The sequence below is a fragment of the Massilia scottii genome (genome assembly GCF_030846495.1).
Lineage (GTDB): Bacteria > Pseudomonadota > Gammaproteobacteria > Burkholderiales > Burkholderiaceae_D > Telluria_A > Telluria_A violaceinigra.
Genome location: NZ_JAVCWM010000010.1, coordinates 1 through 55,572 on the forward strand (window position 1 = coordinate 1; position 55,572 = coordinate 55,572).

The following is a 55,572-nucleotide window of genomic DNA, read 5'->3' on the forward strand; positions in this document are numbered from 1 at the left end:
AGAGTCTACCGGGGAAGTTGCCATGAAAGTGACTTCAACGACCCCGTACACGCCGCCGCAAGTGGAGGCCGCCATGAACCCGGCAACGGGCTGCTGGTGCGATGGTCATCCGATTGTTCTTCCTGCCGGTGCACTGAAAGGGGGCGGCGCCGCGTTCCTCGATTCGCTGCCGTCCCATTAAGGTTTTACCGACTTACATATTGCGCCGGTACTGCCCGCCCACCTCGAACAGCGCGGTCGTAATCTGCCCCAGCGAGCAAACCCGCACCGCTTCCATCAGCTTCTCGAACACGTTCGCATTGTCGATGGCCGCCTGCTGCAATGCCGCCAGCACCTGCGGCGCCTGCTCGGCGTTACGGCGATGGAAGTCGTCCAGGCGCGTCAACTGCGACTGCTTCTCCTCGTCCGTCGAACGCGCCAGTTCGATCTTTTGCGGGGTGTCGTTCGCCTTCGGATTGCGGAAGGTGTTCACGCCGATGATCGGTAGCGTGCCGTCGTGCTTCTGGTGCTCGTACAGCATCGACTCTTCCTGGATCTTGCCGCGCTGGTAGCCGGTTTCCATCGCACCGAGCACGCCGCCACGCTCGGCGATGCGTTCGAACTCCTGCAGCACCGCCTCTTCCACCAGGTCGGTCAGTTCCTCGATGATGAACGAACCCTGGTTCGGATTCTCGTTCTTGGCCAGGCCCCATTCGCGGTTGATGATCAGCTGGATCGCCAGCGCGCGCCGCACCGATTCGTCGGTCGGCGTGGTGATCGCTTCGTCGTAGGCATTGGTGTGCAGGCTGTTGCAGTTATCGTAGATCGCAATCAGCGCCTGCAGGGTGGTGCGGATATCGTTGAAGTCGATCTCCTGCGCGTGCAGCGAGCGGCCCGAGGTCTGGATGTGGTACTTGAGCTTCTGGCTGCGGTCGTTGGCGCCGTACTTGTCGCGCATGGCGACTGCCCACAGGCGGCGCGCCACGCGGCCGAGCACCGTGTATTCCGGGTCCATGCCGTTACTGAAGAAGAACGACAGGTTCGGCGCAAAATCGTCGATGTGCATGCCGCGCGCCAGGTACGCTTCCACGAACGTGAATCCGTTCGAGAGCGTGAACGCCAGCTGCGAAATCGGGTTCGCGCCCGCTTCGGCGATGTGGTAGCCCGAGATCGACACCGAGTAGAAATTGCGCACCTGGTGATGCACGAAATACTCCTGGATGTCGCCCATGACTTTCAGCGAAAACTCGGTCGAGAAGATGCAGGTGTTCTGGCCCTGGTCTTCCTTGAGGATGTCGGCCTGCACCGTGCCGCGCACGTTCTGCAGCACCCAGGCGCGGATCTTCGCCGCTTCATCAATAGTCGGCTGGCGCTTGTTCTCGACCACGAACTTGTCGATCTGCTGGTCGATGGCGGTGTTCATGAACATCGCCAGGATGGTCGGCGCCGGGCCGTTGATCGTCATCGACACCGACGTGCTCGGGCTGCACAGGTTGAAGCCGTCGTACAGCACCTTCATGTCGTCCAGCGTGGCGATGGACACGCCCGAGTTGCCGACCTTGCCGTAAATGTCGGGGCGCAGCGCCGGGTCGGCGCCGTACAGGGTCACCGAGTCGAACGCGGTCGACAGGCGCTTGGCGTCCATGCCTTCCGAAACCAGCTTGAAGCGGCGGTTGGTGCGGAACGAATCGCCTTCGCCGGCGAACATGCGGGTCGGGTCTTCGCCTTCGCGCTTGAACGCGAACACGCCGGCCGTGAACGGGAATGAACCCGGCACGTTTTCCAGCATCAGGAAGCGCAGCACTTCGCCATGGTCCTCAAAGCGCGGCAGCGCCACCTTGCGGATCTTCGTGCCCGACAGGGTGTGGGCGATCAGGCGCGTGCGGATTTCCTTGTCGCGGATCTTGACCACGTAATCGTCGCCCGCGTACGCGGCCTGCATTTCGGGCCACATCGCCAGCAGCTTCTTGGCGGTGGCGTCGAGGGCGTTGTCGCGCTCCGTAATCAGTTCGTCGAAGTCGGCGGTCTTGGACGCCAGCGCCAGCATGCGTTTGGCTTCCGTCAGTTGCTGGCGCTCGCGTGCCAGCTTGACCTGCTTCGATGCGTTCTTGTGGTAGCCGCGCACGGTGTCGGCGATTTCGGCGAGGTAGCGCGCGCGTGCCGGCGGCACGATCACGTGCTTGCCGCTCGAATGGCGGATGTCGGTCTGCGGCAGCTTGCCCGGCGCGATGGCCAGGCCGAATTCGCCCAGTTTCGGCAGCAGGCCGTGGTACAGGGCAGTGACGCCATCGTCGTTGAAGCGCGACGCCTGGGTGCCGTACACCGGCATTTCCTCCGGACGCTTGCTCCACATTTCGCGGTTGCGCTGGTATTGCTTGGCGACGTCGCGCAGCGCGTCGAGCGAGCCTTTGCGGTCGAATTTGTTAATCGCGATGAAGTCGGCGAAATCCAGCATGTCGATTTTTTCGAGCTGCGAGGCGGCGCCGAATTCCGGCGTCATCACGTACATCGACACGTCCACGTGCGGCACGATGGCGGCGTCGCCCTGGCCGATGCCGGACGTTTCGACGATCACCAGGTCGAAACCGGCCACCTTGCAGGCGGCGATCACGTCGGGCAGCGCCTGCGAGATTTCGGAACCGGCTTCGCGCGTGGCCAGCGAGCGCATAAATACGCGGGCCTGGCCGTTCCATGGATTGATCGCGTTCATGCGGATACGGTCGCCCAGCAGCGCGCCGCCCGATTTGCGGCGCGACGGGTCGATCGAGATGATGGCGATATTGATCGCGTCATTCTGGTCGAGGCGGATGCGGCGGATCAGTTCATCGGTCAGCGACGATTTGCCGGCGCCGCCGGTGCCGGTGATACCCAGGGTCGGCACGTGCAGCCCTTCGGCCGCGTCGACGATGGCCTTACGCAATTCGGGCGTGGCCTTCTCGTTTTCGAGCGCGGTGATCAGCTGCGCCAGCGGACGGTGGCGCGAAGCCACGTCGCCCTGCTGCAGGGGCGCGAGCGTGGTCGGGGAATAGGTGGACAGGTCGATGTCGCAGGTCTGGATCATCGACTGGATCATGCCGACCAAACCCATGCGCTGGCCGTCTTCCGGGCTGAAGATGCGGGTGACGCCGTAGGCATGCAGGTCCGCGATTTCGTCGGGGACGATCACGCCGCCGCCGCCGCCGAACACCTTGATGTGGGCGCCGCCGCGTTCCTTGAGCAGGTCGATCATGTACTTGAAGTATTCGACGTGGCCACCCTGGTAGCTGGAGATGGCGATGCCTTGCACGTCTTCGGCCAGCGCCGCGGTGACGACTTCGTCGACCGAGCGGTTGTGGCCCAGGTGGACTACTTCGACGCCGTTGGACTGCAAAATGCGGCGCATGATGTTGATCGATGCGTCGTGGCCGTCGAACAGCGAGGCGGCGGTGACGAAGCGGACTTTGTTGGCCAGTTTCGGCTGTTCGGGGAGATTCAGTTTGGCGGCGGGAGTCAGGTCGTTCATGATGATCCTTGCGATATCGTTCTTGTAAGGTATATGACGTTTACGTAAACGTCAAGCGACGTGTCTGCGTCGCCCGGGAGCCGTCTTCCCCGCGCCAAGGCGCGGGGAAGACGGTGGTCTTTGTTACGCCGCGTGCTTGCGCGCCCCATCCCCCAGCAGCCGCGCTTTCTCCACGCGGAACTGCGCCACTGCCTTTTCCTTCACATGTCCATACCCGCGAATCTGCTCCGGCAGGTTGGCCAGTTCCACCGCGGTCGCATGATTGTCGGCATTGAGTCCGGCGATCAAACCTTCGATCATCTGGCGATACTCCACAATCAGCGCGCGCTCCATCTTGCGTTCTTCGGTGCGGCCAAAAATATCGAAGGTCCCGCCGCGCAGGCCCTTGAACTTGGCCAGCAGCGCAAACGCCTTCCACATCCACGATCCGAATTCGGCTTTCACCAGATGTCCCTTGGCGTCCTTCTTGGCGAACATCGGCGGCGCCAGGTTGAACTTGACCGAGAAATCGCCCTCGAACTGCGACTTGAGCTGCTCGACAAAGCGGCCGTCGGTGTACAGGCGCGCCACTTCATATTCGTCCTTGTACGCCATCAGCTTGAAGTAGTACTTGGCCACCGCCGTCGACAGCCGGTTACCCAGTGACTGCGCCGTTTCCGCCGCCCGCACCTTGGCCACCAGCTGCTCGTAGATCGCCGCATACGCGCCATCCTGGTACTCGGTCAGGAACTCGACGCGCTTCTTGATCACGTTCTCCAGGCTTTGCGGCATCTGCACCACGATGGCCTGGGTCGGCGTGGCGACCTTCTCCACGCGCTTGAGGTCCACGGCGGCGCGGCGGCCCCACAGGAAGCTCTTCTTGTTCGGCTCCACGCCCACGCCATTCAACTCGATGGCGCGCAGCAGCGACGCTTCGGTCAGCGGAATGCGGCCCTTCTGCCATGCGTAACCCATCATGAACAGGTTGGCGGCGATCGAGTCGCCCATCAGCGCGGTGGCTAATTTTGTGGCGTCGATGAAGTCGGCCGCGTCAATGGCAGGCGCACCCACCGATTCCATGATCAGCGCGCGCACTTCAGCGGCCGGATATTCCCAGTCGGCCTGCTGCGCGAACGTGCCGGGTGGCTGCTCGTGCAGGTTGATCACGGCCATGGTGCGGCCCGGACGCATCTTGGAAATCGCATCCTGCGCGCCTGCGGTCAGCATGTCGCAGCCGAGGATCAGGTCCGCTTCGCCGGTGGCGATGCGCTGTGCGCGCAGGTGCTCGGGCGAACGCGCCACCTTCACGTGCGAGGTGACCGAGCCGTTTTTCTGCGACATGCCGGTCATGTCGAGCACCGACGCGCCCTTGCCTTCGAGGTGGGCGGCCATGCCCATCAGCGCACCGACGGTAATCACGCCGGTGCCGCCAATGCCGTTGATCAGGATGTTGTACGGTTGGTCGATATTCGGCAGCACCGGTTCCGGCAGCGGCCCGAAGCCGTCGTCCACGTTACCCTTGGTGACGCCGGTCTTGGTTTTCTTGAGCGTGCCGCCTTCGACGGTGACGAAACTCGGGCAGAAGCCCTTCACGCACGAGTAGTCCTTGTTGCAGGACGACTGGTCGATGGTGCGCTTGCGACCGAACTCGGTTTCCTTCGGCAGGATCGAGACGCAGTTCGACTGCACGCCGCAGTCGCCGCAGCCTTCGCACACGGCGTCGTTGATGACCATGCGCTTGTTCGGGTCGGGGAACTCGCCTTTTTTGCGGCGGCGGCGCTTTTCGGCCGCGCAGGTCTGGTCGTAGATCAGCACCGACACGCCTTCGACCTCGCGCAGCTCGCGCTGGACCGCGTCCATGTCCTTGCGGTCATGCAGGCTGACGATGGATGGCAGCGAGGAACGGTCGCTGTAGCGCGACAAGTCTTCGGTCACCAGCGCGATGCGCTTGATGCCTTCGGCCGCCATCTGCTGGGCGATCATCGGCACCGAGGTCTGGCCGTCGACCGGCTGGCCGCCCGTCATCGCGACCGCGTCGTTGTACAGAATCTTGTAGGTCATGTTGACCTTGGCCGCCACCGCCGCGCGGATCGCCAGGTAACCGGAGTGGAAGTAGGTGCCGTCGCCCAGGTTCTGGAACACGTGCGGCACTTCGGAAAACGCCTGCTGGCCGATCCACGGCGCGCCTTCGCCGCCCATGTGGGTGGTCAGCTTGTTCATGCCCGGGTAGATCGCGGTGGCCATCACGTGGCAGCCGATGCCGGCCAGCGCGAAGCTGCCTTCCGGGACCTTGGTCGAGGTATTGTGCGGGCATCCGGAGCAGTAGAACGCGGGACGGAACGGCGTGTTGATGGCCTTGCGCAGCACCGCATCCTTGGCGTCGAGGAAGGTCAGGCGCGCCTTGATCAAGTCGCAGGTGCGCGCGTCGGTGATCAGGCGCGAGATGCGCGAGGCGATCACGCGCGCCACCTGCGAAACCGAGAAGTCGGCCTTGGAGGTGAGCAGCCATTCGCCGCGCGGTGCGACCCATTCGCCTTTTTCGTCGAACTTGCCGATCACCTTCGGGCGCACGTCGTCGCGCCAGTTGTAGAGCTGTTCCTTGAGCTGGTATTCGACGATCTGGCGCTTTTCCTCGACCACCAGGATTTCGTCGAGCCCCTGGGCGAATTCGCGCACGCTGTCCGGCTCCAGCGGCCAGGGCATGGCGACCTTGAACAGGCGCAGGCCGACGTCGGCCGCCATTTTTTCGTCGATGCCCAGTTCTTCCAGCGCTTCGAGCACGTCCAGGTACGATTTGCCGGACGCGATGATGCCCAGCTTGGCGTTGGCGCTGTCGATGGTGGTGTGATTGAGCTTGTTCTCGCGCGCGTACGCCAGCGCCGCGTAGATTTTATAGTCCTGCATCAGCGCTTCCTGCTTGCGCGCCTGCAGGCCGAGCGGATCGGACGAGAGGCGCGTATTGAGGCCGCCTTCGGGCATGACGAAGTCCTGCGGCAGCTTCACCTGCACGCGGAACGGGTTGGCGTCGACCGAGGCGCTCGATTCGACCGTGTCGGCCAGCGCCTTGAAGGCCACCGTGCAGCCGGAAAAGCGCGACATGGCCCAGCCGTGCACGCCCAGGTCCAGGTATTCCTGCACATTGCACGGGTACAGCACCGGCACCATGCAGGCCGAGAAGATGTGGTCCGACTGGTGCGGCAGGGTCGAGGAATAGGCGCCGTGGTCGTCGCCGGCCACCAGCAGCACGCCGCCATGCTTGCTCGTGCCGGCGTGGTTCATGTGCTTGAAGACGTCGCCGCAGCGGTCCACGCCCGGGCCTTTGCCGTACCACATGGCGAACACGCCGTCGTACTTGGCCGGGCCGATCAGGTCGACCGTCTGCGAGCCCCACACCGCGGTCGCGGCCAGGTCTTCGTTCACGCCCGGCACGAATTTCACGTGGTGCGCTTCGAGGTGGGCCTTGGCCTTCCACAGGTTTTCATCGAGGCCGCCCAGGGGCGAGCCGCGGTAGCCGGAAATGAAACCGGCCGTGTTCAGGCCGGCGGCCTGGTCGCGTTCGCGCTGCATCATCGGGAGGCGCACCAGCGCCTGGATACCGGACAGGAAAATATTGCCCGTGGTCGCCGTGTATTTGTCGTCGAGGGTGACCGTGGTCAGGCGTGAAGCGACGTCCTGCTTCGCAGGCGTCGTTGCCGTGGTATCTGGCATGGTGTGTCTCCAAAAGGGTATTCGGGATGTCGCCCCGCCAGGACGGCGCCGGGTAGGCGCCTTGGTGACAGGGTGGGTTGCCGCTTTATGCGGCTTGTTTTACAGCTTGATTCTACAAGACTCTCCGGTACGGATCGCCGTTGGCGTGGAGTGTATGACCTTCATGCCCGTAGGGGAAATACGGTTTGCGGATGGGGGTATAAGAAAAAGTGATGACTCGGGGCCGCTGCGACTTATTTGAGCAGGCGCGCGCCCGGCCAGGCGCCGCCGGCGCACAGTTCTTCGGTCACCTGGTGCACCAGGCGCTTGACCGCGGCGGCGGCGTTGGTCAGGGGAATATTGCGCGAGGCGCACAGGGTGACCGTGCGCGCCAGCGCCGGGCTGTGGATCGCCCGGGCCAGCATGGCGCCGCGTTCGATGTCGGCCAGCAGCGGGGCCACCGGCAGGATGGTGGCGCCCATGTCGGCCAGAATCGCCGACTTGAGGATGGCGATCGAGTTGATTTCGATCACGTTCGACAGGTGCAGGCCGGCTTCGCGCGCCACGTTCTCGATGCGCGGGCGCACCCCTTGCTGCTGGGCCGGCAGGATCAATGTGGTGGCCAGCGCGTCGGCCAGCGCCACCCGCTCGCCCGGCGGGCTGAAAGCCGAACCGGCACGGCAGATGAAATTCAGTTCTTCCTCCACCAGCGCGCTGCTGGCGAACGCGCCCAGCTGGCCATCGTCGAACAGCACCGCCAGGTTGATCCGGCCCGACTTGAGCTGTTCGTTCAGGTTGCCCGATAACTCTTCGGTGAGCTGCAGGGTGATCTCGGGATAGGTGCGGCGCGCCGCCATCAGCAAGGGCAGGGCGAGGGCGCCCGAAATGCTGTGCGGCAGCCCCAGGGTGACGCTGCCCGACGGCCTGGTGGTCGACTGGATCACGGCCGAACGGGCATCGCCGACCTGCTTGAGGATCGCCAGCGCATGTTCGTAAAACACCTTGCCGGCGTCGGTGGTGAGCACGCCCTGGGCCGAGCGGTGCAGCAGTTGCGCGCCGAGGTCGTCTTCCAGCTGGCGCAACTGCTGGGTCAGGGCCGGCTGGGCCACGTGCAGCACCAGCGCCGCGCGCGAGAGCGAGCCATGATCGACAATGGCGACGTAGTAGCGCAGCTGGCGTAATTCCATGATCGTCCGGGCGGTGGGTGAGGGTGGTGGTTTTCGGCAATCATAAATGCATCAAAGAAATATTGACGTTATACTGATGGTCGTTGCCGCGATTGCGCGAGATTACACCACAGACGGACAGAAAAATGCTCAAGAAAGTCGATGTTTCCCAACTCAAGCCCGGCATGTACATCCATGACCTGAGCTGCGACTGGATGACGCACCCGTTCGTGCGCAATCGTTTCCTGCTGACCAGCGACGAGGAAATCGGCAAGATCATCCAGGCCGGCATCCACGACGTGGTCATCGATGGCAGCAAGGGACTCGACCTCGGCCATGCGCCCACGCTCGACGAGGTGCGCCAGGGCACCGAGGAGGCGCTGGTGGCCATCGCCGCGGCGCCGGTGATGGTCACCCGCACCTCCCTGGCCGAGGAACTCAAGCGCGCCGCCGTGATCCGCCACCAGGCCACCGGGCTGGTGCGCACCGTGATGCAGGATGCGCGGCTGGGCAAGGCCATCGAACTGGACAATGTGACGCCGGTGGTGCGCAACATCACCGAATCGATCCTGCGCAATCCCGGCGCGCTCATCGGCATGCTGCGCATCAAGAACAAGGATGACTACACGTTCTTGCATTCGGTCAGCGTGTGCACCCTGCTGGTGGCGTTTTGCCGCTCGCGCGGGATGGATGCCGATACCATCCACCAGGCCGGCCTGGGCGGGCTGCTGCACGATACCGGCAAGGCACTGGTGCCGGACCATATCTTGAACAAGCCGGGGCCGCTGACGGACGAGGAGTTTGCCATCGTCAAGCGGCATCCGCGCGACGGCTACGATATCCTGGTCAAGTCGCCCGACGTGAGCGCGATTGCGCTCGACATCACCCTGCATCATCACGAGCGGCGCGACGCCAGCGGCTATCCGGACCGCCAGGGCGAGGGCGCCATCAGCGAACTGGCGCAGATGGCGGCCATTGTCGATGTGTACGACGCCATCACGGCCGAGCGCTGCTATCACAAGGGCATGCCGGCGGCCGAAGCGCTGCGCAAGATTTTCGAGTGGAGCAAGTTCCACTTTCATCCCGGGTACGCGCAGGCATTCATGCGCTGCGTCGGGATTTATCCGGTGGGAACCATGGTGATGCTCGAATCGGGGCGGCTGGCGGTGGTGATCGAGCCGCACGAGACCAATCTGCTCGCGCCCAAGGTGAATGTGTTTTTCAACACCAAACGCAATGGGTATATCAAGCCGGAAACGGTGGATTTGTCGCGTCCGGTCGGCTTCGGCGGCGGCGACAAGATCGTCCGTCCCGAATCGCCCGAGAAGTGGCATGTCGACCCGATGCGGTTCATCAGCGTCGCTTAGCCATCCGGCGCGCGGCCGGACGGACTAGAAGAATTCGGCCGTATCGTTCGACGCCACCGCTTGCAGCAGCCCGCCCGAGACCAGCTGGTCGTAGTGGCACGCCTGGTTGCGCCCGTGGCTCTTGGCGTAGTACAGCGCCTGGTCGGCATGCCCGAGAATGATCACGGGCGACTCGAACGGGCTGATGCTGACGAAGCCGACGCTCACCGTCACCTGCCCCACCTGGGGGAAATCATGCGATTCGACATTCGTGCGGAAGCGGTCGATGATCTTTTGCGCATTGTCGAGCGTGGTCGAACGCAGCAGCACCACAAACTCTTCGCCGCCGAAACGGAATACCCGGTCTTGCGAGCGGAACGACGATTGCAGCAGGTTGGCGATCAGGATCAGTACTTCATCGCCGTACAGATGGCCGAATTTGTCGTTGACCAGCTTGAAATGGTCGACATCGACCACCGCCAGCCACTGCTTTTCGGCTTCCGAATGCTGGCGCCGCTCTTCCTGGCCCGGTTCCAGCGACTCTTGCTCGGCGGTGACGTGCAGCATCTTGGCCAGCTGGTCGTCGAAGGTCTTGCGGTTGAGCAAGCCCGTGAGCGAGTCGCGTTCGCTGTAGTCGAGCAGGTTCTGGAAGTTGCGGTACACGCTGACAATGCCGCCGATGACATGGATGGTGTCGCTCGTGTACGGCGTCGGATGCAGGATTTCGAGGCAGGTGTCGACCTTTTCGCCGATCCAGATCGGCAGCCACAAGGTGCGCTTGCCGCCGGCCGTGATGCTCTCGGCACTCGTTTCGTTGTTGGCGATGCACGCGGCCAGGGCCGGGAAACTGCTGATCGGCTCGCCCAGCGCATTCACATCGACAGGCTCTTCCATGCGCGCCACGCCACCGGCGCAGATGCTGGCGCGCACGCGCACATACTGCTCCCCGCGCACATGCATGATGGTCAGCACGCGCGTCTGCGACGCCCGTGCCAGCTCCTGAACCGCCGAGATCACCGAGATGTCGAGCATCGTGTGGTCGCGGTGGCCAGTCATGTCCACCATGTGTTTAAGAAGGGAATCCATGTCGTTCTCAGAAATGTAAATCAAACAACTACCACCTGGCGGAAGAATCGATGTCCATCGACATTGGCGCAGGCTAGTGTACCTGATCGCCCGGTGCGTCCGGTTGGCGCATCTCGTGCCCGGTTCGCCGTGTTGCCTGATCCGTAATTGTCGTGCATAAACGCTCGCGCTCACCCGATTCTACCGTTGTGCAGCGCCTAGCGGCTCACCGCACAGCAACTTTTTCGCCATCTTGTCGTATATCGACCGTTTCCATGATAACAAAATTCATACCTCGGAGGAAAGTTGCGTGAGGTCAAGGCATCTCTTTGGCAACGCCCTATAGTGAACTCAATGGCGGAAAAATTGAAGAACAGCAGCAGCGTACTTCAAGGTAAGGCGGCAAGGATGCCGAACCCGTGCCAGAAGTTGGCAGTCCTTAACTAACCGGAGGTCACCATGAGCACCATCACCACCGCAGTGCAAGCCTTTATCAACGACGAAGACGGCGCCACCGCCATCGAGTACGGTCTGATTGCAGCACTGATTGCAGTTGCGATCGTCGCATCGCTGAAAGAGGTGCAGGCCGAGCTCAAATCCCTGTTCGCTCAGGTCGTAACTGGCTTGCAAGGATAAGACGTCCCAGGCCCCACCTGAGCCGTCGTTTGCTGCACCACGCCCCCCGGAACAGGGCCCTGTTCCGGGGGGCTTTTTTTATGCGAGTAGCCCATGCCTGCCTTGACGCTTTCCCAGCTTATCCTGATCGCCCTGCTGCTCGCCGCCGCCGCCACCGACCTCGCGTCGCGCCGCATTCCCAACCGCCTGCTGGCCGCCGGCCTGGCCTGCGCCGCCATCCTGCATCTGTGTTCCGGCAACCCGCTGGCGCTGCTGAGCACGGGCCTGGCCGGTTTCGCCACCGGCCTGCTGCTATTTCTGCCCCTGTACTGCCTGCGCGGCATGGCCGCCGGCGACGTCAAGCTGATGGCCACCGTCGGCGCCTTCACCGGTCCCGCCCTGGCCCTGGACATCGCCCTGGCCGCCTTTTGCGCCGGCGGCCTGATGGCGCTGCTGATCATCCTTGCCAGCGGGCGCCTGCGCGATACCGGCGCCAATCTGATGGCGCTGCTGCGCCCCCTGTTCCTGCGCATCGGCGGCATGCCGGCCGTGGCCGAACCGATGCCGGCCCCGAGTGTCGGAAATATGCCATACGCCGTCGCCATCGCCGGCGGCACTTTTTTCACTCTGGCGCAGCCCTGGCTCTAAATTTCCGCACGGTCAGAGCTTGCTGTTTGTCAAATCGGCCAAGGGAGGCGTGGCTAAAATAAATTGTGCCTTTCGGAAACGCCATCTGCCTTTTTTTAGGAACCGACATGAGTTACATCGATCCGACCGGAGCGCTTCCGCCCAGCAGCCAGCGGGTGCGCGCCTCTTCCGCCGACTACGGCATCAGCAGCCCGCCGCCGCAGCCGCGCTGCGTACGCGACACCGGCCTCGAACTGGGACTGGTGATCGAACTGGTGACCAAGGCCATGTACGCGATCGGCAGGATTCACCTGCCTGTCCTCACCGGCAAGCTCAAGCTGTCGATCAATGTCCTGCGCGAAGTGCTGGACGCCATGCAGGCCGACCACCTGGCCGAGGTGGCCGGGCGCGGCGACTCCGATCTCGACGTCCACTATCAGCTCACCGAGGGCGGACGTTTGCGCGCGGCCGAGTTCCTGGCGCGTTGCCGCTATGTGGGACCGGCCCCGGTCACCCTGCAGGCATACCGCGACCTGGCCGAACGCCAGTCGAGCCGGCACGCCCAGGTCCAGCCGATCGGCATGGCCGAGATGGCCGCCGCCTTCGCCGACGACGTGCTCGATCCCGGCGTGCGCGACCAGCTCGGCGCGGCGCTGCAGTCGCGCCGCCCGCTGCTGCTGCACGGCCCGTCCGGCAGCGGCAAGACCACCCTGGCGCGCAAGCTGGGCCAGCTGCAAAGCGGGCTGGTGGCCATTCCGCATGCGATCCTGGCCGAGGGCCACATCATCCAGTTCCACGATCCGGCCCTGCATGTGCCGGCCTCGCCCCTGCACACGCGCCACAACGAAGAACGGCGCAAGCCCGATGCGCGCTGGGTGCTGTGCCAGCGCCCGGTGGTGCAGGTCGGCGCCGAACTGGGCTACGAAATGCTCGACCTGCGCCTGGACCACGCCAGCGGCGTGTACCGCGCGCCGCCGCACTTCATGGCCAATAACGGCATCCTCGTGATCGACGACCTGGGCCGCCAGCGTATTCCGGCCGAAGAATTGCTCAACCGTTTCAGCGCCCCGCTCGACAGCGGCAGCGACCAGCTCACCATCGAGGGCGGCTGCAAGATCGCCGTGCCGTTCGATGTCACCCTGGTGCTGGCCACCAACCTGGCGCCGCAACTGCTGCTCGACGACGCCTTCCTGCGCCGCATCGGCTACAAGATCCTGGTCGGCCCGCTCTCCGAAACGGCCTACGCCACCCTGTTCCGGCGCCAGTGCCAGCGGCATGGGCTGGCCTGCGACGAGGCCGTGCTGGACTACCTGATCACGCGCCTGCACCGCGCCAGCGGACGGCCGCTGCTGGCCAGCTATCCGGCCGAGCTGCTGGGACGGGTGAACGATTTCGCCGCCTTTGCCGGCGTCACGGCGCGCGTGAGCGCGGCCGCCATCGAGCAAGCCTGGCACAGCATGTCGGTGGCGCCGCCCGCGCTGGCCACCGCCCCGGCCCATCCACCCCTGTCTTTTTCAGCCGATAACGGCACCACCCTGTACGAGAGGATCTCATGAAAAACAAACGCGCATTGCTGACCATGGGTGTGGCGGTCCTGCTGGGGATCGGCGCCGTCATCCTGGCTTCCCTCTGGCTGCTCGGGCAGCCGGCCAACGCGGCCAGCCGCATCGTCGTCGCCACCGGCGACATCAGCCGCGGCCAGCGCATCTCGCCCGACATGCTGCGCCTGGTCGACTGGCCGACCGCAACCATCCCCAAGGATGCCTTCAAGGATAGCCTCAAGCTGAGCGACCGGGTGCTCAAGACCAACGTCCTCAAGGGCGAGCCGCTGACCGAAGCCAAGCTGGCCCCGGCCGGCACCCTGGGCGGCCTGTCGGCCCTGATCAGCGAAGGCAAGCGCGCCATCACGGTGCGCGTCAACGATGTCATCGGCGTGGCCGGCTTTGCGCTGCCGGGCAATTACGTCGACATCATCGTGCACACCGAGCGCGACCCGGGCGACCAGGTCAGGCCGCACCGCAATGCGCTGCACATCTCCAAGATCGTGCTCGAACGCATCCTGGTGCTGGCCGTGGCCCAGGAAGTGAGCCGCGACGAAACCAAGCCGAAAGTGGTCAACGCCGTCACCCTCGAAGTCACGCCGGAACAGGCCGAGACGCTCGACCTGGCACGCGGCGTCGGCACCTTGTCGCTGGCGCTGCGCAACCAGGTCGATCCCGGTTCGCCGCAGACGGCCGGAGCCACCAAGGCCAGCCTGCTCGACGAGCTGGCCGCCGCCGCCACGCTTGTATCCGTATCCGGGTCCGGGGCCGCTGCCAAGGCGGCGCCGCCGGCCAAACCGCGCGCGGCCCCGCGTGCCGCCGCGCGCCCCGCGCCGGTGGTGGCGCAGGTCCGGCGCGACTGCGTCAGCGTCTTGAACGGCGTGACCACATCACAAGAATGTTTTTGATTTTCGAGCAATCACCTTACAGGATGGCCGACATGAACAGATGCATCAAGCAAGGAAAACCGACCCGCAGCGCCGCCGCCGTAGTCGGCGTACTGCTGGCGCTGAGCGGCGCCAGCGCCGCCGCCACCCCCAAGGAAGCGCAGCCCCAGGCCGAGCGCGCCGACAGCGGTCCGCGCTGCAGCGGCGAAGCGGCGCGTCCCGGCAACATGACGCTGCTGGTGGGCAAATCGAACCTGATGCGCCTGCCCGAACCGGTGCGCAACCGCAGCATCGGCAACGCCGCCGTGGTGCAAGCCATGCTGGTCGCGCCGGACACCCTGTACCTGCTCGGGGTCGATGTCGGCACCACCAACATGATCGTGCAAGGCAAGAGCGGCAGCTGCAGCATCGTCGACATCGTGGTCGGCATGGACCCGGCCGCGCTGCAGGCCAGCCTGGCGGCCCTGATGCCGGAAGAGAAGGATATCCGCGTGCACGGCGCCGCCGACTCGCTGGTGCTGAGCGGCACCGTGGCCGATGGCGCCGCCGTGCTGCGCGCGGTCGAACTGGCGACCGCGTTCGTCAGCCGGCCGCTGCGCTCGCTGGCGCAGCAGGGCGGCGACGCGGCCACCGGCGGCGCGGCCGCGGCCAAGGGCGGCACCGGCGGCGGCGGCGCCGCCAGCACGGCCCCGGCCGCGCGCGTGATCAACCTGCTGGCGGTCAGCGCGCCCCAGCAAGTGATGCTCGAAGTGAAGATCGCCGAAGTCTCGAAAAGCTTGCTCGAACGGCTCGAAGGGGGCGTCACCTGGGGCTTCGGCTCGGGCAGCTGGGCCACCACCTTGCTGGCCAATTTCATCACCGGCAATGCCCAGGGCGCGCTCGGCTCGCAGCGGCGCAGCGGCAATCGCGTCAACCTGGAAGCGCAGAAGCAGGATGGCATCGTGCGCATCCTGGCCGAGCCGAACGTGATGGCCGTCAGCGGCCAGGAAGGCAGTTTCCTGGCCGGCGGCAGCATCTTTATTCCGGTGGCCCAGGAGAACAACAAGGTCACCCTGGAAGAGAAGGAATTCGGGGTCGGCCTGCGCTTCACCCCGACCGTGCTGGCCGGCGGACGCATCAACCTGAAGGTGGCGCCGGAAGTGTCGGAAGTCTCGCGCGAAGGCATCGGCGTGTCGGCCGCCGGCTTTTCCGGCGGCGCGGTGCTGCCCTTGATCACCAAGCGGCGTGCCAGCACCACCTTGCAGCTGTTCGACGGCCAGAGTTTCGCCATCGGCGGCCTGATCAAGAACAATCTGATCACCAACCGCAAGGGCTTGCCGCTGCTGGGCGAAGTGCCCGTGCTCGGCGCCCTGTTCCGCAGCACCGATTTCCAGGAAGACCGCACCGAACTGGTGTTTGTCGTGACGGCCCACCTGGTCAAGCCCCTGCCGTCGAACTACACCTTGCCGACCGACAGCCTGGCGCCGCCCTCGCGCACCCAGACGATGCTCGGCTCGCGCCTGGAAGGAGAGCAAGCCGCTCCCCGGACAGCCGGCGCAGCGGCGAGTGCGCCAGGCGCCACGCCGGTTGCCCCCGCCTCGTCCGCCCAGCGCGGTTTTGAACTGAAATAGGAGAGCGCCATGAACACACGCATCGGTAGCAGCATGGCCAGCTTGCTGGCATTGACGGTCTGTCTGGCTGGTTGCTCGAGCACGCCGCGCTGGGACGCCCGCTTCGGCCAGGCCGTGCGCACCTCGCTGGCGGCCCAGGTAATCGATCCCTCGGCCGTGCGCAACACCCGTCCCGTGGCGGGACTGGACGGCAAGACGGCGGCCGCCGCCCACGAGCGCTACCAGCACTCGGCCGAAGCGCCTGCAGCGCTGGCGCCGCTGGCCATCGGCGGGGGCGCAAAATGAAGCAGTTGCGCCTCGCGGCCTGCCGCCGGCGGCGCCAGCGCGGCGCTTACATGCTGGTGTTCGCGCTGCTGCTGATGCCGCTGGTCCTGCTGGGCGGCATGGCGATCGACCTGTCGATGGCATACATGCGCCGCACCGACCTGCAGGCGGCGGCCGACGCCGCCGCGCTGGCGGCGGCGCGCGCGCTCGACGGCACCGAGGCCGGCATCGCCAGCGCCGGCTTGCGCGCGGCGCAAGTTGTCAATACCAGCACCTACGCGCTGACGAACACCATGACATGGTCGCCCGACGCCCTGCGCTTTAGCGACAGTCCCGACCTGGGCGGAACCTGGCTGCCGGCCAGTGCCGTCAATGCCGCCAATGTGGCCACGATGCGTTACGCCCGCGTCGATACCAACGGGCTGCCGTCGGCCCTGGGCGAGGTGCGCGCCGTGTTCGCCAGCGCCATCGATCTCAAATTCGCCATCCTGCGGGTGGGCGCGCAGGCGGTGGCCGGGCGCAGCGCGGTCCAGATCACGCCGCTGGCCATCTGCGCCATGGACAACCAGGCCAAAACGGTGCGCGTGAACGCACCCGGCTTCGAGGAAATCGTCGAGCATGGCTTCCGGCGCGGAGTCAGCTACAACCTGCTCAATCTCAATCCGGTCGGGGTTCCCGCGCTGAACTACCAGGTCAATCCCATCGATTTTCCGCCGGCGGTCGAGAACGCGGCGCACCGCAGCCTGGCCACCCTGCGCCCGATGGTGTGCAGCGGCACCCTGGCGCTGCCGTTCCTGCCCAACGGCGCCAGCGTTTACGTGCGCGAAGGCTTTCCCGCCTCGCTCACGGCCGAACTCAATTCGCGCTTCGGCAGCGGCAGCGGCTCGACCTGCGACCCGGTCTCGGCCCCGGCCGATACCAACATCAAGGAATACACGGTGGGCACCTTCTGGATGCGCATGCCGGCCGCCACCCCGAGCCTGACCCAGATTCCGGCCAGCGCCACCCAGGTCGTCGGCGCCGGCGAGCGCAAGACCATTGCCGACGTCAGCGGCGCCACGTCCGGCACCAACCGGGTCAGCTACGGACCCTTGTGGGCCTTTGCCAAGCCGCAGCGCTACGACGCGGCCACGCCGGACACCCCCGGCGCCAGTTTTCCCAAGAGCGCCTGGCCGCTCCTGTACCCGGTCGCCACCACCGAGCAGGCCGAGGCGACCAGCATCTACCCCACCGATCCGATGGTCCCGTACCGGGGGACGGGCGCCTTCAAGGTCAGCCCCAGCCCATTGAGCTACCCCAAACTGGCGGGGCGGCGCATCCTCAACATTCCGCTGCTGGCCTGCCCGCTGGGCGCGGGCGGCACCGCCACGGTGCTGGCGGTCGGCAGCTTCCTGATGACCTCGCGCGCGACCGACAGCCCGCTCGGCGTGCATGCCGAATTCGGCGGCCTGGCCACGGCCGACTCCATGAACTCCTCGACGGTCCTGTACCGATGAAAGCGCCCTCCACCATGGCTTCCACTTTCCCGCCGCGCGCGCGCGGCATGGCGATTATCGAACTGGCCCTGATCATGGGAACCATGGCCTTCCTGCTGCCAGTCATCTTCAGCCTGGGCCACCTGTTCTATGTGTACGCGGTGCTCAAGCAGACCGCTGCCGCCGCCGCCGCCACCCTGGCCACGGCGCCGCCGTCCGAATGGGCCAGCGGCGCCGCGGCCAGCAGCACGATGAAGCTGCGCACCGTCGCGCTGATCGAGAAGTCGCTGCTCGACGCCAGGGTGGCGCCCCTCATTCCGCTGCTCGAATACGACTTCGACTGCAACGGCAATCTGGTCTGCGGGGGCGAGCGCCCGGACAGCATCACGGTCTCTCTGGTGGTCGCGGTGCCGAACAGCTTTCACTACGTGACCGAAATGGGCATCCCCAGCAGCATGATGGTCCAGACCGCCGTCACCGTTCCTTACAGCCACTAAACGCCCGGAGTCCGCCATGCACCAAGCGTTCCGTAGGACCCGCCAGCGCATGCGCGGCGCCACCATGGTCGAATTCGGCATGACCTTGCCGATCTTCCTGCTCTTTACCCTCGGCATGCTCGAAATGGCGCGCGCGGTGTACCTGTGGAACATGCTCTCGAACGCGACCTACACGGCGGCGCGCGGCGCGGCCCTGGTCGACGCCACCGACAGCGCGGCGCTGGAAGCCGTGGCGCAGGCGGCCGCCCTGCCGGCGCGCGGCGGCGGCATGTCGCTGGGCGCGAACGGGACCGATGCGCGCATCGCGATCAGCCACCTGCGCAGCGATTTCGGGCTGGTCACGTCGGTGCCGGCCTGCCCCTCGCAAAACATAGTCAACTGCAACGCCAATCCGAATGGCGCCAGCTGCGTGCGTTTCGTGCGCGCCCAGCTGTGCGCTCCCGGCAGCGGCGCCGGGTGCGAGCCGGCCACGTACAAACCCCTGTTCGCCGGCAAAGCGCTGGGCTGGGGATTCACCTACCCGAGCTTCGCGGCGGTCGTCCCGGCCGCGTCGCTGGGTCGCCAAGCAGGTAGCACCGAAGTCTGCCCCGGCCCCTGAGCCGCGTTGCCTTACCCACGAGGATGTGCCATGAAAGCTTTACTTATCACTCACGACAGCCAGCTGCAAGCCGAGATCGCCGCCCAGGGCGCCGCGCGGATGCCGCCAGTGACCCTGGTGGCCGTGCGCGCCCGTCTGCGCGACGCGCTCGAGCGCGTGCTGCCCGACAGCCCGGCGCTGGTGATCGTCGACGCCAGCGGCCTCGATGAAAGCGAGGCCGAACAGCTGGTGCGCCTGGCCAAGCTGTACCCGGCCGCCACCTTCATGCTGCTCACCCGCGACCAGCAGCAAAACCTGCTGATCCGCGCCATGCGCGCCGGCGTGCGCGAAGTGCTGCAGCTGCCGCTGGTGCACAGCGCCTTCCACGACGCCATCAACCGCATCGCCGACGCCGCCAATGCCGGCAAGCTGTGCGACGGCAAGGTGCTGGCCTTCATTTCCTGCAAGGGCGGCAGCGGCGCCACGTTCCTGTCGACCAATTTCGCCTACGCCCTGGCCAGCCTGGCGGACAAGAAAGTCATCCTGATCGACCTGCACGGCCAGTTCGGCGATGCCACCCTGTATGTATCGGACCAGAAGCCGGCCATGACCCTGTCCGACGTGTGCAGCCAGATCGCGCGCATCGACGGCGCCTTTCTCGACTCCTGCCTGGTGCATGTCACGCCCGGCTTCGGGATCCTGGCCGCGGCCGACGATCCGTCCCACGCGGTCGACCTGAAACCGGAACAGATGGACATCATCCTGCGCGTGGCGCGCCAGCATTACGACTACGTGGTGCTCGACGTGGGACGCCAGATCGATGCCATTTCCCTGCGCGCGCTCGACAACGCCGACGCCATCTATCCGGTGCTGCAGCTGGCCCTGCCCGACCTGCGCGACGGGCGCCGCCTGCTCGACATCTTCCGCTCGCTCGGCTACGCCATCGAAAACACGCGCCTGATCGTGAACCGCTACGAAAAGGGCGGGCGCCTGCGCCTGCAGGACGTGCAAGCCTCGCTCGGCGCCGACGTCATGCACACCGTGCCCAACGACTACGTGGCGGTGACCGATTCGGTCAACCAGGGCGTGCCGGTGCTGCAACTGTCGCGCGCCAGCCCGGTGGCGCGCAGCCTGGCCGAACTGGTCGAGCTGGTCACCGCGCGGCGCGTGCCGGAAACCAAGGGCTTGCTGACCCGCCTGTTCGGGCGCGCCGAGGCCGAACAATAAAACCCAGGAGAATCCCATGACCTTACGCGAACGCCTGACGGCGACCGACGACAGCCGCACCACCCAGCCGGCCGACGCCGAACCGGCCAACCACGCTTATCACGACCTGAAGAAGAACATGCACCAGATGGTGCTCGACCGCATCGACCTGGAGCGCCTCAAGCGCCTCACGCCCGAGCAGTTCAAGCATGAACTGGGCTTGCTGGTGCAGCACATCATCGAAGAAGAACACATCGTGCTCAACCAGCACGAGCGGCACGACCTGGTGCTCGACATCCAGCACGAAATGCTCGGCTTCGGCCCGCTCGAATCCCTGCTGGCCGATCCGACCGTCTCGGACATCCTGGTCAACACCTACAACCAGGTGTACGTCGAGCGGCGCGGGCGCCTGGAACTGACCGACATCACCTTCCACGACAGCGCGCACCTGATGAAGATCATCGAAAAGATCGTCTCGCGGGTCGGGCGCCGGGTCGACGAATCGAGTCCGATGGTCGACGCGCGCCTGCCCGACGGCTCGCGCGTGAACGCGATCATCCCGCCGCTGGCGGTCGACGGCGCGATCCTGTCGATCCGGCGTTTTTCGGCCACCCCGCTGACGGTCGAGAACCTGCTGCGCTACAAGAGCATGACCCCGCCCATGGTGCAGGTACTGCAGTCGCTCGGGCACTCGAAGATCAACATCCTGATCTCGGGCGGTACCGGCAGCGGCAAGACCACCTTGCTCAACCTGCTGTCGGGCTTCATTCCGGCCAACGAGCGCATCATCACCATCGAAGACGCGGCCGAACTGCAGATGCGCCAGCCGCACGTGGTGCGCCTGGAGACGCGCCCGCCGAATATCGAAGGCAAGGGCGAGGTGACCCAGCGCGCGCTGGTGCGCAACGCGCTGCGCATGCGGCCCGACCGCATCATCCTGGGCGAGGTGCGCGGCGCCGAAGCGATGGACATGCTGCAGGCCATGAACACCGGCCACGAAGGCTCGCTGGCGACGATCCACTCGAACACCCCGCGCGACGCCCTGGCGCGGCTGGAAAACATGGTCGGCATGGCTGGCGTCACGCTCACCCCGCGCGCGGTGCGCCAGCAGATCTGCTCGGCGATCACGGTGGTGCTGCAGGTCACGCGCCTGACCGATGGCGCGCGCAAGCTGGTCAGCCTGCAGGAAATCACCGGCATGGAGGGCGACATGATCGCCATGCAGGAAATCTTTTGCTTCGAGCAGACCGGAGTCGATGCCGAAGGAAAGGTGGTCGGGCATTTCCGCGCCACCGGGGTGCGGCCGCGCTTCGCCGACCGCCTGCGCCTGTTCGGCGCGCCCGTGCCCGACTCGGCTTTCGACCCCAGCCGCATCTTCGAATAGGAGTCTCCATGGACTATGTCTTTTATGGCTTTGCCGTGCTGCTGTTCGCCGCGGTCATCCTGCTGATCGAGGGCGGCTACCTGCTGTGGTCGGAAACGCGCGGCGGCGGCGCCAAGCGCATCGCGCGGCGCCTGCGCGTGATGTCGGGCGGCATCGATGCCGAGGGCGGCGCGATCTCCATCCTCAAGCGGCGCCGCTACAGCGCCAGCGACGGCTTCGACGCCCTGCTGCACCGCCTGCGCCTGGCGCACGCCATCGACCGCCTGCTGATGCAGGCTGGCGTGAACTGGATGGTGGCGCAGTTCCTGGCGGCCTCGCTGGCTTTGCTGTGCGCGGCCGCGCTGGCGGCGCATGCCTGGGACACGCCGCCGCTGGTGACCTGGGCGATGCTGCTGGCCGGCCTGGGCTTGCCGTATTTCCTGCTGCGCCGCACACGTGCCAAGCGCATGGAAAAGATCGAGCAGCAGTTGCCGGAAGCGGCCGATTTCCTGGCGCGCGCCATGCGTGCCGGGCACTCGTTTACGAATGTGCTGCAGATGGTCGGCAGCGAACTGCCCGAGCCGCTCAGCGGCGAATTTCGCACCGTGCACCAGGAGATCAACTACGGCGTGCCGATGGGTGAAGCGCTGCACAGCCTGGCCGAACGGATTCCCCTGACCGACCTGCGCTACATGGTGATCGCGGTACTGATCCAGCGCGAGTCGGGCGGCAACCTGGCTGAAATCCTGGGCAATATCGGCCACATCATCCGCGAGCGCCTCAAGCTGCTCGGGCAGGTGCGGGTGCTGTCGGCCGAAGGGCGCATCTCGGCCTGGATCCTGGGCATCCTGCCGTTCGCGGTCGCCGGGATGATGTATCTGGCCAATCCCGAATACATCAGCATGCTGTGGACCGACCCGAGCGGGATACGCCTGCTGTGCTATGCCGGGGCGATGATCACCATCGGGGTGCTGTGGCTGCGCAAACTGATCAACATTCGCGTCTAGGAGAAAGCCATGAGCGGCTCGCAATTATTGTTTCTGGTGATCGTGTTCGCGGTCGTCGTCGGGCTGGCCGGCCTGGCCATGGCGACCTTCTGGCCCGGCTACATGCGCCAGCGCCTGGCGCGTGTGGGCGCTACCGCCGACACCGGCGCGCGCCGCAGCGACGGCTGGGTGGAAAAGGTGGCCAAGGTGGCCCAGCCTTTCAGCAGCCTGTCGCTGCCCGAGCAGGGCTGGGAAAAGTCGCCCCTGCGCACGCGCTTCATGAATGCCGGCTGGCGCGGCCCGGCCGTGGCCACCCTGTACTTCGGCTCCAAGACGGTGCTGGCGCTGTTCCTGCCGGCCCTGGTGGGACTGTGGATCGCGCTCTCGAGCGACGTCATGAGCGGGCAGCGCATCATGATGCTGATGCTCGGCACGGCCGCATTCGGTTACTACCTGCCCAATGCCGTGCTCGAATTCACGGCGCGCCGGCGCCAGCGCGAAATCTTCGAGTCGATTCCCGACGCGCTCGACCTGCTGACGGTGTGCGTGGAAGCGGGCCTGAGCCTGGAGCGCGCGCTGATCAAGGTGGCCGCCGAAATCCACATCAAGAGCATGGTGCTGGCCCAGGAAATGCAGCTGGTGCTGATGGAAATGCGGGCCGGCTTCAGCAAGGAAAAGGCGCTGCGCAACTTTGCCCTGCGCAGCGGCGTGGAAGACGTCGACACCCTGGTGGCGATGATGATCCAGTCCGAGCGCTTCGGCACCAGCATGGGGACCTCGCTGCGGGTGCACGCCGACACCCTGCGCACCAAGCGGCGCCAGATGGCGGAGGAGCAAGCCGCCAAGATCGGCGTGAAGCTGATGTTCCCGCTGATTTTCTTCATCTTCCCGACCCTGCTGATGGTCTTGCTCGGCCCCGCCGCCATGCAGATCATGCGCACGCTCAAGTCGGTCAACGGCCAGTAACTTCTTTCTGTTCCTTTTCCTAGCGGAGCCCGCCATGCGAACCACCCTGTCCTGCTGTTCCCTGCTGTGCGCCGGCGCGCTGCTGCTGGCCTGCACCAATCCCGGCGGCCACACCGCCGCCGGCGCGCCGGCCGTGGCCGAGGCCGCCCCGCTGCGGGCCGAGGATGCCTACCTGCTGGGGCGCGGCGAGCACCTCGCTTACCGCTACGACGCGGCGCGCGCTTTCTACGAGGCGGCGCTGGCGCGCGACCCCGGGCACGTGAAAGCGCGCAACGGCCTGGCGACCCTGTACGCCGAAAAGGGCGAGTTCGCGCGCGCCATTCGTCTGTGGCAGGCCATGACGCAGGAAGCGGCCGGCGGCGGGCAGGACAGCGCCTTCCTGTTCAGCAATCTCGGCTACGCCCACTTCCTCAACGGCGAGTTCGAGCAAGCCCTGGCCGCCCTCGAAAAAGCGTGCCTGCTCGATCCGCTCAACGAGCGCGCCTGGCGGCACCTGGGCGAGGCCCTCGCGAAAGTCGGGCAGCATGAACGCGCCGCGCAGATGGCCATGCAGGCCAGCGCCCTGCGCACGCACGACTTCAAGAGCGACTACGCGGTCGCCGAGCGCGCCGGCGTGCCCGCCATCGACAGCGCGGTCAAGGCGGGCGGGCCTGTGCTGGCGCAGGAGCCGCAGTGGGACCGGACCGAGGTGCGCCAGGACGGCGCCGGGGTGTTCGTGGTGCAGCGGGTGAGCGCGCGGCCGGCGCCGCTGCCTGCCGCGCCGGCGACGGTAGCGGCAGCGGCACAGACGCAGGCGCAGGCGCGTCCGGCCCGGGCCCTGCTGGAGATTCGCAATGGCAACGGCGTGACCGGCATGGCGCGCTCGCTGGCCGGCACGATGGAAGAGGGCGCCCTGCGCGTGGTGCGGCTGAGCAACCAGAAAGGTTTCGGCGTGCGCCAGACCCGCATCGAATACCAGCCGGAATTTCGCGTCGCCGCCGAGCGCCTGGCCGAACGTTTCGGCGCCGCGCGCGTGGTGGCCGTGGGCGACATCGGCCGCGCCGACCTGCGCCTGGTGATCGGACGCGACCTGGTGCCGGCCACGGCGCCCCCGGTCGCCATCGCGGCGCGCCGCAGGCAGGGGCCGGCGGCAGGCTGATGCACCTTTGGGGGCTGGTCCGTTTGTTCCATGTCAAATCCGGTGCGGGCTCTCACGCGACAATGGGATGATCCATTCACTACCGGAGCATCCCATGACAATTGCAGAACGCTTCACACGGACCCTGTCCGGCTTCGCCCTGCTGGCCCTGGTCGCCTGCGCCCCCACCGCGCAGCGCGAAAGCGCGGGCGAATTCATCGACGACACCGTCATCACCGGCAAGGTCAAGGCGGCCCTGGTGGCCGATCCCGAGCTCAAGGCCACGCAAATCAATGTCGAAACCTTCAAGGGCACGGTGCAGCTGAGCGGCTTTGTCAGCATGCCCGACCACGTTCCCAAGGCGGTGGCGCTGACGCGCAAGATCGATGGCGTCAAGAGCGTGAAGAACGATATTATCGTGCGCTGAGGCGGGCATAAAAAAAGCCGCTCCGGATCGACGGGCGGCTGCTTGCATTGCGCGCGGCGCGCGCTTTATTCCCAGGTAACGCTGCCCAGGCCGTGGGCGCTGGCGCTACGCACCGAGGGCTTGCCATGCACCGTGGCCGAACCAAGGCCATTGAGCGTGAGCTTGGCCGAGGTCTTGGCATACACATCGGCGCTGCCCAGGCCCGACATGTCGAGTTCGACGGCATCGGCGCGCAGCTTGCCTGCCTCCAGGCTGCCCACGCCGCCGAGATCGGCGCGCAGCACCTTGGTCTGCCCATTGGCCGCGATGCGTCCGGCGCCACGCAGCGTCAGGTCGACCCGGTCGGTGTCGCCGGCGTTGAGCGTCATGTTGCCGGCCCCGCCAAGGCGCGCGCTGACCTGCTTGTACTGGCTGTGCAGGTTGATGGCGCCGGCGCCGTCGAGCCTGAGCACGATGCGCTCGCCCTTGAAGCCGCGCAGTTCGGTCGAACCGATGCCCTCCGACACGAATTCGTTCAGGTTCGGCAGGGTCAGTTCGGCGCGCAGATCGTGCGTGCGGCTTTTCCCGAAATTCATGCCGCGCTTGGCGGTACCGATCTGCAAGGTGTCGCCTTGCTGGGTCACGGTCACTTGCGAAACATCATGCTTGTCGCCGTACAGGATCAGGGAGGGCGTTGCGCCTTGCTTCACGTTCAGATGAATGATGCCGTTGAGCGCGATCTTCACCGCGCGCGCATCGACGCTGCGCTTTTCGCTGGCCTGCTCGCCCGCGCTGGCCGCGCCTGCGCTGGTGGCGAGGGCGGCGGCCATGAGGGCACTGGCAAACAATCTGTTCATGATGGATCTCCGTGGTCGTGTCGGTGAGGTGGCGCTGCTCAGCCTTTCAGCTGGGCCTTTTCGGCGGCGCTGAGGCGCTTGGCGCTGACGGTGACCACGGTCATGTTGGCATCGGCGCCGGCTTGCACGGCGGCCGGCGCATGGATGCGCGGGGCCGGTGCGCTGGCGGTGGCAAAGCTCGTTGCAGAGACGACGACGAGGGCGGCGACGAAGATGGCTTCCATGTTTTTTGCGATGTTCATGATTGACTCCTGTGGGTTAAGTTCGTTGGGTTGAGTGAACTATAGCCACAGGGCGGATTGTCAACACGGCCATTGCGATGAACTGCGTGTTTGGCGGGATGGAGCGTCGGTTTGGGGCCCAAAGCGTGCCGCCGGTGTGCGGTGCCGGCATCGATGCGCACGCGGCGCGCGGCGCTTACGGCTTGAAGCGGATTTTCATTTCCGGACGCTGCTCGACGCTGCCGATCTTCCACGAGTAGGTGCCGATCAGGCCGAAGAACGACGGGGTCGAGGTGGCATTGTGCGACAACACTTGCGCGCTGATCGGCACCGTCACCGACAGCGTGCCGTCGGGCTTGATGCCGAGTTTGGCCATGCTGGCTTTTTCCTTCTCGTCGAGCTTGCCGGCGGCCAGGGTGACCACTCCATCCTTGTCGGTGGCAACGCGCAGCACGCCCAGCAGGTCGAGCGCCTGGCCGCGCTGGCGCTTGCCCTCGACACTGAGGTCGTAGCGCGCATTGCCCTTGTAGTCGGCCTGGCGGATATCGCGGTCGCGCTTCATCTTCGCGGCGGCGTTTTCCAGGCTTTCCTCATCCTTGGCGTCGAGCTTGCTGCCCTTTGCCAGTTGCCCGGCCGCCATGGTGTGCACGGCGGTGCCGGCGTAGGAGTACTCGTAGCTGCCGTCCGCCTGGAAGGCGGTCTTTGCGGTAAAGCGTTCAGGGACCAGGCATCCGGTCAGCAGCACTGCGGCGCAGGCGCATGCAGGCAAGAGGCGACGGCTCATCGGGAATCCAGGGGAAGGTCAGAATGGCATAAGTGTAGCTCAGTCGACACAAGCTTGTCAGAGTAGACAATTTTACTTACAAAATGCAATCTTGCTCACGCTGCGGGCAAGCCCCGGGCCGCACCCTTGAGCACCGCCGGCGCGATCATGCGGTGCAAGGGCGTGACCGGCAGCATGTAGAGGCGGCCGAGCCAGTTGTGCACGTGGACCACGGTGCTGACCGTGGCCAGCACTTTCCCGTTGCCGGCATCGACAGCCCTGTGCACGGACACGACCACGTCGAGGTGCTTGTCCTTGTCGCCCAGCAACACCTCGTCGGGCGTGTTGGCGAACAGGGTGAAGATGCCGACCCGGTCGCCCGGTCGATAGGCCGATGCCGGTTTGGCCGGATCGAGCCCGGACAAGGTACCGAGGTTCTTCAAACCCAGCATCGCCACCACGCGGTTGCGCAAGGTCATCAGGGTGTTGACCCAGCCGGGCGTCGATGCGCTTACCTTGAGAAACAGTTCGAGCGCCGTGGCGTTGGCGTCGTCGGGAGCGATGGCCCAGGCGTCATGGAAATAGGCACCGGGAAGCAAGGCCGCAATGGCGCTCGACGCGGGGACGACGGTTTCAACGGGTGTGGCGCGCATGGGGTCCGGGCAAAATAACGGCACCTGCCGGTCCGGTTGAACGTGCGGCAGCGCCCGCCGTGTGGGCGGGCCTGTCTATCTTAATACGGAACCGCGCAGGACGCGCGGCGCCGCCACTGGCTGGCCGTTTACTGCATGAACCAGCCATGGCTGACCACGATCGACTGCCCGGTCAGTGCATTGCTCGGGAACGCCGCCAGGAACAGCGCGGTCTGGGCCACGTCGTCGACCGTGGTGAATTCGCCGTCGACGGTTTCCTTGAGCATCACGTTCTTGACCACATCGGCTTCGGACATGCCGAGCGCCTTGGCCTGTTCGGGAATCTGCTTTTCCACCAGCGGCGTGCGCACGAAGCCCGGACAGATGACGTTGGCGCGCACGCCGTGCGCCGCGCCTTCCTTGGCGACCACCTTGCACAGGCCGATCAGGCCGTGCTTGGCCGTCACGTAGGCTGACTTGAGCGGCGACGCCTCTTTCGAGTGCACCGAGCCCATGTAGATTACGCTGCCGCCGCGGCCCTGCGCGTACATCACTTTCAGGCAGGCGCGCGTGGTCAGGAAAGCGCCGTCCAGGTGGATGGCCAGCATTTTCTTCCAGTCGGCGAAGGCGAAGCTCTCGAGCGGCGCCACGATCTGGATGCCGGCATTCGAGACCAGCACGTCGATGCCGCCGAAGCGCGCCGCGGCGGCCGCGATGCCGGCCTCGACTTCCTCTTCGCTGGTGACGTTCATGGCCACCGCCATGCTGCGCTCGCCGGACGGGTCGAGTTCCCTGGCGGCGGCTTCTGCCGCTTTCAGGTCGAGGTCGGCGATGACGACCTTGGCGCCGCTGTCGAAGTAGACCTTGGCGATATGTTTGCCGATGCCGCTGGCGGCGCCGGTGATGACGGCAACTTTATCTTGCAGGTTCATGGGATGCCTCTTTCAAGTTGTTGGTGGTGGCACTGGCGTGCCGGGAAGTGAGGAAATCGTCAATGGCGGGGCTTTGGCCGGCCGGCGGCAAGGCCATGATCTGCGGATGCGACAGGGTCAGCGCCGCGTCGTCGTAGCCCGAGCGCCAGTGTTCGTTCATGGTGCGGCGCGAAAATTCGAAGTCCTTCGACTGGCCTTCGTAGTTGGGCGAGCGGTACACCAGCTGGACGATGTTATACACCGCCTCGTCGGACGCCTCGGCCAGCAGGCGCGCCTGCGGCGTGGCGGCCAGCGCGGCCGGCATCTGGGCCAGCAGTTCGTTGAAGGCGGTGCGCAGCTCGGCCATTTTGCGGAACTTGTCGGTGGCGGCGCGCGTGCGGCTGGAAAACTGCACTTCCTTCATGCGCACGGCCACCTCGGTCAGGTCGCGCGGGATCTCGCCGCTGGCGCTCCACAGGTCGACCTGCAGCACCAGGGTGTCCAGGCCCGAGTGCGAAGACAGCACCCAGTCGAGCGGGGTGTTCGACACCAGCCCGCCATTCCAGTAATGCTCGCCATCGATCTCGACCGCGGCGAAGCCGGGCGGCAGCGCGCCGCTGGCCATGATGTGCCTGGCGGCGATGGTGTCGATCGCGTTGTCGAAGTAGGCGAAGTTACCGGTGCGTACGTTCACGGCGCCGACGCTCAGGCGCATCTCGCCGCTGTTGATGCGGTCGAAGTCGACCAGATTGTTAAGCGTACCTTCAAGCATCGAGGTGTCGTAGTAGCTGGTGGCGCCGCGGTTGGCCAGCGGCAGGTACGGCGGCGGCATGCGCGGCTTGAAGAAGCCCGGCACGCCATGCGAGAGCACGCGTCCGGCCGCCATCTGGTTGGCCCAGCCGCGCATGGCGTCGCCGCTGAGCAGGCCGGTCCAGTAATCGCTGGCGCCGCCGTCGCCGGCGTTGCTGACCGTTTCCCAGAAGCTGCGCAGCTTGGCGACCCGGTCCGCGCGCGGGTTGCCGGCAATGATGGCGCTGTTGATCGCGCCGATGGAAATGCCGGCCACCCAGGTCGGTTCGATGCCCGCTTCGAGCAGGCGTTCGTAGACGCCGGCCTGGTAGGCGCCGAGCGCGCCGCCGCCCTGCAGCAGCAGGGCGATGCTGCCGAAGGCGGTGGCGCACGGACGCGCCGCTTCGGGTGGCGCCGTGGCGCGGTCATGTGTTGTTCCGCGGGTTGATCCGTCACGCATGTTCGGGCACCGGTACGTCGAAACCATTGAGCGTGGTCGATACCATGGAATAGAGTCCGACCAGGTAAATTAGTTCATTCGTGCCTTTCTGGCCGAAGGTGGCCAGCGCCAGGCGGTAGATCGGCTCGGGCAGCAGGCCGCCGCGGCACAGCGCGTAGGCGAGGTCGTAGGCGACGCTTTCTTCCTTGTTCAGGTCGGACGGTTTGAGGTCGGCCACCAGGGTTGCCAGGCGTTCGAGCGGCATGCCTTCGGCCTCGGCCACGGCGATGTGGGCGTACAGCTCGTAGGCCGCGTCGAAGCGGGCGCCGACCACCAGGATGGCGATCTGGCGCACGTTCTCGGGGAGCACGGCGTTGGCGGTCATCGCCAGGGTCAGGTTCCAGATCGCCTTGCCGATGGCGGGTTCGTGCAGCCACGGGTTCCACGGCCCCATCAGGGCACCGTCCTCGCGCTGGGAGACGAAGGCGTTGAAGTTCGAGGCGATGCCTTTACGCATGTCGTCGTACAGGGGCTGCTGTTCGGGCGTGAGGCCGGAAGGGGCGATGAGGGGCAGGCGCATGCGGTCTTTCTGGCGTGGTTGGCAACGGAGGAAGCCAAACCGGTCGCTGCGTGGCGAGGCGCTGGCCGGCGGCATGAGGATCGTTTCAGTTCGTTGCCAAAGAATACAGGCGCTTACTTAGGCGAAAATTGGTTCGTGCGCGGGGTTTGGCGCGGGTGGTTGGTGCATGAATGGGGGTTCGATTAGATTGGGGACATCCGTTCCAGGGAGCGCGCCGAAGCGAGAAGACCCCCCAGAATTTTGTCGGCTACCTTCTCTGAAAATCCGGTAGGGAGCTCGGCCCGGACCTTGTCTACGACCGCAGGCGTGCGCGCAATGAAGTCCTGCAGCAGCGGCTCTGCGTTCGCACCGTAGCCGACCTCTTTTGCAGTGCTGTTGAAGTGACGCCGCTGGATGCTATGCGCCAGGTAGTGCCGGTTGTTTCCGCGTAGCGCCATCGCCAACTTGAGCTTACGTTCGCTCCACTGATTCGGCCCTGGGCCGATAACCGGGTAGGCGGACATCACGTCATAGATGGGCGTCAGCTTGAATCGCCCCGCACCAGCGAGTAGCTGGATACTGAAGTTTTTGGCGTGGCCATCCGGCGCGCGAAGCATCCAAAACAGCAGTTGGGATGCCATGAGCGTGTGCATATCTGCGGCTTTCTCCCGCGATTGCTGCAGCAGGGTGAACATCTGTTTGAGCCCCGGGCCGCCGTCATTTTCGTATTTCAGCAGCGGCGATGTTCCCGTGGCCTGGCAAAAGTCCTCCTGGACAAGCCGGAACAGCTGCTTGCCGTTGGCCGAGCGCGTGCGGTCGAAGCGCTCGACGACGAGCACTCGTTGCGCGCCAAACGTCGCAATCTCGGCATTTGCCGTGGGCAGTCCGAATTCCTTGAACAGGCGCAGGCACAACCACTCGTTGTCGACCGACGTGGTGAAGTCGGCCCGCTTCCCGCCTACCATCCCGATTGGGAGCTTGAAGATGTGTGTCGTCGGCGTGGCGCCGCGCGGCTTCATCCATTTTCCATCCCACCAGAGGAATGCGTCCTTCTCCTGCGCCCCGGCGAGCGAAATGCGGAAGTCGTCGTCGGCGTCATCGGCGGCGCCGTGCCGCTCCAGGTTCACCACTTCAAGCAGGTGGCGCTCGATGTCCTCTTCGCTGACGGCGATGCCGTCAACATGAACAAGCCCTTCCGGTTTGGCACCTTCCGGCAGCAACTGCAAGGCGCCTACGCAGTCCCGGCCAACGGCCGCGAGCAGGTCGAAAGGGTCGAGCGAGCCTGTCTTGAACCGGGTCGCAACACGCTTACGAATGATGTCGCTGTCCGGCAGCAAACCTTCGAAGTAGTTTGAGACATGTGCGCCCTTAAGCGGTTCGTCGCGCATATTGAACGGCAACGACAGCGAGATGGGGCGGCCAAGCGCTGATTGACGCCAGCCGGCGTCGTACGCCAGTTCGGAGTCCCCATTGGCGTTGACCGTCCAGCGGCCGACGTAGTCGCCATTGGCCCATAGGTGCAGTGTTTGGCTGTGCGAGCGGCGACCCATGGCTACCACTCCGCCGAGCTGCTTGCCGTGGATGTATCGCGCTCGCCCAAGTGCAACTCAAGCTCGAGGGCCGAACACCAGCTCAGCAGTTGCTTGACGCTGATTTCGTCGGCATGGTTCTCAAGGTAGGAGATGCGATTCTGGCTCAAGCCGACACGCGTCGCGACGGCCGCTTGGGTGAGCTTGTGCCGCTTGCGGGTCGATACGAGCAACTGGCCGAGCTGTGACGCGGTGAGCAGAAGTTGGGAGGTGGGTGCGAAGGACATTTCAAATATCCGCTATTCAGATAAACTAATTTTATCTGAATTTCGGATAAAGTCAATATATCCGAATATCGGATAAATGTGATTTATCCGTATGGCGGATAATTGTTGCGGAAGAATGTGACTGAAAAGCGTCAGCCAATCCAGCCCACCCCTCAACGTGAAAGCGAATTCCGCGCGGCTCCCATCGCAGCGCTGCCAAATTGCAAGCACGCATGCTCGTTTCGATCGCCAAGACCACAACCAACTCGAGCGCAGGTGCTCGAGATGCCCGGGCTGATTCCAGCAAGCGTTCCTTGTCGTCTCCAACCAAACGGTGGTCACGCCCACGCGTCGTCTTTGGCTATTTAATTTCCCAGATGAAATTTTTGATCGGCCCGCATGATCTATCTCTCTACGCCCAGCGCTGAAGGCGTTATACGTTCTCGCCTTCGAAGTAGTCCGAGTCGATACGCTTCAATTCATACTGACTGATGGGCGACACACCTACGTTGTGATCCACCATGAATGTCGCCAACTGCTGCCCGGTGATGAGGATGATTTTCGACGAAATAATCTTGGCGTATTCCTCAGCTTCGCGGGAGAAATTCGAGGTCGTAATAAACACGCCTTTGTTTGCTCGCTGCCCTTGTAGCGCTCCTGCGAACTTCTGAATTTCGGGACGGCCAACTGTGCCCTCCCATCTTTTCGCTTGAACGTAGATCGCGTCTAGTCCGAGCTTATCTTCCTTGATGATTCCATCGATACCGCCGTCGCCGCTCTTTCCGATGGCTTGGCCGGCATCTTGCCGTGATCCGCCGTAACCCATTGCGACGAGTAGGTCGATGACGAGTCGTTCAAAGAATGAAGGCGACGATAGCTTTACTTGTTCGAGCAGCTCGGTTTCGAGGTTGACTCTTAGGCGCTGATACGCTTGGGAAAAAAGCTCCTCGGGCGTGATCTCTGCAGCTTCGGCAAGATATCCCGGTCCATCGATGACTTGCGGTAGCGAAGCGAGCCCATCTTGCTGTTTGCTCTCATTACGCCTAAGTTTGAAGTCAAGAAACTCGGAGAATTGGGAGAGAGTTCTGTTGTCGATGTCCGCAGGGTTTTGCGACAGGAGCGATTGTCCCCTAGCGGTGATGCTGAAGAAGCCGCGCTTTTTCGATTCTAAGCATCCGGCCTGTTTCAAATACGTGCGAGCCCAGCCAATGCGGTTATCGAAGAGCGGAGCTGTCCCGCTCGGGAGCATCGTATTGCGTTCCTCATCGGTGATATTGAACTGAACGGCGAGCTTTTCAATGCAATCACGGGAGCGATGTACTTCACCGTCGGCAACCAGGCGCAGCAGCGGCAGCATGAATGTTTGGTAGTTCGGTATCGGCACGTTGAGGGTCGCAGGAGTTTTTGAACAACCATTGTAGCCTTTGTGTCCATCACCGTCGTCAGTATCGGAGGGCAGGGTAAAAATTGGAGAGTTTGGGATTTATTTCGACTGCTACCCAGACGCCAGAAAGCAAAAAGCCCAACCTGAAAGGCTGGGCTAAGTGCTTGATTATACTGGTGCCGACTGCCGGTTTCGAACTGGCCACCTGATGATTACAAATCAACTGCTCTACCAAATGAGCTAAGTCGGCGAAACTTTTACAGCCCGGATTATACGCTATTTGATGCGCGTGAGCGTCGGACGGCCGCCTTTTTTAGGCGGATCGTTGTTGTCGTCCGGCGACGGCGCCGTGGCCGGCACGCCCGTCGGCACATTCTCCGACCCCGTGTCCGGCACGCTCGAGAGCGCCGCAGCGGGGGCCTTACCGGACGCCTTGGCCAGCGACGGCACGCTCGACAGCGGACTGTCGGTCGGCTGGCCAGCCGCGTTCTCGGACGCCGTGCTGCTCACCTCGAACGCCATCCCCTGGCCGTTCTCGTTCGCGTAAATCGCCAGCACATTTTGCACCGGGACGTAAATCTCGCGCGAGACGCCGCCGAAGCGGGCATGGAACTGGATCGCTTCATTGTCCATCTTCAGGCCCGAGGTGGCGCCGAAGCTGATATTGAGCACGATTTCGCCTTTTTTGACGTATTCCATCGGCACCGTGGTAGCGGCGTCGACCTTCACGGCGAGGTAGGGCGTAAACCCGCTGTCGGTACACCACTCGTAAATGGCGCGCAGCATGTAGGGCTTGGTTGAGATGTCGGGCATGTTCTGATAATGGTGTGATACGACGTGTACACGCCAGTCTACTGCGATTCGCCCGAAGGCGTTGGGACTGGCGTGTAACGAAAGTGGCGAAAGGGCGGCCGCCGATCAGCGGCGCATGACTTTCTCGGACGGGGTCAGCGCTTCGATGTAGGCCGGACGCGAGAAGATGCGCTCGGCGTACTTCATCAGCGGCGCAGCCGTCTTCGACAGTTCGATCCCGTAGTGATCCAGGCGCCACAGCAGCGGAGCGACGGCCACGTCGAGCATCGAGAACTCGTCGCCGAGCATGTACTTGTTCTTCAGGAACAGCGGCGCGAGCGTGGTCAGGCGGTCGCGGATTTCCGCGCGCGCCTTGTCGTGGCTCTTGTCGTTGGCCTTGGCGCGCTCGCTCTCGAGCACGTGCACATGGACGAACAGTTCTTTCTCGAAATTGAACAGCATCAGGCGGGCGCGCGCGCGCATCAGCGGATCGGCCGGCATCAGTTGCGGATGCGGGAAGCGCTCGTCGATGTATTCGTTGATGATGTTCGATTCGTACAGGATCAGTTCGCGCTCGACCAGGATCGGCACCTGGCCGTACGGATTCATCGTCGAGATGTCTTCTGGCTTGTTAAACAGGTCCACATCGCGCACTTCGAAGTCCATGCCTTTTTCAAACAGGACCAGGCGGCAGCGTTGGGAAAATGGGCACGTGGTGCCGGAGTAGAGAACCATCATTTTTATAGTTCCTTAGAAACAAAGGGGGTGAAACGACGAGCGGATCACCCCGAAATGTGCCCGCTGACTGAGTCAGCGGGCAATGAATGAAGCGTGCAGCCTGCCTTACTTGACTTCTTTCCAGAACGATGCGCTCAGGCGCCATGCGAACAGGGCGAAGATCGACATCAGGAACAGCACCCACACACCGAGGCTCTTGCGGGTCGCTGCGGCCGGTTCGGCCATCCACTCGAGGTAGGCGACCAGGTCGGCCGTCGCTTCGTCGAACTGAAGCGAGGTCATGGTGCCGGGCGCGACTTGCTCGAAACCCTTGAACGTGTGCACGGTTTTGCTTGCATCATGCGGATCTTTTTCTTCGACCATCTTGACGGTGCGCACACCCTGCTGCTGCCACATGACGTGCGGCATGGCCACGTTCGGCACGACCATATTGTTCCATCCGGTCGGACGGGTATCGTCCTTGTAGAAGGTACGCAGGTAGGTGTACAGGTAGTCGGGACCGGTCCCGGCCGAGGAAGCCTTGGCGCGGGCGATCACCGACAGGTCCGGCGGTACCACGCCGAACCATTCCTTGGCGTCGGCCGGGCGCAGCGCGGTCGTCATCAGGGCGCCGACTTTCTCGCCTGTAAACAACAGGTTTTCCTTGATTTGCTCTTCGGACAGCCCCAGGTCTTTCAGGCGGTTGTAGCGCATCGAGGAAGCCGAGTGGCAGTTCAGGCAATAGTTGACGAACAGCTTGGCGCCGTTTTGCAGCGAGGTCAGGCTTGGGCGCTCGGGCGCCTTGTCCAGCTTGAAGGTGCCTTCGCTGGCTAACGCCAGGCCCGGCAGCAATGCCAGGATCGCGATCAGTTTTTTCGGAAAATTCATGTAATGTCCTTTTGCTGTGATGTCGTCGATTAGTGCGGCTGGAACGTCACACGTTTCGGCACGGGCTTGAAGGTGCCCATCGAGCTCCACCAAGGCATCAACATGAAGAAACCGAAGTACAACAGCGTGCACACTTGCGACAGTGCCGTGAACAGGGCGGTCGGCAGCTGGGTGCCGAGGTAGCCCAGGGTCACGAACGACACGCCGAACACGATGTACACATACTTGTGCCAGTCAGGACGGTAGCGGATCGACTTGACCGGCGACTTGTCCAGCCACGGCAGGGCGGCGATGATCATCACCGACAAGCCGAACAGCACCACACCCCAGAATTTCGCATCCAGCACCTGCGGCAGCATGCCGATGATGACCAGCAGCGAGAAGCCGGCGATGGCGGCCTTGACCAGGAACGGCAGGCGCGTCGTGACCCAGATGAAGGCCACGTACAGGGCGATCGCACCCATCAGTACGTACATGAAGTCGGCCGTGGTGGCGCGCAGCACCGAGTAGAACGGTGTGAAGTACCAGGTCGGCGCGATGTGCGCAGGCGTCTTGAGCGAATCGGCCGGGATGAAGTTGTTGTACTCCAGGAAGTAACCGCCCATTTCCGGGGCAAAGAACACCACCGCGCTGAAGATCAGCAGGAACACCGACACGCCGAACAGGTCGTGCGCCGAGTAGTAAGGATGCGACGGGATCGAATCGAGCGGATGGCCGTCCGGACCCAGGGTTTCCTTGACTTCGATACCGTCAGGATTGTTCGAGCCGACTTCGTGCAGCGCGATCAGGTGGGCAGCAACCAGGCCCAGCAGAACCAGCGGAATCGCGATCACGTGGAAGGCGAAGAAGCGGTTCAGGGTCGCATCGGAGACAACGTAGTCGCCGCGGATCCACAGCGACAGGTCAGGGCCGATGAAAGGAATCGCACCGAACAGGTTGACGATCACCTGGGCGCCCCAGTACGACATCTGGCCCCATGGCAGCAGGTAGCCGAAGAAGGCTTCGGCCATCAGGCACAGGAAGATCGCAAAGCCGAACAGCCAGATCAGTTCACGTGGCTTGCGGTACGAGCCGTACAGCAGGCCGCGCGTCATGTGCAGGTAGACGATGATGAAGAAGGCCGACGCGCCGGTCGAGTGCATGTAGCGCACCAGCCAGCCCCACGGTACTTCGCGCATGATGTATTCGACCGAACCGAAGGCCAGGTTGGCGTCCGGCTTGTAGTGCATGGTCAGGAAAATACCGGTGACGATCTGCAATACCAGCACCAGCATCGCGAGCGAGCCGAAGATGTACCAGAAATTGAAGTTTTTCGGAGCGTAGTACTGGCCCCACTGGTCGTTCCACAGTTTGGACAGTGGAAAACGGTCGTCGACCCAGCCCAGTGCCTTGTCGGCCACCGGCGCATTCGCGGGGAACTTGGTTTCTTTAAACGCGGCCATGATTATGCCTCGCCTTTCTCGTCTTTACCGATGATCAGCTTGTTGTCGCTCAAGTACATATGGCGCGGCACTTCGAGGTTGTCCGGCGCCGGCTTGTTCTTGAACACGCGGCCGGCCAGGTCGAAGGTCGAACCGTGGCAAGGGCACAGGAAGCCGCCGGCCCAGTCGTCCGGCAGGTTAGGCTGGGCGCCTTCAGCGAACTTCGAGGTTGGCGAGCAGCCCAGGTGCGAGCAGATGCCGACCGCAACCAGGTATTCCGGCTTGATCGAACGGTGTTCGTTGCGCGCGTATTCGGGCGTGAGCGCGTCCGGGGTCCGTTCCGATTTCGGATCGGCGACCACGCCGTCGGTCTTCTTCAGCGAAGCGACCATGTCGGGCGAACGCTTGAGAATCCATACGGGTTTGCCGCGCCACTCAACGGTCTTCATTTCGCCGGCGGCCATGCCGGTAATGTCTACTTCTACCGGCGCGCCAGCGGCTTTTGCCTTCTCCGACGGCTGGAATGTGCTTACCAAGGCTCCCGCCGTGGCCAAACCGACAACACCACCCGCCGCGCACGTAGCGGCGAGCATGACGCGTCGGCCCGGATCGACCTGCTTTTCGTTACTCATACCAACCCCAATCAGTCAAAATGCGAAATCTTAAAAAGCTACTTAGAGCTTCTAGCAACCTTAAATTATAAGGGAATAGGGGGGCGAGTTAAAGAAAAAATGTTGCACGTGCGCCTGTCAAGGCCGAATCATCGCCATTTTGAAACGATTCCGGTGCCCGCCATGCGCAATTGGCCGCCTCCCGGCGTGCGCGTCGCGATATCCCGCTTCGGCGGGAACCGATCACCCGGTTTGGTTTCTAACAGCCGTGAGGTATGATCGGCATGGCGATTTCACAACCTTGGAGGCAAAAATGACGATGATGGGCGAGTTTCGGCAGTTCGCAATGAAGGGCAACGTGGTCGACCTGGCGGTCGGCGTGATCATTGGTGGCGCTTTCGGCAAGATTGTAGATTCTCTGGTGCAAGACATCATCATGCCGCCCATCGGCCGCCTGTTCGGCGGACTCGATTTTGCCAACTACTATTTGCCGCTGAATAACCAGGCCATGAACCTGACCCTGGTGGAAGCCAAGAAGGCCGGCGCGGTGCTCGCCTACGGCAATTTCCTGACCATCTTGCTCAATTTCATCATTCTCGCCTTCATCATCTTCCAGATGATCCGCCTGATGAACAAGCTGCGCCGCGCCGAGGAACCGCCGGCGGTGGCGGCCGCCGCGACCCCCGAAGACGTGCTGCTGCTGCGCGAGATCAGGGATTCCCTGAAGAAATAAGAAGGAGGGCGCGATGCGGCGCTTCTGGTTGTTGTTCGCCCAAGTGGTCACGATTGCCCTGGCCTTGTATTTCGTGGTCGCGGCCCTGCGGCCCGACTGGCTGGCGCTGCCGCTGCGCCGGGTCGAGCCGGCCAAGGTCGCCAACAGCGTCTCGGTGCTGCAGGTGCCGGGCGCGCAGCCGGCCCCGGGCAGCTACCGCGAGGCGGCCGGGCGCGCCATGCCGGCCGTCGTCAACATCTTCACCAGCAAGAATCGCGGACGCGAGCATCCGCTGCTGCGGGACCCGTTCTTCCGCCGTTTTTTCGGCGACCGCCTGCCGCCCGGCGAGCAGCAGTCCAGCCTCGGTTCCGGCGTGATCGTCAGTCCGGACGGCTACATCCTGACCAACAACCATGTCATCGAGGGCGCCGACCAGATCCAGGTGGTGCTGGCCGACGGGCGCAAGTCGCCCGCGAGCCTGGTCGGCAGCGACCCCGAGACCGACCTCGCGGTGATCCGCATCGACGTGCGCGACCTGCCCGCCATCGTGCTCGGCAACGATGACGCCGTGCGCGTGGGCGACGTGGTGCTGGCCATCGGCAATCCGTTCGGCGTGGGCCAGACTGTCACGCTGGGGATCGTTTCCGCGGTCGGGCGCAACAATTTGCACATCAACCAGTTCGAAAACTTCATCCAGACCGATGCGGCCATCAACTTCGGCAACTCGGGCGGGGCGCTGGTCGACACCCGCGGCAATCTGCTTGGCATCAATTCGGCCATCTACTCGCAAAGCGGCGGCTCGGTCGGCATCGGCTTCGCCATTCCCGTCACTACCGCCAAGAGCGTGATGGACGCCATTATCCGCCACGGCGCCGTGGTGCGCGGCTGGATCGGCATCGAAACCCAGGACATCACGCCCGAGCTGGCCGACAGCTTCGGACTGGCGCGGCAAAGCGGCACCATCATCGCCGGCGTGGTGCGCAACGGCCCGGCCGACCGCGCCGGTTTGCGTCCGGGCGACATCCTGCTCACCGTCGCCGGCAAACAGGCCGGCACGACCATCGACACGCTCAAGCTGATCGCGCAGCTGCCGCCCGGCGGCAAGGCTACAATGACCGTGATGCGCAATAATCGCCCGGCAACGGTCGACGTCACCGTCGGCAAGCGCCCGCGGCCGCAGTAATTTCGCTCTACCTCATTTTTTGGAACCACAGCATGCATTTGCGCGACCTGACGCAGTTTTTGAACGAGTTAAGCGAGAACAACAACCGTCCCTGGTTCATCATGAACAAACCGCGCTACGATATTTTGCGCGAAGAATTTTTGGCCGTCGTCACCGAACTGATCCGCGAACTGACGAAGTTCGACAAGCAGGTGGCGGCCTGTAATCCCAAGAAAGCGATGTTTCGCATCAACCGCGACATCCGTTTCGCCAACGACAAGCGCCCGTACAAGACGCGCTTTTCGGCCGGCATCACGCCCAAGGATTTGCGCCGCCCGAGTGCCGGTGGCGGATCGACCTACTATTTCCAGATCGAAGGCAGCGGCAAGCTGCAGTTCGGGGTCGGCGAATACTTGCCGCCGGCACCGCGCCTGAAAGCCATCCGTGAGCAAATTGTCAACGATGCGACAGGATTTGCCAAAGTGCTGAAGAATAAACAACTGCGCGCCACCTACGGCGACCTGCTGGACGAAGACAAGCTGCAGCGCCCGCCCAAGGGGTTCGATCCGCAGCATGTGCATATCGAGTACCTGAAGCTGAAAAGCTTTTTCGTCTGGACCGAGATCGACCTGAAGGTGAACGAGCCGGATCAGCTGGTACCGGACCTGGCGCGCGGATTCAAAGATGCCTTCGCGCTGGTGACATGGTTGCGCGGCGTGGAGATGAGCAACGCGGAAGAATAAAGGGAAACGTCATGGCCTTACAACATGCTGCCTCGGGCGAGCTGATACCACTCAAGCGGGGCGACGACGACATCGCCCATTTCACTTCGGTTGCGCTGGCCAAGACCGAGAATATGGAGCTGATCCGGCTGGTGCTGCCCAAGGACCGGGATATGCCGGTGCACAAGGTGGACGGGGAGATTACCTTGCTGTGCCTGCAGGGCGAGATCGTCTGCGATGCGTACGGCAACAGCACGGTGCTGCGCCCGGGCGAAATGCTGTACCTGCTCGGGGGTGTGCCGCATGGTTTGCGGGCCAATGAAGATGCGGTGGCGCTGCTGACGATTTTGTTGAAGCCGTAATCGCTGCAGTCGAATTGCCGCTACAAGGAAAACCGTCGTTCGAGACTTGCCGCTAGAAGTAAACCGTCGTTCCCGCCGAGTGCCGCCTTGGCGCGGGAACGACGAGGGTGTTGGCCGGAACGACGGGGTGCCGCGGCAACGACGCAGTTTACTTAAGCAATCTCATCCCTTGGATCCCGTGCCAGCAACTGCGCCAGCATCGCCTGCGGCGTTCCGCCATCGAACAGCACGCCCGCCACCGCATTGGTGATCGGCATATCCACCCCCAGCTTGAGCGCCAGCGCGCGTACCGCCTTCGCGCACGGCACGCCTTCGGCCACATGCCCCAGCTCCGCCACGATGGCATCGAGGGGTTTGCCCTGCGCCAGTCCCAGCCCGACCCTGCGGTTGCGCGACAGGTCGCCCGTGCACGTCAAAATCAGGTCGCCCATCCCGGTCAAGCCCATGAAGGTGCCGGGCGTGCCGCCCAGCGCCGTGCCCAGGCGGGTAATTTCAGCCAGTCCGCGCGTGATCAGCGCGGCGCGGGCGTTCAGGCCCAGCCCCAGCCCATCGGCCACGCCGGTGGCGATCGCCAGTACATTCTTGACCGCGCCGCCCACTTCCACGCCGACCAGGTCGTCGCAGGAATACACGCGGATATTGCCGCCATGAACGCTCGACACCACCCGCTCGCGCAGCATCTCGGAGCGTGACGCCACCGTCAGCGCGCACGGCAAGCCGCGCGCCACTTCCTGCGCGAACGAGGGACCCGACAAGGCGCCGCCCGCCACCTGGCTGCCGAGCACCTCGGCCACCACCTGATGCGGCAGCAAGCCGGTATCGCCCTCGAATCCCTTGCAAAGCCAGACGATATGCGAAATTGCGTGGGGTTTAAGCTGCATCAGCAGCGGCCGCAGTCCGGCGACCGGGCAGGCGGCAACCAGCAGCGGCGCCTGCGCCTCGGGCGTGCCCAGGACATGGGCCAGCGCCGCATCGAAGTCGGCCGTGACGCGCAGGCCGGCCGGAAACGCGCAGCCGGGCAGGTAGGCGCTGTTCTCGCGGGCGCCGGCCATCGCTTCCATGGCGCCGCCATTGCGGCCCCACATCAGCACATCATGGCGCGCCGCCAGGGCGATGGCGACCGCGGTACCCCAGGCGCCGGCGCCCAGGACGGTAATTTTGCGTGGTGAAACGCTGGAGTCGCTGGTTGGCATGGGGGTCACGTGCCCCACACGTCGGAAGCGCGAATATAACCGGTGATGCCATCACGATGGCGCACCTTGATCCAGCTTGAGGTCTGCGCGTCGATCAGTTCCAGCAGCACGCCCTTGTCGGCGGTCATCAGGACGCTGGCATCGTTGTCGGCACCGCCGCGCACTTTGGCGTTGGCGCTGCGCACCACGACATTGCGGCGCGGACTGAGCGACTTCGCTTCGGCCCAGGCCAGGTCGCCGTTCGCATCGCGCACCTTGACCCATTCGCCATAGGTCAGCACGACTTCGACCGGCATGCCGCGCGGGGCGATGAACAGCTTGCCGCCTTTCAGCGATGGCGCGTCATACAGGATCAGGCTCGCCGCGCCCACGCTCTTGAAATCGAAGGCGTGCGCCGGGGCCGAGGCCAGCACGAATGCGGCACTGAGGAGAAATCGGGGAATTGTCATTGCGTGGCCTTCGCCGTGAGAGTGCGGGGTGGGGCGGCCGCCAGGGGCGCGCTCGCCCGGGCAGGACCCGCGCGCAGCGGATGCGCGCGGGCGGCCTGGCCCACCCTGCGGTCGTGCTTAGTGTGCTGCGGTGTCAGCTGGAGCAGCGGCGGCTGCTTCAGCCAGCGCCTGACGACGCTGCTGGTAGAACACTTCGAAGTTGATCTCTGCCAGATGCACAGGCGGGAAGCCGGCACGGGTGATCACGTCGGCGATATTGCCGCGCAGGTAAGGGTAAACGATGTTCGGGCAACCGATTCCCAGCAGGGGATCCATCTGGTCCGCAGGAATGTTGCGCGCTTCAAAGATACCGGCTTGCTTGCCTTCAACCAGGAACGCAACCTTGTCCTTGACCTTGGCGGTCACGGTGATGGTGACGGTCGACTCGTAGATGCCGTCGGCGATGGCTTCGGCGCCAACGTCGAGCGACACTTCGATCGACGGTGCTTCCTGTTCGAGGAAGATGGCTGGGGAATTCGGCTGTTCCAGCGACATGTCTTTCAGGTAGACGCGTTGGATTTGGAATACGGGTTGCAGATTTTCGTCAGACATGGAACGCTTTCGTTGAGAAATTAACAGAACGGCGACACGCCGTTCCCTCTGTGCTTGGACTTCAAACGCGACGGCAATTGTAGCAAAATCATACGACTTGAAATAGTTTTGCGCAATCAATCGCCTGCATTCGGGCTTATATGCTGTTCAAACCCCTTTTAACAAGGGATCGAGGCGTCCTTGTTGATCGAGCGCATACAAATCGTCGAAACCGCCGACGTGGGTGTTGCCCACGTAAATCTGCGGCACGCTGCGGCGTCCGGTCTTGTTCATCATGACCACTTTCTGGTCCGGGTCGAGGTCGACGCGGATTTTCTCGATGTCGGTCACGCCCTTCGCTTCAAGCAGGCGCTCGGCGCGCACGCAGTACGGGCAGGAGGCGGTATGGTAGAGCACTACATGGGCTGTCATGGTGTTTCCTTTCTCACTTAGCGGTCGGCAAGCCAGCGGCTTGCCATGCGGTCAGGCCACCATCGAGGCCGACGACGTCGGTAAAACCGGCGGCTTCGAGGATTTTGGCGGCCTTGTCGGCACGCGCGCCGGTCTGGCACACGACGACGATGGTTTTGTTTTTCGCTTTGTCGAGTTCGGCAATGCGGGACGACAAGTCTGCCAGCGGAATGTTTTTCGCGTCGCGCAAATGCCCTTTTGCAAATTCATCGGCGCTGCGGATGTCCACCAGCACGGTCTTGCCGCGGTTCATCAGCTGGGTCACCTGCAAGGTGGAAGCGCGTTTCCCGCGCGGAAGCAGGGCCGGCAAGAGCAGGGCGCCGCCCGACAGCACGACGATGCTGACGATAAAAAGATGGTCAAGAATGAATTTCACGGGGTTCCAATGGTTTAGGACAATCCGCGCATTATAAAATAGAAGCCGGAACTGCTAACACTTACCCTTTACACTGTCGTTTTGCCTGCATCTTGCATCCTTCTTCCACCTTCTCGAAAATTGCTTATGTACAAAATTGTCTTCATGCGCCACGGCGAATCCACCTGGAATCTTGAAAACCGCTTCACCGGCTGGACCGACGTCGACCTGACCGAAAAAGGCGTGCGCGAAGCGCGCAGCGCGGGCCAGGTGCTCAAAGAGGCTGGTTTTACCTTCGATGTGGCCTATACGTCGGTGCTCAAGCGCGCCATCCGCACCTTGTGGCTGGCGCTGGACGACATGGACATGATGTGGCTGCCGATCAAGAATGACTGGCGCCTCAACGAGCGCCACTACGGCGCCCTGCAGGGCCTGGACAAGGGCGAGACCGCCGCCAAGTACGGCGACGCCCAGGTGCTGGTCTGGCGCCGCAGCTACGACACCCCGCCGCCGCCGCTGGAAGCGTCCGACGAGCGCACCTCGTTCAACGATCCGCGCTACGCCGGCGTGCCCAAGGACAGTATTCCCCTGACCGAATGCCTGAAAGACACCGTGGCGCGCGTGATGCCGGTGTGGGATGAGGAAATCGCCCCGGCTATCCGCGACGGCAAGAAAATCCTGATCTCGGCCCACGGCAACAGCCTGCGCGCGCTGATCAAAATGCTCGATGGCATCAGCGACGAAGACATCGTCGGCCTGAACATCCCCAACGGCCAGCCGCTGGTGTACGAGCTCGACGCCGACCTGAAACCGATCCGCCATTACTACCTGGGCGACCAGGACGCCATCGCCGCCGCCGTCGCGGCCGTGGCCAACCAAGGGAAGGCCAAGTAAGTTTTGTATCGTGAATCAAGGCAGTTAGCGGCCGGGGCGCTGTTGTGCGCGCTCCTGGCCGTCTTTACGTGCAGTGCCGCCGCCGCGCCTGCTCCCCGCCAGACCGAGCGCAGCAAGCAGAAAGTGCTGGCGGAGAAGACGCGCGCCGGCATCCAGCAAAAGCTGGCCGAACTCAAGCGCGAAGTGAGCAAGACCGAAAGCGAACGCGAGGACGCGGCCGACACCCTGGCCGAGTCCGAGGAAGCCATTTCCGACGCCAACCGCGTGCTGCGCGACCTCGCCAGCGAACAGAGCGAGACCAATGCCACCGTGGCCGAACTGGCCGCGTCGCAAGAACGGCTGGCCGCCACCATCGCCAGCCAGAAACAGCAACTGGCGCGTCTCTTGCGCGAGCAATACGTTGCAGGCAACGAAGACCGCATCAAGCTGCTGCTGTCGGGCGACAATCCGAACCGCATCAACCGCGACCTGCAACTGATGGCCTACGTCTCCAAGGCCCAGGCCAAGCTGCTCGGTTCCCTGCACGGGAACCTGGCCGCCGTCGCCAGCAACCGCGACAAGGCCGAAAACGCGCGCGAGGAACTCAACGAAATTGCCCAGGAAGAGCGCGAGCAGAAAGCCGTGCTGGAAAAGGAAAAGGCGCGCCGCGCCGCCTTGCTCGGTTCCCTGTCGAACCGGCTGGCCGAGCAGCGCAAGGAAATCGGCGGCCTGGAGCGCGACGAACAGCGCATGGCCGGGCTGGTCGACAAGCTCTCGAAACTGATCAAGGAACAGGCCGAAGCGGCCGCCGCCGAGCAGCGCCGCCAGCAAGCGCTGGCCGCCGCGCGCGCCAAGGCTGCCGAACAGGCCCGTCTGCTGGCGGCCGCAAAGAAAGCCGAACGCAAGGCTGAACGGGAACGCGAGCGCGAACGCGAACGCGAGCGCCTGGCGCGCGAAGCGGCCAAACAGCCGCCCAAGGTCGATCCGCGCACCGGCGCCAGGATTGCGCCGGTCCCGGTCCCGGTCCCGGTGCCGATGGACCCGGTCGACGACGAGCCGCCCGTGACCGCGCAGACGCCCGAGCCGAAGCCGGAACCGGCCGCGCCGCGCAAGCCCGACATCGCGCTGGCCCCGGCCATGCCGGAAGGCGCTTTTGCCAGCCTGCGCGGCAAGCTGCGCGCGCCGATTTCGGGCAAGCTGGCGGCCCGCTTCGGCGCCAAGCGCGGCAGCGGACCGAGTTGGAAAGGCATGTTCATCAAGGCCGACGAAGGCAGCGAAGTGCGCGCCGTGGCCGGCGGGCGGGTGGTGTTCGCGCGCTGGATGCGCGGCTTCGGCAACCTGATCCTGGTCGACCATGGCAGCGAATACCTTTCGATCTACGGCAACAACCAGGCCCTGCTCAGACGCGAGGGCGACGCCGTCAAGGGAGGCGACCCGATCGCCAGCGCGGGAAACACCGGCGGCAACGAAGAATCGGGGCTATACTTTGAAATCAGGCACAAGGGCGCGGCGGTCGATCCGGCGGGCTGGGTGAACTTTTAGGTCAACAAGGCCATGCGGGTCGAACGGCCCGCGTGCGCTTCGCTGCTGCTTCCGACGGTATTGAGAATGGGTGTAAGAATGAAAGTCAAAAGTATCGGCCTGATCGGCTTTGGCATGGTCGCCGGCGTCGCCGCGTCCTTCCAGTTTTCGGCCATGGCGCAAAAACCCGGCAGCGCGCCCCTGCCGCTCGACGAGTTGCGCCAGCTCACCGATGTCTTCGGCCTCATCAAAACCGATTACGTCGAGCCGGTCGAAGACCGCAAGCTGCTCTCGGAAGCGATCAGCGGCATGGTGGCTTCGCTCGACCCGCATTCGGTCTACCTCGACAAAAAAGCCCTGCGCGAAATGCAGGAAAGCATGCAGGGCCGCTTCGTCGGCCTCGGCATCGAAGTGGCCATGGAAGAAGGCTACGTCAAGATCGTCACCCCGATCGAGGATTCGCCGGCATTTCGGGCCGGCATCAAGGCGGGCGACCTGATCACCCGCATCGACAGCACCCCGATCAAGGGCTTGTCGCTGGACGAAGCGATCAAGAAAATGCGCGGCGAGCCGAAAAGCAAGGTGGTGCTGACCATCGCGCGCAAGGGCGACGACATGCCGTGGATCGTGCCGCTGGTGCGCGAGGAAATCCGGGTCCAGAGCGTCAAGGCCAAGATCGTCGAACCGGGCTACGGCTGGCTGCGCATCAGCCAGTTCCAGGAACAGACCGTGGACGACATGGTGAAAAAGGTCAACGCGCTGTACGCCCAGGACCCCAAGCTCAAGGGCCTGGTGCTGGACTTGCGCAACGACCCGGGCGGATTGCTGCCGGGCGCGATCGGCGTGTCGGCCGCGTTCCTGCCGCATGACAAGGCGATCGTCTCGACCGCCGGCCAGCGGCGCGACTCGAACGAAGTGTTCTACGGCCGGCGCGAGTTCTACGCCGCCCGCAGCGGCGCCGATCCGCTGGCCAGGCTGCCGGCCGCGCTCAAGAACGTGCCGGTGATCGTGCTGGTCAACACCGGCTCGGCCTCGGCCTCGGAAATCGTGGCCGGTGCCCTGCAGGATTACAAGCGCGCCATCATCATGGGCACCCAGACCTTCGGCAAGGGTTCGGTGCAAACCCTGCGCCCGCTCACCAGGGATACCGCCGTCAAGCTCACCACCGCGCGCTACTTCACGCCGCTGGGCCGCTCGATCCAGGCCAAGGGCATCGTGCCCGACATGATGGTCGACGAAACCGCCGAGGGCGATGGCTTGAACAGCCTGCGCGTGCGCGAAGCCGACCTGGAAAAGCACCTCTCCGACGGCAGCGGCAAGGACAGCATCGATCCGGGCAAGGCGCGCCGCGACGAAATGGAAGAAGACCAGCGTGCCCAGGCCCAGGCGCGCACCCGCAAGCCGCTCGAATTCGGCAGCAAGGATGACTTCCAGCTGGCCCAGGCCCTGAACCATTTCAAGGGCTTGCCGGTCAAACTGTCGAAGGTTGAACCGGTGCTCGACAAGGAAGCCGAGAAGTCCAAGGACAAGGCCGCGGTCAAGCCGGCGCCGGACGTGAAACCGCCGGAACTGAACAAAGGCGTCAAGAAATAATGCGGCACAACAGCAGCATCAGCACCAGCACCCGATGAACGACGACCAGCTGCTGCGCTATTCGCGCCACATCCTGCTCGACGAGATCGGCATCGAAGGCCAGCAGCGGGCGCTGGCGGCGAGCGCGCTCGTCATCGGCGCCGGCGGGCTCGGTTCGCCGGCGGCGCTGTACCTGGCCTCGGCCGGGATCGGGCGCATCGTGCTGGTCGACGACGATGTGGTCGACCTGACCAACCTGCAGCGCCAGATTCTCCATACCAGCGAGCGCATCGGCCAGCCCAAGGCCGAGTCCGGACGTGCGTCGCTGCTGGCGATCAATCCCGGGATCGAGGTGGTGGCGCTGCGCGAGCGGGCCGGCGATGCGCGGTTGGCCGAGCTGGTGGGGCAGGCCTCGGTGGTGCTCGATTGCAGCGACAACTTTGCCACCCGCCACGCCGTCAACCGCGCCTGCGTGGCGCAGCGCGTGCCGCTGGTGTCGGGCGCGGTGATCCGTTTCGACGGCCAGATCAGCGTGTTCGACCCGCGCCGCGACGATTCGCCTTGTTACAGCTGCCTGTTTCCGCAAGACCAGCGCTTCGAGGATGCGGCCTGCAGCAGCATGGGCGTGTTCGCGCCGCTGGTGGGCGTGATCGGCGCGATGCAGGCGGCCGAAGCGCTCAAGCTGGTGATGCAGGTCGGGCAATCGCTGGCCGGGCGTTTGCTGCTGCTCGATGGACGCGGCATGGAGTGGACCAGTATTGGCGTGGCGCGCAATGCGGGGTGCCCGGTGTGCGGGGGCGAGGCTGCCCAAGAGGCGTCCCCGTTCACCGCTATCTGATAATCCGTCGTTCCCGCGTAGTGAGCGACGGTTTGAGGCCATCGTACTGCGTCCCAAACCTCCCCGAATAATCATTTATTCATTTGTCTTTATGACATTGCTCTAGACCGTACGTACCCGTGCTATTCTTGCGTCCCAACATAATAACTAACGTTCCGTCCAGGGAGATGCATCACATGAAACGTCCGCTCGTCCTCGCTGTCGCCGCCGCCCTGAGCTGGTCGGCGCACGCCGCCACCCAGACCCTCCGCTACGAGATGCACGCCGAAAACGGCAAGCGCATCGGGGAACAGGTCGTCGAGCGTGACGACGATGGCCTCACCCGCGTGCGCTTCATCTACAAGGACAACGGCCGCGGCCCCGAGCTGACCGAACAGTTCCGCCTGGGCGCCGACGGCACCATGACCGACTACACGGTCAAGGGCAACTCGACCTACGGCGCGGTGGTGGACGACCGCTTCGAGCGCAAGGGCGACAAGGCCACCTGGAAATCGACCTCCGAAAAAGGCGAAAAATCGATCGCCGGCCCGGCCATGTACGTGCCCCTGAACGGCTCGGCCGAAATGGCCTCGATCGCCATCGCCGCCCTGGCCGCCAGCCCGACCGGCAGCCTGCCTCTGCTGCCTTCCGGCACCCTGACCCAGCGTAAACTCGACGAAGTCGAGGTCACCAGCAATGGCAAGACGCGCAAGGTGCAACTGTTCGCCCAGACCGGCCTGGGCATGTCGCCCCAGTTCTACTGGGCCACCACCGACGCCAAGCCGCGCCTGTTCGCGGTCGTCATCCCCGGCTTCATGACCGCCGCCGAAGAAGGCTGGAACGGTGTCTCCAAGGTCCTGGCCGAGCGCCAGAAAGTGGCCGAGAGCAAAATGCTGACCGACCTCGCCAGCCAGCTGCAGCACAAGCTGACCGGTTTGACGGTGGTCAAGAACGCCCGCATCTTCGACAGCGAAAAAGCCACCGTCGGCGCGCCGTCGGACGTCTACGTGCTGCGCGGGCGCATCAGCGCGATCCTGCCGGCCGGCTCGCCCGTGCGCGGCGCCGTCAACGAAATCGACGCGGCCGGACGCATCATGCTGCCCGGCCTGTTCGACATGCATGGCCACGTGGGCCGCTGGGACGGCGGCCTGAACCTGGCCGCGGGCGTGACCACGGTGCGCGACATGGGCAACGATAACGGGCAATTGCAGCAAATCCTCGACGAAGTGGCCGAGGGCCGCCTGCTCTCGCCGCAAGTGGTGCCGACCGGCTTCCTGGAAGGCGAAAGCCCGTTCTCGTCGAACGGCGGCTTTGTCGTCAAGGACTTGCCGGCAGCCAAAAACGCGATCGACTGGTACGCCGAGCACGGCTATCCGCAGCTGAAAATCTACAACTCCTTCCCCAAGGCGATCCTCAAGGACACCGTGGCGTACGCCCACCTGCGCGGCCTGCGCGTGTCGGGCCACGTGCCGGTCGGCCTGCGCGCGCACGAAGCGCTCGACGCCGGCTACGATGAAATCCAGCATATCAACCAGGTCATGCTCAACTTCCTGGCCACGCCGGAAACCGAAACGCGCACCCTGGAACGCTTCATCTTGCCGTCGGAAAAAGTGGTGGACCTCGATTTCGATTCGCCCAGGGTCAAGCAATTCATCGCGCGCCTGAAAGCCAAGCAGACCGTGATCGATCCGACCCTGGCCACGTTCGCCTTCCTCAAGCAGCGCGACGGCGACCTGAACGAGCCGTTCGTGGCCGTGGCCGACCACATGCCGCCGGATGTGAAGCGCGGCTTTTACGTCGGCACCATGAAGATCGCCGACGACGCTGCCCAGAAGCGCTACGAAAAATCCTACGCCAAGATGGTCGACTTCGTCGGCCGCCTGTACAAGGCCGGCGTGCCGATCGTGGCCGGCACCGATGAAATGGCCGGCTTCACCTTGCAGGCCGAACTCGAACTGCTGGTCAAGGCCGGCCTGACGCCGGCCCAGGCGATCCAGGTCGCCACCCTGAACGGCGCGCGCTACACCCGCACCAGCGCCGAGCGCGGTTCGGTCACCCAGGGCAAGCTGGCCGACCTGGTGCTGGTCGATGGCGACCCGACCAAGCAGATCGGCGACATCCGCAAGGTGGCGCTGGTCATCACGCGCGGCTACGTGGTCTATCCGCATGAAATCGACAAAGCCCTCGGCATCGTGCCTTTCGTCAAGGATGCGCCGATGGTCAAGGCCCTGGCCCCGGTATCGAGCAACCTGGCCGAGGGCGGCAACGATGGCGCCCTGCATCGCCTGAGCGGCAGCAGTGCCAGGCATCATCACTAATCGACACCAGGCTTGCGCCAAGCGGCACTGTCGATTCGTCCATCAGTGGAAGGCGGCGCCACACTGACTTACAATCAGGTGGCGCGCCTCCACCGTCGTTACCGCCACTGGCGGGAAGCGCGGCGGCTGAGCCGGGGTAACTTGAATAACGCCCCGGCAACTTAGATTCCCGCCTGCGCAAGATGACAGGAAGATGACGCAAAATAGCCCGCAGTTCAATAGCGACGGCGGGCGTTATTGGCCTTATACTCCGACTCATCGTAGAACTTACATCACTGACTGACTATGAAACTCGCTGCACACCGTTCCATCCGCCAGCGCTTCGCGCGCGGCTTTACCCTTGTTGAAATCATGGTGGTGGTGGTCATCATCGGCATTCTCGGCGCGCTGGTCGTGCCCAAGCTGATGAACCGTACCGTCCAGGCGCGCATCACCGCCGCCAAGGTCGATATCGCCAACCTGATGCAAGCCCTCAAGCTGTACAAGCTGGACAACCAGCGCTACCCGACCACCGAACAAAGCCTGCAGGCGCTGGTCGTCAAGCCGACCAACGGCCCGACCGCCAACGGCTGGAAGACCGGCGGCTACATCGAGAAACTGCCGAAGGATCCATGGGGCAACCCGTACCAGTTCCTGTCCCCTGGCGTGCAGGGTGAAATCGACGTGTTCTCGCTCGGCGCCGACGGCCTGCCCGGCGGCACCGGCGACGACAGCGATATCGGTTCCTGGGAAAACTAGGCCCGGACCGAGGCGTCTTGAAGGTCATGAAAGCAGTGCGCGCCAGCCGGGGCTTCACGCTGATCGAGGTGATGGTCGTGATGGTCATCATGGGCATCGTGCTGGGCCTGGTGTCGATCAATGCGATTCCGAGCCCGCGCCAGAATCTCGAAGACGAGGCGCGCCGCCTGGCCCTGCTGCTGCAGCTGGCGCGCGACGAAGCCATCGTGCGCAACCGGCTGGTGGCCTTCGAGGCCGATACCGAACGTTATCGCTTCCTGGTGCGCAATGAAGCGGTGTGGGAGCCGGTCACGCGCGACGACCTGCTGCGCGAGCGTCCCTTCAAGGGCGCCCCGGTGCAGTTGCTGCTCGACCCGCCGGTATCGGTGGGCGGCGGTCCCGTGCGCATTACCTTCGGGCGCGAGCCGGTCGACAAGCCGTTCGTGCTGACCCTGGCGATCGGCGACGACCGGGTCGCCATCCGGGCCGACGGTATCGGCCACTTCGTCGTCGAGTAACCCTGTAAGGTATTTGTTGAACCAGACCATGCGCCATCCCCACCACAACCAGTCCGGCTTTACCCTGCTCGAAGTGCTGGTGGCGCTCGTCATCATCGGCACCGCGCTGGGCGCCTCGCTGCGCGCGGTGGGCAGCCTGACCTCCAACAGCGCCGGCCTGCGCGCCGCCATGATGGCGACCTGGTCGGCCGAAAACCGGCTGGTGCAGATCCGCCTGGCCAAGGAATATCCGGCGATCGGCAAGAACAGTTACGAATGCCCCCAGGGCGACCTGAAGCTGCTGTGCCAGGAAGAAGTGCTGGCCAGCCCGAATCCGCGCCTGCGCCGGGTCGAGGTCAGCGTGTTCGACAGCGCCAATCCGGAGCGCCGCATCATCAAGCTGGTCCAACTGGTGCTCAACGAATGATGCACACCGGGCAGCAGCGACTTGAGCAACAGCGGCAACGGCGGCAACGGCGTGGTTTCACCCTGATTGAACTGCTGGTGGCGATCAGCATCCTGGCCATCGTGGCGGTGCTCGGCTGGCGCGGCCTGGACAGCATCGTGCGCGCGCGCGAAACGCTCACCGCGCGCCTCGAATCGGCGCGCGGCATGCAGCTCGCCTTTGCCCAGATGCAGAGCGACTGCGAGCACCTGGCCGATCCGGCCCTGATGCTGGGCCGCCCGTACCTGCTCTCCGGGCCCGACAAACTGACCCTGGTGCGCAATGTGTACGCCGAAAACGAACCGGCGCGCCTGCAGGTGGTCGCCTACCGCATCGTCGACCGCATGCTCACGCGGCGCGAATCGAACGGCACGCGCGACCTGGTCCAGCTCGACGTGATGTGGCAGGCCGCCATCAGCAACGCCGACACCACGCCGGCCGTCACCCTGCAGTCGGGCGTGAGCGCGATGCAGATCATGAACTGGGAAAACAATGGCTGGCGCCAGAACACCCAGCCGGTGGCGCAGGCCGTGTCCAGCGCGCCGCCGCCGCCGGCCCCGGTGCCGGCCCCGCTCAACGCCCCCAGCCTGGCGCCGACCGGGCTGCAGGTGCAGCTGCAGGTCGATAACGTGGCCGCGGTGATGAGCAAATCGTTCCTGCTGGGGGGCATGTGATGCGCAAGCCTGTTCCGCGCCGCCAGCAGGGCGTGGCCATCATCACGGCCCTGCTGCTGACCATGCTGTCGGTGACCATCGTCGCCAGCCTGTTCTGGCAGCAGCAGGTCCAGGTGCGCTCGATGGAAAACCAGCGCCTGCACCTGCAGACCAAATGGATCCTGCGCGGCGCGCTCGACTGGGCGCGCCTGGTGCTGCGCCAGGACGGCATCGACAACCGCAACCTGACCACCCTGAACGCGGTGTGGAACACGCCGCTGGCCGAAACGCGTCTCGACCAGTACATCGAGCGCGAGCGGGTCGAGGGCGAAGTGTTCGACGCCACCCTGTCGGGCCAGATTTCGGACGCCACCGCGCGCTACAACCTGATGAACCTGTCCAACGGGCGCGTCATCGACAAGGTCCAGGTGCAGGTGTACCAGCGCCTGCTGCAAAACCTGCAGCTCGACCCGGCCCTGGCCCAGCGCACCGCGCTGGCGGTGGCCTCGGGCGCCGCGCCGGCCGTGCCCAAGGAACAGGATCCCAACCAGGCGCCACCGCCGCCGCCCGACCCGGACGCGCTGCCGGTTCCGGTCTCGGCCGGCACCGCGCCGATCGGCCTGACCCAGCTCGACGACCTGCTCGCCATTCCCGGCTACACGCTGGCCACCGTGAACCGCCTGCGCGAGTTCGCCATCGTGCTGCCCGAACAGACCAAGGTCAACGCCAATACCGCCCCGGCCGAAGTGCTGGCCGCCATCGTCGAAGGGTATTCGGTGTCGGAAGGGGCGGCCCTGGTGACGCGCCGCAAGCAGGCTTACTTTCTCGACGATGCGCGCTTTCGGGAACAGTTGTACGGCAAGGATCCGGTCAAGAACACGTATAGTTTCAAAAGCGAATATTTCCTGGTGAAGAGCCGGATACGCCTGGACCGGGCCGCGCTCGACGCGGAAGCGCTGGTCCAGCGCAGGCTGGACGATCGTGTGCAGACCACGACCGTCTGGGTACGGCAAAATTAAGAACGAAAGCGAGATGGTTTGACTACTTTATATATCCGGCATCCGGCCAGGGCGGACAGCGAAGGGGCCCTGGCCCGCTTCGCGCTGGTCGCCGACGGTGGCGCGCTGATCCAGCAGGGCGATGGCGTGCTCAAGGGCATGGGCGAGCTGATCGCTTCCAGCCGGCGCGTGGTGCTGCTGCTGGCCGCGGCCGACGTCACCCTGTTGCACGTCAAGGTGCCGCCGCTGTCGGCGGCCCGCCTGCGCGCCGCGCTCCCCAACCTGGTCGAAGAACAGGTGCTGGGCGACCCCGAGGAATGCGTGCTGGTGGCCGCCCCGGCCGCGGCCGGGGATGGCTTGCGCGCCATCGCCGTGGCCCAGCGCGCCTGGCTCGAAGCGCTGGTGCGCTCGGTGCTGGCCCAGGGCGCGCGCGCGGTGGCCGCCTTTCCCGCCCAGCTATGCCTGCCGCTGGCGCCGGGCAATGCCTCGGCCGCCATCGATAGCGGCGGCATCACCATCCGCCACGGCCAGTATCACGGCCTGGGGCTGGCCATCGCCGGCGAACCGGCCATGGCCCTGCAAACGGTGCGCGCGCTGGCCGGCGACACCCCGCTGACCCTGTACGTGCCGCAGGAGCAACTGGGCGAGTACCAGGCCCTGTGCGCCGAAGCGGGACCGGCCGTCACGCTCGAAGCCGAGCACTGGGCGCACTGGATCGCCGGCTCGAAAAGCACCAGCCTGGACCTGGTTCCGGGCCTGGGCGCGGCCGGCGCCAAGGCGCGCGACTGGCAGCGCTGGAAGTGGCCGGTGCGCCTGGCCCTGCTGGCCGTGGCGGTCAACCTGGCCGGCCTCAATTACGAATGGCTGCGCCTCAAGCGCGAAGCCGACAACACGCGCCAGGCCATGGTGCAGATCTTCCGCGCCGCCTATCCGAAGGAGACGGTCATCAGTAACAACCTCGAACGCCAGATGAGCCAGAAAATCGCCCAGGCCAGGGGCGCCTCGGGCCAGGTCGGGCCCGACGAATTCACCTTCCAGGCCGCCGCCCTGGGCGAAGCGGTGCGCACCCTGGGCAAGCCGCCCGAGCTGGCCGCGCTCACCTTCCGCGAGCGCACCACCACCATCAAGCTCAAGCCCGAAGGCGCCGATCCGGCCCTGGCCGGCACGCTCAAGCCGGGCTTGGCGAAGCACAAGCTCGACGTCAGCGACATCGCCGCCAACACCTTGCTGCTGCGCACCGCGGGAGCCAAGCCATGAGCGCCTTCACCGCCGTGAGCGGGCTCAAGGACCAGATGGCGCTGTACTGGATGGCGCGCACCGAGCAGGAGCGCAAATTCCTCGGCATCGGCGGCGCCCTGGCGGCCCTGCTGCTGGTGTACGCGCTGTTCCTGGCGCCGGCGCTGGAAGGCAGCGCCGTCCTGCGCGCCGAACTGCCGCAGCTCAAGCAGCAGAAGGCCCAGCTCGAGGCGCTGGCCAAGACCGCCGCCGAGCTGTCCGGCCAGACGGCGCCGCAAGTGACGCCCAT

The 55,572-nt window shown here is 64.6% G+C and carries 57 protein-coding genes and 1 tRNA gene (1 of these 58 only partly in view); 33 read left to right on the forward strand and 25 right to left on the reverse strand.

What is annotated here, in order from left to right:
• On the forward strand, window positions 1-181 hold a 181-nt coding region (locus tag RBA41_RS15525), incomplete at its 5' end, for a hypothetical protein (RefSeq protein WP_306624960.1).
• Window positions 182-193: 12 nt separating this feature from the next.
• On the opposite strand, the gene icmF is transcribed toward RBA41_RS15525, so the two are convergent.
• The 3 genes from icmF to RBA41_RS15540 form a co-directional block, all read right to left on the reverse strand.
• Window positions 194-3,481, reverse strand: coding sequence for a fused isobutyryl-CoA mutase/GTPase IcmF (gene icmF / locus RBA41_RS15530; protein WP_306624962.1), 3,288 nt, complete (start codon window positions 3,479-3,481; stop codon window positions 194-196).
• A gap of 123 nt (window positions 3,482-3,604) precedes the next feature.
• A complete protein-coding gene (locus tag RBA41_RS15535) occupies window positions 3,605-7,168 on the reverse strand; it encodes an indolepyruvate ferredoxin oxidoreductase family protein (RefSeq protein ID WP_306624963.1) in 3,564 nt (1,187 codons plus the stop codon).
• Window positions 7,169-7,401: 233 nt separating this feature from the next.
• Window positions 7,402-8,334 carry a LysR substrate-binding domain-containing protein gene (locus RBA41_RS15540; protein ID WP_306624964.1) on the reverse strand — a complete coding sequence of 311 codons (933 nt, stop codon included), beginning with the start codon at window positions 8,332-8,334 and terminating at the stop codon, window positions 7,402-7,404.
• A 125-nt stretch (window positions 8,335-8,459) separates the two neighbouring features.
• On the opposite strand from RBA41_RS15540, the gene RBA41_RS15545 reads away from it, so the two are divergent.
• A complete protein-coding gene (locus tag RBA41_RS15545; RefSeq protein WP_306624965.1) occupies window positions 8,460-9,680 on the forward strand; it encodes an HD-GYP domain-containing protein in 1,221 nt (406 codons plus the stop codon).
• A gap of 24 nt (window positions 9,681-9,704) precedes the next feature.
• On the opposite strand, the gene RBA41_RS15550 is transcribed toward RBA41_RS15545, so the two are convergent.
• Window positions 9,705-10,745, reverse strand: coding sequence for a GGDEF domain-containing protein (locus tag RBA41_RS15550; RefSeq protein ID WP_306624966.1), 1,041 nt, complete (start codon window positions 10,743-10,745; stop codon window positions 9,705-9,707).
• A 438-nt stretch (window positions 10,746-11,183) separates the two neighbouring features.
• On the opposite strand from RBA41_RS15550, the gene RBA41_RS15555 reads away from it, so the two are divergent.
• The 15 genes from RBA41_RS15555 to RBA41_RS15625 all read left to right on the forward strand — a co-directional run bounded on the left by RBA41_RS15555 (window position 11,184) and on the right by RBA41_RS15625 (window position 24,882).
• On the forward strand, window positions 11,184-11,360 hold the full coding sequence (locus RBA41_RS15555) for a Flp family type IVb pilin (protein ID WP_306624967.1): 177 nt from the start codon (window positions 11,184-11,186) through the stop codon (window positions 11,358-11,360).
• 93 nt (window positions 11,361-11,453) lie between these two features.
• Window positions 11,454-11,987 (forward strand): prepilin peptidase, encoded by a 534-nt coding sequence (locus RBA41_RS15560; protein WP_306624968.1) that lies wholly within the window; start codon window positions 11,454-11,456, stop codon window positions 11,985-11,987.
• A gap of 107 nt (window positions 11,988-12,094) precedes the next feature.
• The gene (locus tag RBA41_RS15565) at window positions 12,095-13,522 is read left to right on the forward strand and encodes a DUF8689 domain-containing protein (protein ID WP_306624969.1); all 1,428 of its coding nucleotides are present in this window, start codon (window positions 12,095-12,097) and stop codon (window positions 13,520-13,522) included.
• Window positions 13,519-14,415 carry a Flp pilus assembly protein CpaB gene (gene cpaB, locus RBA41_RS15570; RefSeq protein WP_306624970.1) on the forward strand — a complete coding sequence of 299 codons (897 nt, stop codon included), beginning with the start codon at window positions 13,519-13,521 and terminating at the stop codon, window positions 14,413-14,415. The genes RBA41_RS15565 and cpaB overlap by 4 nt, the downstream gene beginning before the upstream one ends.
• Before the next feature lie 32 nt (window positions 14,416-14,447).
• Window positions 14,448-16,004 carry a type II and III secretion system protein family protein gene (locus RBA41_RS15575; RefSeq protein ID WP_306624971.1) on the forward strand — a complete coding sequence of 519 codons (1,557 nt, stop codon included), beginning with the start codon at window positions 14,448-14,450 and terminating at the stop codon, window positions 16,002-16,004.
• A gap of 9 nt (window positions 16,005-16,013) precedes the next feature.
• Complete coding sequence (locus RBA41_RS15580) at window positions 16,014-16,289, forward strand: hypothetical protein (protein WP_306624972.1); 276 nt, start codon at window positions 16,014-16,016, stop codon at window positions 16,287-16,289.
• Complete coding sequence (locus tag RBA41_RS15585; RefSeq protein ID WP_306624973.1) at window positions 16,286-17,764, forward strand: pilus assembly protein TadG-related protein; 1,479 nt, start codon at window positions 16,286-16,288, stop codon at window positions 17,762-17,764. Before RBA41_RS15580 ends, RBA41_RS15585 begins: the two co-directional genes overlap by 4 nt.
• 14 nt (window positions 17,765-17,778) lie before the next feature.
• Window positions 17,779-18,240, forward strand: coding sequence for a hypothetical protein (locus RBA41_RS15590; RefSeq protein WP_306624974.1), 462 nt, complete (start codon window positions 17,779-17,781; stop codon window positions 18,238-18,240).
• A 16-nt stretch (window positions 18,241-18,256) separates the two neighbouring features.
• A complete protein-coding gene (locus RBA41_RS15595; protein ID WP_306624975.1) occupies window positions 18,257-18,838 on the forward strand; it encodes a TadE/TadG family type IV pilus assembly protein in 582 nt (193 codons plus the stop codon).
• A 30-nt stretch (window positions 18,839-18,868) separates the two neighbouring features.
• Entirely contained in the window at window positions 18,869-20,044 is a 1,176-nt protein-coding gene (locus RBA41_RS15600; protein ID WP_306624976.1) for a CpaE/TadZ family protein, read from the forward strand.
• A 16-nt stretch (window positions 20,045-20,060) separates the two neighbouring features.
• Window positions 20,061-21,407 carry a TadA family conjugal transfer-associated ATPase gene (locus RBA41_RS15605; protein WP_306624977.1) on the forward strand — a complete coding sequence of 449 codons (1,347 nt, stop codon included), beginning with the start codon at window positions 20,061-20,063 and terminating at the stop codon, window positions 21,405-21,407.
• Window positions 21,408-21,415: 8 nt separating this feature from the next.
• Window positions 21,416-22,393, forward strand: a complete 978-nt coding sequence (locus tag RBA41_RS15610; protein ID WP_306624978.1) for a type II secretion system F family protein — start codon at window positions 21,416-21,418, stop codon at window positions 22,391-22,393.
• A gap of 9 nt (window positions 22,394-22,402) precedes the next feature.
• Window positions 22,403-23,338, forward strand: a complete 936-nt coding sequence (locus tag RBA41_RS15615; protein ID WP_306624979.1) for a type II secretion system F family protein — start codon at window positions 22,403-22,405, stop codon at window positions 23,336-23,338.
• 34 nt (window positions 23,339-23,372) lie between these two features.
• On the forward strand, window positions 23,373-24,476 hold the full coding sequence (locus RBA41_RS15620; protein ID WP_306624980.1) for a LytR C-terminal domain-containing protein: 1,104 nt from the start codon (window positions 23,373-23,375) through the stop codon (window positions 24,474-24,476).
• 94 nt (window positions 24,477-24,570) lie between these two features.
• On the forward strand, window positions 24,571-24,882 hold the full coding sequence (locus tag RBA41_RS15625) for a BON domain-containing protein (RefSeq protein ID WP_306624981.1): 312 nt from the start codon (window positions 24,571-24,573) through the stop codon (window positions 24,880-24,882).
• Between the two features lie 65 nt (window positions 24,883-24,947).
• Here RBA41_RS15625 and RBA41_RS15630 read toward each other — a convergent pair whose 3' ends face one another.
• The 16 genes from RBA41_RS15630 to petA form a co-directional block, all read right to left on the reverse strand.
• On the reverse strand, window positions 24,948-25,718 hold the full coding sequence (locus RBA41_RS15630; protein ID WP_306624982.1) for a GIN domain-containing protein: 771 nt from the start codon (window positions 25,716-25,718) through the stop codon (window positions 24,948-24,950).
• Between the two features lie 38 nt (window positions 25,719-25,756).
• The gene (locus tag RBA41_RS15635) at window positions 25,757-25,960 is read right to left on the reverse strand and encodes a hypothetical protein (RefSeq protein ID WP_306624983.1); all 204 of its coding nucleotides are present in this window, start codon (window positions 25,958-25,960) and stop codon (window positions 25,757-25,759) included.
• Between the two features lie 175 nt (window positions 25,961-26,135).
• Window positions 26,136-26,723 carry a hypothetical protein gene (locus tag RBA41_RS15640; protein ID WP_306624984.1) on the reverse strand — a complete coding sequence of 196 codons (588 nt, stop codon included), beginning with the start codon at window positions 26,721-26,723 and terminating at the stop codon, window positions 26,136-26,138.
• 95 nt (window positions 26,724-26,818) lie between these two features.
• Entirely contained in the window at window positions 26,819-27,355 is a 537-nt protein-coding gene (locus tag RBA41_RS15645) for a DUF2867 domain-containing protein (protein WP_306624985.1), read from the reverse strand.
• A 128-nt stretch (window positions 27,356-27,483) separates the two neighbouring features.
• Complete coding sequence (locus tag RBA41_RS15650) at window positions 27,484-28,266, reverse strand: 3-hydroxybutyrate dehydrogenase (protein ID WP_306624987.1); 783 nt, start codon at window positions 28,264-28,266, stop codon at window positions 27,484-27,486.
• Window positions 28,250-29,494 (reverse strand): patatin-like phospholipase family protein, encoded by a 1,245-nt coding sequence (locus RBA41_RS15655; RefSeq protein WP_306624988.1) that lies wholly within the window; start codon window positions 29,492-29,494, stop codon window positions 28,250-28,252. Before RBA41_RS15655 ends, RBA41_RS15650 begins: the two co-directional genes overlap by 17 nt.
• On the reverse strand, window positions 29,487-30,053 hold the full coding sequence (locus RBA41_RS15660) for a carboxymuconolactone decarboxylase family protein (RefSeq protein ID WP_306624989.1): 567 nt from the start codon (window positions 30,051-30,053) through the stop codon (window positions 29,487-29,489). Before RBA41_RS15660 ends, RBA41_RS15655 begins: the two co-directional genes overlap by 8 nt.
• A gap of 182 nt (window positions 30,054-30,235) precedes the next feature.
• Window positions 30,236-31,582, reverse strand: a complete 1,347-nt coding sequence (locus tag RBA41_RS15665; protein WP_306624991.1) for a type II toxin-antitoxin system HipA family toxin — start codon at window positions 31,580-31,582, stop codon at window positions 30,236-30,238.
• 2 nt (window positions 31,583-31,584) lie between these two features.
• Window positions 31,585-31,848, reverse strand: coding sequence for a helix-turn-helix domain-containing protein (locus RBA41_RS15670; RefSeq protein WP_306624993.1), 264 nt, complete (start codon window positions 31,846-31,848; stop codon window positions 31,585-31,587).
• Between the two features lie 412 nt (window positions 31,849-32,260).
• Complete coding sequence (locus RBA41_RS15675; RefSeq protein WP_306624995.1) at window positions 32,261-33,184, reverse strand: restriction endonuclease; 924 nt, start codon at window positions 33,182-33,184, stop codon at window positions 32,261-32,263.
• A 201-nt stretch (window positions 33,185-33,385) separates the two neighbouring features.
• Window positions 33,386-33,461: transfer RNA gene (locus RBA41_RS15680), tRNA-Thr, on the reverse strand.
• 26 nt (window positions 33,462-33,487) lie between these two features.
• The gene (locus RBA41_RS15685; RefSeq protein ID WP_306624996.1) at window positions 33,488-34,024 is read right to left on the reverse strand and encodes a ClpXP protease specificity-enhancing factor; all 537 of its coding nucleotides are present in this window, start codon (window positions 34,022-34,024) and stop codon (window positions 33,488-33,490) included.
• A gap of 105 nt (window positions 34,025-34,129) precedes the next feature.
• The gene (locus RBA41_RS15690; RefSeq protein WP_054265664.1) at window positions 34,130-34,741 is read right to left on the reverse strand and encodes a glutathione S-transferase N-terminal domain-containing protein; all 612 of its coding nucleotides are present in this window, start codon (window positions 34,739-34,741) and stop codon (window positions 34,130-34,132) included.
• Between the two features lie 105 nt (window positions 34,742-34,846).
• Window positions 34,847-35,608 carry a cytochrome c1 gene (locus RBA41_RS15695; protein WP_306624998.1) on the reverse strand — a complete coding sequence of 254 codons (762 nt, stop codon included), beginning with the start codon at window positions 35,606-35,608 and terminating at the stop codon, window positions 34,847-34,849.
• Window positions 35,609-35,637: 29 nt separating this feature from the next.
• Window positions 35,638-37,050 carry a cytochrome b gene (locus RBA41_RS15700; protein WP_306625000.1) on the reverse strand — a complete coding sequence of 471 codons (1,413 nt, stop codon included), beginning with the start codon at window positions 37,048-37,050 and terminating at the stop codon, window positions 35,638-35,640.
• A gap of 2 nt (window positions 37,051-37,052) precedes the next feature.
• Window positions 37,053-37,661, reverse strand: coding sequence for a ubiquinol-cytochrome c reductase iron-sulfur subunit (petA, locus tag RBA41_RS15705; RefSeq protein ID WP_099873660.1), 609 nt, complete (start codon window positions 37,659-37,661; stop codon window positions 37,053-37,055).
• A 292-nt stretch (window positions 37,662-37,953) separates the two neighbouring features.
• On the opposite strand from petA, the gene mscL reads away from it, so the two are divergent.
• Genes mscL through RBA41_RS15725 form a run of 4 tightly spaced genes read left to right on the forward strand, consistent with a single transcriptional unit; the run spans window position 37,954 to window position 40,598 of the window.
• Window positions 37,954-38,373, forward strand: coding sequence for a large conductance mechanosensitive channel protein MscL (gene mscL / locus RBA41_RS15710; RefSeq protein ID WP_306625002.1), 420 nt, complete (start codon window positions 37,954-37,956; stop codon window positions 38,371-38,373).
• A gap of 13 nt (window positions 38,374-38,386) precedes the next feature.
• Window positions 38,387-39,535 carry a trypsin-like peptidase domain-containing protein gene (locus RBA41_RS15715; protein ID WP_306625003.1) on the forward strand — a complete coding sequence of 383 codons (1,149 nt, stop codon included), beginning with the start codon at window positions 38,387-38,389 and terminating at the stop codon, window positions 39,533-39,535.
• 32 nt (window positions 39,536-39,567) lie between these two features.
• Window positions 39,568-40,257, forward strand: a complete 690-nt coding sequence (locus RBA41_RS15720; protein WP_306625005.1) for a DUF2461 domain-containing protein — start codon at window positions 39,568-39,570, stop codon at window positions 40,255-40,257.
• Window positions 40,258-40,268: 11 nt separating this feature from the next.
• Window positions 40,269-40,598: a cupin domain-containing protein gene (locus RBA41_RS15725; RefSeq protein ID WP_099873664.1), complete on the forward strand. Its 330-nt coding sequence runs from the start codon at window positions 40,269-40,271 to the stop codon at window positions 40,596-40,598.
• Between the two features lie 152 nt (window positions 40,599-40,750).
• On the opposite strand, the gene RBA41_RS15730 is transcribed toward RBA41_RS15725, so the two are convergent.
• The 5 genes from RBA41_RS15730 to RBA41_RS15750 form a co-directional block, all read right to left on the reverse strand.
• On the reverse strand, window positions 40,751-41,791 hold the full coding sequence (locus tag RBA41_RS15730; RefSeq protein WP_306625006.1) for an NAD(P)H-dependent glycerol-3-phosphate dehydrogenase: 1,041 nt from the start codon (window positions 41,789-41,791) through the stop codon (window positions 40,751-40,753).
• Window positions 41,792-41,796: 5 nt separating this feature from the next.
• Window positions 41,797-42,240, reverse strand: coding sequence for an SH3 domain-containing protein (locus RBA41_RS15735; RefSeq protein WP_306625007.1), 444 nt, complete (start codon window positions 42,238-42,240; stop codon window positions 41,797-41,799).
• 117 nt (window positions 42,241-42,357) lie between these two features.
• On the reverse strand, window positions 42,358-42,831 hold the full coding sequence (gene secB / locus RBA41_RS15740) for a protein-export chaperone SecB (RefSeq protein WP_099873667.1): 474 nt from the start codon (window positions 42,829-42,831) through the stop codon (window positions 42,358-42,360).
• A gap of 147 nt (window positions 42,832-42,978) precedes the next feature.
• Window positions 42,979-43,242 (reverse strand): glutaredoxin 3, encoded by a 264-nt coding sequence (grxC, locus tag RBA41_RS15745; RefSeq protein WP_306625008.1) that lies wholly within the window; start codon window positions 43,240-43,242, stop codon window positions 42,979-42,981.
• A gap of 13 nt (window positions 43,243-43,255) precedes the next feature.
• Window positions 43,256-43,657 (reverse strand): rhodanese-like domain-containing protein, encoded by a 402-nt coding sequence (locus RBA41_RS15750; protein WP_306625009.1) that lies wholly within the window; start codon window positions 43,655-43,657, stop codon window positions 43,256-43,258.
• 126 nt (window positions 43,658-43,783) lie between these two features.
• On the opposite strand from RBA41_RS15750, the gene gpmA reads away from it, so the two are divergent.
• From gpmA to RBA41_RS15810, 12 genes are all read left to right on the forward strand, one after another.
• Complete coding sequence (gene gpmA, locus RBA41_RS15755) at window positions 43,784-44,530, forward strand: 2,3-diphosphoglycerate-dependent phosphoglycerate mutase (RefSeq protein ID WP_306625010.1); 747 nt, start codon at window positions 43,784-43,786, stop codon at window positions 44,528-44,530.
• A gap of 42 nt (window positions 44,531-44,572) precedes the next feature.
• Window positions 44,573-46,051: a murein hydrolase activator EnvC family protein gene (locus RBA41_RS15760; RefSeq protein ID WP_374709557.1), complete on the forward strand. Its 1,479-nt coding sequence runs from the start codon at window positions 44,573-44,575 to the stop codon at window positions 46,049-46,051.
• Window positions 46,052-46,129: 78 nt separating this feature from the next.
• On the forward strand, window positions 46,130-47,623 hold the full coding sequence (locus RBA41_RS15765; RefSeq protein WP_374709558.1) for a S41 family peptidase: 1,494 nt from the start codon (window positions 46,130-46,132) through the stop codon (window positions 47,621-47,623).
• A 34-nt stretch (window positions 47,624-47,657) separates the two neighbouring features.
• Window positions 47,658-48,440: a HesA/MoeB/ThiF family protein gene (locus RBA41_RS15770; RefSeq protein WP_306625013.1), complete on the forward strand. Its 783-nt coding sequence runs from the start codon at window positions 47,658-47,660 to the stop codon at window positions 48,438-48,440.
• A gap of 176 nt (window positions 48,441-48,616) precedes the next feature.
• A complete protein-coding gene (locus tag RBA41_RS15775; RefSeq protein WP_306625015.1) occupies window positions 48,617-50,737 on the forward strand; it encodes an amidohydrolase family protein in 2,121 nt (706 codons plus the stop codon).
• Between the two features lie 285 nt (window positions 50,738-51,022).
• Complete coding sequence (gene gspG / locus RBA41_RS15780) at window positions 51,023-51,475, forward strand: type II secretion system major pseudopilin GspG (RefSeq protein WP_099873674.1); 453 nt, start codon at window positions 51,023-51,025, stop codon at window positions 51,473-51,475.
• A gap of 26 nt (window positions 51,476-51,501) precedes the next feature.
• Window positions 51,502-51,972, forward strand: coding sequence for a GspH/FimT family pseudopilin (locus RBA41_RS15785; protein ID WP_099873675.1), 471 nt, complete (start codon window positions 51,502-51,504; stop codon window positions 51,970-51,972).
• A gap of 28 nt (window positions 51,973-52,000) precedes the next feature.
• The gene (gspI, locus tag RBA41_RS15790; RefSeq protein WP_306625016.1) at window positions 52,001-52,378 is read left to right on the forward strand and encodes a type II secretion system minor pseudopilin GspI; all 378 of its coding nucleotides are present in this window, start codon (window positions 52,001-52,003) and stop codon (window positions 52,376-52,378) included.
• On the forward strand, window positions 52,375-53,070 hold the full coding sequence (locus RBA41_RS15795; RefSeq protein ID WP_306625018.1) for a PulJ/GspJ family protein: 696 nt from the start codon (window positions 52,375-52,377) through the stop codon (window positions 53,068-53,070). The genes gspI and RBA41_RS15795 overlap by 4 nt, the downstream gene beginning before the upstream one ends.
• Window positions 53,070-54,068, forward strand: coding sequence for a type II secretion system minor pseudopilin GspK (gspK, locus tag RBA41_RS15800; RefSeq protein ID WP_306625019.1), 999 nt, complete (start codon window positions 53,070-53,072; stop codon window positions 54,066-54,068). The genes RBA41_RS15795 and gspK overlap by 1 nt, the downstream gene beginning before the upstream one ends.
• An 18-nt stretch (window positions 54,069-54,086) precedes the next feature.
• Complete coding sequence (gene gspL, locus RBA41_RS15805; RefSeq protein WP_306625021.1) at window positions 54,087-55,304, forward strand: type II secretion system protein GspL; 1,218 nt, start codon at window positions 54,087-54,089, stop codon at window positions 55,302-55,304.
• On the forward strand, window positions 55,301-55,572 hold the 5' portion of the coding sequence (locus RBA41_RS15810) for a type II secretion system protein M (RefSeq protein WP_306625022.1). Its footprint extends 250 nt past the window's final position; 272 of the gene's 522 nt are visible here — the first part of the coding sequence; its start codon is at window positions 55,301-55,303; the stop codon falls past the right edge of the window. The genes gspL and RBA41_RS15810 overlap by 4 nt, the downstream gene beginning before the upstream one ends.

Excerpts from the sequence above, each read along its gene's own strand:
- gspG (WP_099873674.1), top strand. The coding sequence starts at position 51,023 with ATGAAACTCGCTGCACACCGTTCCATCCGCCAGCGCTTCGCGCGCGGC.
- RBA41_RS15605 (WP_306624977.1), top strand. The coding sequence starts at position 20,061 with ATGACCTTACGCGAACGCCTGACGGCGACCGACGACAGCCGCACCACC.
- secB (WP_099873667.1), bottom strand. The coding sequence starts at position 42,831 with ATGTCTGACGAAAATCTGCAACCCGTATTCCAAATCCAACGCGTCTAC.
- RBA41_RS15775 (WP_306625015.1), top strand. The coding sequence starts at position 48,617 with ATGAAACGTCCGCTCGTCCTCGCTGTCGCCGCCGCCCTGAGCTGGTCG.
- RBA41_RS15650 (WP_306624987.1), bottom strand. The coding sequence starts at position 28,266 with ATGAACCTGCAAGATAAAGTTGCCGTCATCACCGGCGCCGCCAGCGGC.
- petA (WP_099873660.1), bottom strand. The coding sequence starts at position 37,661 with ATGAGTAACGAAAAGCAGGTCGATCCGGGCCGACGCGTCATGCTCGCC.
- RBA41_RS15610 (WP_306624978.1), top strand. The coding sequence starts at position 21,416 with ATGGACTATGTCTTTTATGGCTTTGCCGTGCTGCTGTTCGCCGCGGTC.
- RBA41_RS15550 (WP_306624966.1), bottom strand. The coding sequence starts at position 10,745 with ATGGATTCCCTTCTTAAACACATGGTGGACATGACTGGCCACCGCGAC.
- RBA41_RS15560 (WP_306624968.1), top strand. The coding sequence starts at position 11,454 with ATGCCTGCCTTGACGCTTTCCCAGCTTATCCTGATCGCCCTGCTGCTC.
- gspI (WP_306625016.1), top strand. The coding sequence starts at position 52,001 with ATGCGCCATCCCCACCACAACCAGTCCGGCTTTACCCTGCTCGAAGTG.
- RBA41_RS15585 (WP_306624973.1), top strand. The coding sequence starts at position 16,286 with ATGAAGCAGTTGCGCCTCGCGGCCTGCCGCCGGCGGCGCCAGCGCGGC.
- RBA41_RS15670 (WP_306624993.1), bottom strand. The coding sequence starts at position 31,848 with ATGTCCTTCGCACCCACCTCCCAACTTCTGCTCACCGCGTCACAGCTC.
- RBA41_RS15640 (WP_306624984.1), bottom strand. The coding sequence starts at position 26,723 with ATGAGCCGTCGCCTCTTGCCTGCATGCGCCTGCGCCGCAGTGCTGCTG.
- RBA41_RS15665 (WP_306624991.1), bottom strand. The coding sequence starts at position 31,582 with ATGGGTCGCCGCTCGCACAGCCAAACACTGCACCTATGGGCCAATGGC.
- RBA41_RS15645 (WP_306624985.1), bottom strand. The coding sequence starts at position 27,355 with ATGCGCGCCACACCCGTTGAAACCGTCGTCCCCGCGTCGAGCGCCATT.
- RBA41_RS15675 (WP_306624995.1), bottom strand. The coding sequence starts at position 33,184 with ATGCTGCCGCTGCTGCGCCTGGTTGCCGACGGTGAAGTACATCGCTCC.
- gspK (WP_306625019.1), top strand. The coding sequence starts at position 53,070 with ATGCGCAAGCCTGTTCCGCGCCGCCAGCAGGGCGTGGCCATCATCACG.
- RBA41_RS15630 (WP_306624982.1), bottom strand. The coding sequence starts at position 25,718 with ATGAACAGATTGTTTGCCAGTGCCCTCATGGCCGCCGCCCTCGCCACC.
- mscL (WP_306625002.1), top strand. The coding sequence starts at position 37,954 with ATGACGATGATGGGCGAGTTTCGGCAGTTCGCAATGAAGGGCAACGTG.
- RBA41_RS15715 (WP_306625003.1), top strand. The coding sequence starts at position 38,387 with ATGCGGCGCTTCTGGTTGTTGTTCGCCCAAGTGGTCACGATTGCCCTG.
- RBA41_RS15590 (WP_306624974.1), top strand. The coding sequence starts at position 17,779 with ATGGCTTCCACTTTCCCGCCGCGCGCGCGCGGCATGGCGATTATCGAA.
- RBA41_RS15535 (WP_306624963.1), bottom strand. The coding sequence starts at position 7,168 with ATGCCAGATACCACGGCAACGACGCCTGCGAAGCAGGACGTCGCTTCA.
- gpmA (WP_306625010.1), top strand. The coding sequence starts at position 43,784 with ATGTACAAAATTGTCTTCATGCGCCACGGCGAATCCACCTGGAATCTT.
- RBA41_RS15625 (WP_306624981.1), top strand. The coding sequence starts at position 24,571 with ATGACAATTGCAGAACGCTTCACACGGACCCTGTCCGGCTTCGCCCTG.
- RBA41_RS15765 (WP_374709558.1), top strand. The coding sequence starts at position 46,130 with ATGAAAGTCAAAAGTATCGGCCTGATCGGCTTTGGCATGGTCGCCGGC.
- RBA41_RS15620 (WP_306624980.1), top strand. The coding sequence starts at position 23,373 with ATGCGAACCACCCTGTCCTGCTGTTCCCTGCTGTGCGCCGGCGCGCTG.
- grxC (WP_306625008.1), bottom strand. The coding sequence starts at position 43,242 with ATGACAGCCCATGTAGTGCTCTACCATACCGCCTCCTGCCCGTACTGC.
- RBA41_RS15580 (WP_306624972.1), top strand. The coding sequence starts at position 16,014 with ATGAACACACGCATCGGTAGCAGCATGGCCAGCTTGCTGGCATTGACG.
- RBA41_RS15595 (WP_306624975.1), top strand. The coding sequence starts at position 18,257 with ATGCACCAAGCGTTCCGTAGGACCCGCCAGCGCATGCGCGGCGCCACC.
- RBA41_RS15615 (WP_306624979.1), top strand. The coding sequence starts at position 22,403 with ATGAGCGGCTCGCAATTATTGTTTCTGGTGATCGTGTTCGCGGTCGTC.
- icmF (WP_306624962.1), bottom strand. The coding sequence starts at position 3,481 with ATGAACGACCTGACTCCCGCCGCCAAACTGAATCTCCCCGAACAGCCG.
- RBA41_RS15600 (WP_306624976.1), top strand. The coding sequence starts at position 18,869 with ATGAAAGCTTTACTTATCACTCACGACAGCCAGCTGCAAGCCGAGATC.
- RBA41_RS15685 (WP_306624996.1), bottom strand. The coding sequence starts at position 34,024 with ATGCCCGACATCTCAACCAAGCCCTACATGCTGCGCGCCATTTACGAG.
- RBA41_RS15545 (WP_306624965.1), top strand. The coding sequence starts at position 8,460 with ATGCTCAAGAAAGTCGATGTTTCCCAACTCAAGCCCGGCATGTACATC.
- RBA41_RS15700 (WP_306625000.1), bottom strand. The coding sequence starts at position 37,050 with ATGGCCGCGTTTAAAGAAACCAAGTTCCCCGCGAATGCGCCGGTGGCC.
- RBA41_RS15720 (WP_306625005.1), top strand. The coding sequence starts at position 39,568 with ATGCATTTGCGCGACCTGACGCAGTTTTTGAACGAGTTAAGCGAGAAC.
- RBA41_RS15695 (WP_306624998.1), bottom strand. The coding sequence starts at position 35,608 with ATGAATTTTCCGAAAAAACTGATCGCGATCCTGGCATTGCTGCCGGGC.
- RBA41_RS15690 (WP_054265664.1), bottom strand. The coding sequence starts at position 34,741 with ATGATGGTTCTCTACTCCGGCACCACGTGCCCATTTTCCCAACGCTGC.
- RBA41_RS15785 (WP_099873675.1), top strand. The coding sequence starts at position 51,502 with ATGAAAGCAGTGCGCGCCAGCCGGGGCTTCACGCTGATCGAGGTGATG.
- RBA41_RS15655 (WP_306624988.1), bottom strand. The coding sequence starts at position 29,494 with ATGCGTGACGGATCAACCCGCGGAACAACACATGACCGCGCCACGGCG.
- RBA41_RS15735 (WP_306625007.1), bottom strand. The coding sequence starts at position 42,240 with ATGACAATTCCCCGATTTCTCCTCAGTGCCGCATTCGTGCTGGCCTCG.
- RBA41_RS15555 (WP_306624967.1), top strand. The coding sequence starts at position 11,184 with ATGAGCACCATCACCACCGCAGTGCAAGCCTTTATCAACGACGAAGAC.
- RBA41_RS15795 (WP_306625018.1), top strand. The coding sequence starts at position 52,375 with ATGATGCACACCGGGCAGCAGCGACTTGAGCAACAGCGGCAACGGCGG.
- RBA41_RS15540 (WP_306624964.1), bottom strand. The coding sequence starts at position 8,334 with ATGGAATTACGCCAGCTGCGCTACTACGTCGCCATTGTCGATCATGGC.
- RBA41_RS15575 (WP_306624971.1), top strand. The coding sequence starts at position 14,448 with ATGAACAGATGCATCAAGCAAGGAAAACCGACCCGCAGCGCCGCCGCC.
- RBA41_RS15725 (WP_099873664.1), top strand. The coding sequence starts at position 40,269 with ATGGCCTTACAACATGCTGCCTCGGGCGAGCTGATACCACTCAAGCGG.
- cpaB (WP_306624970.1), top strand. The coding sequence starts at position 13,519 with ATGAAAAACAAACGCGCATTGCTGACCATGGGTGTGGCGGTCCTGCTG.
- RBA41_RS15730 (WP_306625006.1), bottom strand. The coding sequence starts at position 41,791 with ATGCCAACCAGCGACTCCAGCGTTTCACCACGCAAAATTACCGTCCTG.
- RBA41_RS15565 (WP_306624969.1), top strand. The coding sequence starts at position 12,095 with ATGAGTTACATCGATCCGACCGGAGCGCTTCCGCCCAGCAGCCAGCGG.
- RBA41_RS15770 (WP_306625013.1), top strand. The coding sequence starts at position 47,658 with ATGAACGACGACCAGCTGCTGCGCTATTCGCGCCACATCCTGCTCGAC.
- RBA41_RS15635 (WP_306624983.1), bottom strand. The coding sequence starts at position 25,960 with ATGAACATCGCAAAAAACATGGAAGCCATCTTCGTCGCCGCCCTCGTC.
- RBA41_RS15660 (WP_306624989.1), bottom strand. The coding sequence starts at position 30,053 with ATGCGCCTGCCCCTCATCGCCCCTTCCGGCCTCACGCCCGAACAGCAG.